The 57,671-nt window shown below is 30.8% G+C and carries 48 protein-coding genes (2 of these 48 only partly in view); 7 read left to right on the top strand and 41 right to left on the bottom strand.

The features are described from left to right. The 4 genes from opp3C to B3N22_RS15235 form a co-directional block, all read right to left on the bottom strand. A protein-coding gene (opp3C, locus tag B3N22_RS15250; RefSeq protein WP_286908478.1) for an oligopeptide ABC transporter permease crosses the window boundary here: on the bottom strand, nucleotides 1-173 show its start. The gene continues 874 nt to the left of window position 1, outside the view; only the first 173 of its 1,047 coding nucleotides appear in the window; it begins with the start codon at nucleotides 171-173; its stop codon lies beyond the left edge, outside the window. Then, the gene (locus tag B3N22_RS15245) at nucleotides 166-1,107 is read right to left on the bottom strand and encodes an ABC transporter permease (RefSeq protein ID WP_073019293.1); all 942 of its coding nucleotides are present in this window, start codon (nucleotides 1,105-1,107) and stop codon (nucleotides 166-168) included. The genes opp3C and B3N22_RS15245 overlap by 8 nt, the downstream gene beginning before the upstream one ends. 120 nt (nucleotides 1,108-1,227) lie before the next feature. Continuing rightward, the gene (locus B3N22_RS15240; protein ID WP_073019291.1) at nucleotides 1,228-2,865 is read right to left on the bottom strand and encodes a peptide ABC transporter substrate-binding protein; all 1,638 of its coding nucleotides are present in this window, start codon (nucleotides 2,863-2,865) and stop codon (nucleotides 1,228-1,230) included. A 450-nt stretch (nucleotides 2,866-3,315) separates the two neighbouring features. After that, entirely contained in the window at nucleotides 3,316-4,074 is a 759-nt protein-coding gene (locus B3N22_RS15235) for a hypothetical protein (protein ID WP_286908475.1), read from the bottom strand. A 111-nt stretch (nucleotides 4,075-4,185) separates the two neighbouring features. Between B3N22_RS15235 and B3N22_RS15230 the strand changes: the two genes are divergently transcribed. Further along, a complete protein-coding gene (locus B3N22_RS15230; RefSeq protein WP_286908473.1) occupies nucleotides 4,186-4,776 on the top strand; it encodes a TetR/AcrR family transcriptional regulator in 591 nt (196 codons plus the stop codon). A gap of 80 nt (nucleotides 4,777-4,856) precedes the next feature. Here the strand turns inward: B3N22_RS15230 and B3N22_RS15225 are convergent, their stop codons facing one another. From B3N22_RS15225 to B3N22_RS15210, 4 genes are all read right to left on the bottom strand, one after another. After that, on the bottom strand, nucleotides 4,857-5,729 hold the full coding sequence (locus B3N22_RS15225) for a PhzF family phenazine biosynthesis isomerase (RefSeq protein ID WP_286908471.1): 873 nt from the start codon (nucleotides 5,727-5,729) through the stop codon (nucleotides 4,857-4,859). 135 nt (nucleotides 5,730-5,864) lie between these two features. Continuing rightward, a complete protein-coding gene (locus B3N22_RS15220; RefSeq protein ID WP_286908469.1) occupies nucleotides 5,865-6,692 on the bottom strand; it encodes an exodeoxyribonuclease III in 828 nt (275 codons plus the stop codon). 263 nt (nucleotides 6,693-6,955) lie between these two features. Then, nucleotides 6,956-7,555: a DUF2271 domain-containing protein gene (locus B3N22_RS15215; protein ID WP_286908468.1), complete on the bottom strand. Its 600-nt coding sequence runs from the start codon at nucleotides 7,553-7,555 to the stop codon at nucleotides 6,956-6,958. Between the two features lie 287 nt (nucleotides 7,556-7,842). Further along, nucleotides 7,843-9,666 carry an alpha-L-arabinofuranosidase C-terminal domain-containing protein gene (locus B3N22_RS15210; RefSeq protein WP_286908466.1) on the bottom strand — a complete coding sequence of 608 codons (1,824 nt, stop codon included), beginning with the start codon at nucleotides 9,664-9,666 and terminating at the stop codon, nucleotides 7,843-7,845. Nucleotides 9,667-9,859: 193 nt separating this feature from the next. Here B3N22_RS15210 and B3N22_RS15205 point away from each other — a divergent pair, with 193 nt between their 5' ends. Then, nucleotides 9,860-10,657, top strand: a complete 798-nt coding sequence (locus tag B3N22_RS15205; protein WP_286908464.1) for a helix-turn-helix domain-containing protein — start codon at nucleotides 9,860-9,862, stop codon at nucleotides 10,655-10,657. 236 nt (nucleotides 10,658-10,893) lie between these two features. Here B3N22_RS15205 and B3N22_RS15200 read toward each other — a convergent pair whose 3' ends face one another. The 6 genes from B3N22_RS15200 to B3N22_RS15175 all read right to left on the bottom strand — a co-directional run bounded on the left by B3N22_RS15200 (nucleotide 10,894) and on the right by B3N22_RS15175 (nucleotide 20,030). Then, a complete protein-coding gene (locus tag B3N22_RS15200; RefSeq protein ID WP_286908462.1) occupies nucleotides 10,894-12,720 on the bottom strand; it encodes a serine/threonine-protein kinase in 1,827 nt (608 codons plus the stop codon). Nucleotides 12,721-12,753: 33 nt separating this feature from the next. Beyond that, nucleotides 12,754-15,630, bottom strand: coding sequence for a coiled-coil domain-containing protein (locus B3N22_RS15195; protein WP_286908460.1), 2,877 nt, complete (start codon nucleotides 15,628-15,630; stop codon nucleotides 12,754-12,756). Further along, a complete protein-coding gene (locus tag B3N22_RS15190) occupies nucleotides 15,627-16,265 on the bottom strand; it encodes a hypothetical protein (protein ID WP_286908458.1) in 639 nt (212 codons plus the stop codon). Before B3N22_RS15190 ends, B3N22_RS15195 begins: the two co-directional genes overlap by 4 nt. Next, a complete protein-coding gene (locus B3N22_RS15185) occupies nucleotides 16,249-17,547 on the bottom strand; it encodes a hypothetical protein (RefSeq protein ID WP_286908456.1) in 1,299 nt (432 codons plus the stop codon). Before B3N22_RS15185 ends, B3N22_RS15190 begins: the two co-directional genes overlap by 17 nt. Before the next feature lie 588 nt (nucleotides 17,548-18,135). Further along, nucleotides 18,136-19,500, bottom strand: a complete 1,365-nt coding sequence (gene rlmD, locus B3N22_RS15180) for a 23S rRNA (uracil(1939)-C(5))-methyltransferase RlmD (protein ID WP_286908454.1) — start codon at nucleotides 19,498-19,500, stop codon at nucleotides 18,136-18,138. Nucleotides 19,501-19,700: 200 nt separating this feature from the next. Continuing rightward, nucleotides 19,701-20,030: a winged helix-turn-helix transcriptional regulator gene (locus tag B3N22_RS15175; RefSeq protein ID WP_286908452.1), complete on the bottom strand. Its 330-nt coding sequence runs from the start codon at nucleotides 20,028-20,030 to the stop codon at nucleotides 19,701-19,703. A 193-nt stretch (nucleotides 20,031-20,223) separates the two neighbouring features. Between B3N22_RS15175 and B3N22_RS15170 the strand changes: the two genes are divergently transcribed. Next, complete coding sequence (locus B3N22_RS15170) at nucleotides 20,224-20,550, top strand: cupin domain-containing protein (protein WP_286908451.1); 327 nt, start codon at nucleotides 20,224-20,226, stop codon at nucleotides 20,548-20,550. 16 nt (nucleotides 20,551-20,566) lie between these two features. Continuing rightward, nucleotides 20,567-20,947 (top strand): VOC family protein, encoded by a 381-nt coding sequence (locus B3N22_RS15165; protein WP_286908449.1) that lies wholly within the window; start codon nucleotides 20,567-20,569, stop codon nucleotides 20,945-20,947. A 78-nt stretch (nucleotides 20,948-21,025) separates the two neighbouring features. Here the strand turns inward: B3N22_RS15165 and B3N22_RS15160 are convergent, their stop codons facing one another. The 5 genes from B3N22_RS15160 to B3N22_RS15140 all read right to left on the bottom strand — a co-directional run bounded on the left by B3N22_RS15160 (nucleotide 21,026) and on the right by B3N22_RS15140 (nucleotide 24,079). Next, entirely contained in the window at nucleotides 21,026-21,388 is a 363-nt protein-coding gene (locus B3N22_RS15160) for a DUF1540 domain-containing protein (protein WP_073019251.1), read from the bottom strand. Nucleotides 21,389-21,443: 55 nt separating this feature from the next. Then, on the bottom strand, nucleotides 21,444-21,884 hold the full coding sequence (locus tag B3N22_RS15155) for a MarR family winged helix-turn-helix transcriptional regulator (RefSeq protein ID WP_073019249.1): 441 nt from the start codon (nucleotides 21,882-21,884) through the stop codon (nucleotides 21,444-21,446). Nucleotides 21,885-22,060: 176 nt separating this feature from the next. After that, a complete protein-coding gene (locus B3N22_RS15150; protein WP_286908446.1) occupies nucleotides 22,061-22,279 on the bottom strand; it encodes a hypothetical protein in 219 nt (72 codons plus the stop codon). Nucleotides 22,280-22,649: 370 nt separating this feature from the next. Then, nucleotides 22,650-23,342 carry a DUF4956 domain-containing protein gene (locus B3N22_RS15145; protein WP_286908444.1) on the bottom strand — a complete coding sequence of 231 codons (693 nt, stop codon included), beginning with the start codon at nucleotides 23,340-23,342 and terminating at the stop codon, nucleotides 22,650-22,652. Further along, complete coding sequence (locus B3N22_RS15140; RefSeq protein ID WP_286908442.1) at nucleotides 23,285-24,079, bottom strand: polyphosphate polymerase domain-containing protein; 795 nt, start codon at nucleotides 24,077-24,079, stop codon at nucleotides 23,285-23,287. Before B3N22_RS15140 ends, B3N22_RS15145 begins: the two co-directional genes overlap by 58 nt. 197 nt (nucleotides 24,080-24,276) lie before the next feature. Here B3N22_RS15140 and B3N22_RS15135 point away from each other — a divergent pair, with 197 nt between their 5' ends. After that, nucleotides 24,277-24,954: a response regulator transcription factor gene (locus B3N22_RS15135; protein ID WP_021803494.1), complete on the top strand. Its 678-nt coding sequence runs from the start codon at nucleotides 24,277-24,279 to the stop codon at nucleotides 24,952-24,954. Continuing rightward, nucleotides 24,955-26,229, top strand: a complete 1,275-nt coding sequence (locus tag B3N22_RS15130; protein WP_286908440.1) for a sensor histidine kinase — start codon at nucleotides 24,955-24,957, stop codon at nucleotides 26,227-26,229. 58 nt (nucleotides 26,230-26,287) lie between these two features. Here B3N22_RS15130 and B3N22_RS15125 read toward each other — a convergent pair whose 3' ends face one another. From B3N22_RS15125 to nifH, 16 genes are all read right to left on the bottom strand, one after another. Continuing rightward, nucleotides 26,288-26,773, bottom strand: coding sequence for a hypothetical protein (locus B3N22_RS15125; protein ID WP_286908438.1), 486 nt, complete (start codon nucleotides 26,771-26,773; stop codon nucleotides 26,288-26,290). Nucleotides 26,774-26,888: 115 nt separating this feature from the next. Next, entirely contained in the window at nucleotides 26,889-28,904 is a 2,016-nt protein-coding gene (locus B3N22_RS15120) for a carbohydrate-binding domain-containing protein (protein WP_286908436.1), read from the bottom strand. Between the two features lie 141 nt (nucleotides 28,905-29,045). Further along, a complete protein-coding gene (locus B3N22_RS15115; RefSeq protein WP_286908434.1) occupies nucleotides 29,046-30,407 on the bottom strand; it encodes a PTS mannitol transporter subunit IIBC in 1,362 nt (453 codons plus the stop codon). Between the two features lie 298 nt (nucleotides 30,408-30,705). Further along, nucleotides 30,706-31,863: a mannitol-1-phosphate 5-dehydrogenase gene (locus B3N22_RS15110; RefSeq protein ID WP_286908431.1), complete on the bottom strand. Its 1,158-nt coding sequence runs from the start codon at nucleotides 31,861-31,863 to the stop codon at nucleotides 30,706-30,708. A gap of 19 nt (nucleotides 31,864-31,882) precedes the next feature. Beyond that, nucleotides 31,883-32,365 carry a PTS mannitol transporter subunit IIA gene (locus B3N22_RS15105; protein ID WP_238902197.1) on the bottom strand — a complete coding sequence of 161 codons (483 nt, stop codon included), beginning with the start codon at nucleotides 32,363-32,365 and terminating at the stop codon, nucleotides 31,883-31,885. Between the two features lie 45 nt (nucleotides 32,366-32,410). Further along, on the bottom strand, nucleotides 32,411-34,537 hold the full coding sequence (locus B3N22_RS15100) for a BglG family transcription antiterminator (RefSeq protein WP_286908429.1): 2,127 nt from the start codon (nucleotides 34,535-34,537) through the stop codon (nucleotides 32,411-32,413). A gap of 282 nt (nucleotides 34,538-34,819) precedes the next feature. Continuing rightward, complete coding sequence (locus tag B3N22_RS15095) at nucleotides 34,820-35,587, bottom strand: beta/alpha barrel domain-containing protein (RefSeq protein WP_073019228.1); 768 nt, start codon at nucleotides 35,585-35,587, stop codon at nucleotides 34,820-34,822. A 15-nt stretch (nucleotides 35,588-35,602) separates the two neighbouring features. Next, complete coding sequence (locus B3N22_RS15090) at nucleotides 35,603-36,610, bottom strand: homocitrate synthase/isopropylmalate synthase family protein (protein ID WP_286908427.1); 1,008 nt, start codon at nucleotides 36,608-36,610, stop codon at nucleotides 35,603-35,605. A gap of 34 nt (nucleotides 36,611-36,644) precedes the next feature. Next, complete coding sequence (locus tag B3N22_RS15085) at nucleotides 36,645-36,953, bottom strand: 2Fe-2S ferredoxin (RefSeq protein WP_021803504.1); 309 nt, start codon at nucleotides 36,951-36,953, stop codon at nucleotides 36,645-36,647. Continuing rightward, entirely contained in the window at nucleotides 36,950-39,628 is a 2,679-nt protein-coding gene (gene nifB / locus B3N22_RS15080) for a nitrogenase cofactor biosynthesis protein NifB (RefSeq protein WP_286908425.1), read from the bottom strand. Before nifB ends, B3N22_RS15085 begins: the two co-directional genes overlap by 4 nt. A gap of 4 nt (nucleotides 39,629-39,632) precedes the next feature. Next, nucleotides 39,633-40,982, bottom strand: coding sequence for a nitrogenase iron-molybdenum cofactor biosynthesis protein NifE (gene nifE, locus B3N22_RS15075; protein WP_286908423.1), 1,350 nt, complete (start codon nucleotides 40,980-40,982; stop codon nucleotides 39,633-39,635). A gap of 81 nt (nucleotides 40,983-41,063) precedes the next feature. Then, nucleotides 41,064-42,428 carry a nitrogenase molybdenum-iron protein subunit beta gene (nifK, locus tag B3N22_RS15070; protein ID WP_286908421.1) on the bottom strand — a complete coding sequence of 455 codons (1,365 nt, stop codon included), beginning with the start codon at nucleotides 42,426-42,428 and terminating at the stop codon, nucleotides 41,064-41,066. Further along, nucleotides 42,428-44,011 (bottom strand): nitrogenase molybdenum-iron protein alpha chain, encoded by a 1,584-nt coding sequence (gene nifD, locus B3N22_RS15065; RefSeq protein ID WP_238902203.1) that lies wholly within the window; start codon nucleotides 44,009-44,011, stop codon nucleotides 42,428-42,430. Before nifD ends, nifK begins: the two co-directional genes overlap by 1 nt. 23 nt (nucleotides 44,012-44,034) lie before the next feature. Further along, nucleotides 44,035-44,418: a P-II family nitrogen regulator gene (locus tag B3N22_RS15060; RefSeq protein ID WP_021803508.1), complete on the bottom strand. Its 384-nt coding sequence runs from the start codon at nucleotides 44,416-44,418 to the stop codon at nucleotides 44,035-44,037. A 17-nt stretch (nucleotides 44,419-44,435) separates the two neighbouring features. Further along, nucleotides 44,436-44,765, bottom strand: coding sequence for a P-II family nitrogen regulator (locus B3N22_RS15055; protein WP_021803509.1), 330 nt, complete (start codon nucleotides 44,763-44,765; stop codon nucleotides 44,436-44,438). Nucleotides 44,766-44,808: 43 nt separating this feature from the next. Beyond that, nucleotides 44,809-45,630, bottom strand: coding sequence for a nitrogenase iron protein (nifH, locus tag B3N22_RS15050; protein WP_021803510.1), 822 nt, complete (start codon nucleotides 45,628-45,630; stop codon nucleotides 44,809-44,811). Between the two features lie 512 nt (nucleotides 45,631-46,142). Here nifH and B3N22_RS15045 point away from each other — a divergent pair. Then, entirely contained in the window at nucleotides 46,143-47,087 is a 945-nt protein-coding gene (locus B3N22_RS15045; protein ID WP_238902205.1) for a substrate-binding domain-containing protein, read from the top strand. A 59-nt stretch (nucleotides 47,088-47,146) separates the two neighbouring features. Here the strand turns inward: B3N22_RS15045 and B3N22_RS15040 are convergent, their stop codons facing one another. The 6 genes from B3N22_RS15040 to whiA form a co-directional block, all read right to left on the bottom strand. Then, complete coding sequence (locus tag B3N22_RS15040) at nucleotides 47,147-48,250, bottom strand: MGDG synthase family glycosyltransferase (RefSeq protein ID WP_286908416.1); 1,104 nt, start codon at nucleotides 48,248-48,250, stop codon at nucleotides 47,147-47,149. Between the two features lie 153 nt (nucleotides 48,251-48,403). Further along, on the bottom strand, nucleotides 48,404-49,822 hold the full coding sequence (pyk, locus tag B3N22_RS15035; RefSeq protein ID WP_073019214.1) for a pyruvate kinase: 1,419 nt from the start codon (nucleotides 49,820-49,822) through the stop codon (nucleotides 48,404-48,406). A gap of 92 nt (nucleotides 49,823-49,914) precedes the next feature. Continuing rightward, on the bottom strand, nucleotides 49,915-50,874 hold the full coding sequence (gene pfkA / locus B3N22_RS15030) for a 6-phosphofructokinase (RefSeq protein WP_073019212.1): 960 nt from the start codon (nucleotides 50,872-50,874) through the stop codon (nucleotides 49,915-49,917). Nucleotides 50,875-51,320: 446 nt separating this feature from the next. Further along, on the bottom strand, nucleotides 51,321-54,887 hold the full coding sequence (locus tag B3N22_RS15025; RefSeq protein ID WP_286908503.1) for a DNA polymerase III subunit alpha: 3,567 nt from the start codon (nucleotides 54,885-54,887) through the stop codon (nucleotides 51,321-51,323). Nucleotides 54,888-55,016: 129 nt separating this feature from the next. Then, complete coding sequence (locus B3N22_RS15020) at nucleotides 55,017-56,996, bottom strand: methyl-accepting chemotaxis protein (RefSeq protein ID WP_286908413.1); 1,980 nt, start codon at nucleotides 56,994-56,996, stop codon at nucleotides 55,017-55,019. Nucleotides 56,997-57,127: 131 nt separating this feature from the next. After that, nucleotides 57,128-57,671, bottom strand: the 3' portion of a protein-coding gene (gene whiA, locus B3N22_RS15015; RefSeq protein ID WP_073019208.1) for a DNA-binding protein WhiA. It continues 404 nt past the right edge of the window; the window shows 544 of its 948 coding nt (coding positions 405-948); the start codon falls outside the window, past its right edge — the gene reads right to left on this strand; its stop codon occupies nucleotides 57,128-57,130.

Here is a 57,671-nt window from a genome sequence, read left to right as displayed (position 1 = left end):
AGTATTATAAAAACTAATCCTATTACTGCTCCCTTATTTTTAACAAAGCGGTTTAATACATCTTTAAAGTAAGGCTGACTAGCATAACTCTTATCGATATGAGATATATTTTCTTCCCCAACTAATTCAAAATCATTAGGTAGAAATTCTAGATTTTCATTTAGTTTACTCATGACCGTCCTCCTTTGCTAATCTTATTCTTGGGTCTATAATTCCATATAAAATATCTACAATAAGCATAATTCCAATATACATAGCGCTATAGATAAATGCTAATGCAACTACTACGTTATAGTCATTTGCTTGTATTGCAGTAACTAATAGACTTCCTATACCTGGTATTGAGAAGATTTTTTCTATAACCAAGCTTCCAGTCATTAATCCTACAACTAAAGGCGCAAGTACAGTTACTATTGGAATAAGTGCATTTCTAAGCTGATGTCTAAATATTAATGCTATCCCATTTACACCTTTACTTTCTGCAAGTAACATATAGTCAGTTCCAAGCACTTCTAGCATTTCTGTTCTAGTGAATCTAGCTATTGTAGCTATGGTAAACATACATAGAGCTATAGTTGGTAATACCGCTGATTTAAATGGTGAATCTGCTGAATAAAGCAGCGGGAATATTGTCCATTTATATCCTAATGAATATGATAAAGCAAGGGCAAATACATAAGAAGGTAAACTAACACCTAAAACTGAAATTACAGTAGTTAATGTGTCCCATATTGTATTGTGCTTTAAAGCAGCTATTATACCTAAAACCAAACCTATTAGTGCTCCAAGCAAAACAGCCTGTCCTCCAAGTCTAAGAGATATAGGCAAACGCATTGAAAGCAATTGAGATATTGGTGTATTTTTCGAAATTGTGTAGGAAACTCCAAAGTCTCCTGTAAGCATATTTTTCACATAATTAAAAAATCTTATAAATACCGGTTGATCTAATCCATATTTTGCATTTAATAAAGCCACTTGATCTACAGTTAATTTTTCATCATTAAATGGTGAACCAGGCATAAGTTCTAACATTAAAAATAATATTAATAAAATTGCTAATAAAGTGAGTAATGAAACTACTATTCTTTTGAGCAAGTATTTTTTCACGTTGAATTCCTCCTTCTCGGAATACTTAAGTAGCTAATCTGTCTGCTAAAGCTTCTTTTAAGCAATATTACAGTGGTTATAAAATAACCACTGTAATATCTTATTAATGAACATAACTTACTATTTCTTATCGACATTCTTGAAGATTCTATTGATACCAACAGAATGGAATTCAATACCTGATACGCCATCTTTAATCATAACAGCATTACCCTTTTGGTAAACAGGGAAAATAACTGCTTGATCCATTACTATCTTTTCTGCTTTCTTTAATTCTTCCCATCTCTTATCAAGATCTAAAGCAAGATCTCCGTCTTGAGCAGATTTTATTATTTTATCGTAATCTGTGTTTGACCAGAAACCATAGTTGTTAGGGCTTCCTGTAGTCCACATATCTAAGTATGTCATTGGATCTGCATAGTCTGGTCCCCAACGAGTTAATCCAAGTTCAAATGTTCCTTCTTGCATTCTTTCAACTCTGTTCTTCTTAGGCATTACTTCTAACTTAACAGTAACTCCTGGAAGATTTGTTTGTATTTCTGATTGAATGAATTGAGCTACATTTTGAGCTGATTCAGTATCTTCAACTACCATCTTATATTCAAATTTATCTTTACCTAATTCTTGTTTAGCTTTGTTATAGAATTCTACAGCTTTAGCTTTATCAGTTTTTAGATAAGTGCTTGCTGTTTCACGATAGTCTTTTCCATCTGGACCTGTTGCAAGTAAGCTTGGTACTGCAAAGTCTGCTACTATAGAACCATCTTTTAATATGTTATCAACAACAGCTTTTTTATCATAAGATAATGCAAGAGCTTTACGAAGATTTTCATTTTCTAATCCAGCAACCTTTTGGTTAGGAGAAATATACCATAGGTATCCTGCCATAATGTTGTGGAATTCTTTATCAGCTTTAAATTGTTCTACTTGTTCTCCAGCAAGTGTTGCAACATCTAAATCTCCATTTTGATATGCAAGCATAGTTTGTTGAGCTTCTTTGATTACTTGATATTGTATACCAGCTAATTTAACTTTGCTAGCATCCCAATAATCTTCATTTTTCTTTAATTCTATTGTTGTTGCAGCTGGTTCATAAGCAGTAATTTTGTATGGACCATTGCTTAAAATAGTATCTGGTGATGTAGCGAATTTATCTCCGCTCTTTTTAAAGAATTCTTCATTAACTGGTAAAAATGAAGGGAATGACAATAATGATTCGAAGAATGGAACTGGATGTGATAATTCTACTACTAGAGTTTTATCATCCTTAGCTGTTACTCCTAATTCATCTAACCCCTTTTTACCTGTTGAAATATCATCAGCATTTTTGATTCCTGCTATACCAGCTATAAATGCATATTCACTAGCTGTTTTAGGATCAACTAGACGCTTCCAAGCAAAAACGAAATCCTTTGCAGTAACTGCAGTTCCGTTAGTCCATTTAGCATCCTTTAATGTGAAAGTATATTTTAACCCATCTTCACTTTTATCAACCTTATCAGCCATTGCCAAAATAGGTGATCCAGCTTCGTCTACAGAATATAATCCTTCTGTAACTGCAGCCATTACTTCAAAAGAAGTACCATCTGTTGCTATTTGTGGGTCCATTGATGCAACTTCAACATCAAGATGTACCTTTAATGTTTTTCCTGATCCTGCTGCGTCTGGTGTGCTTGTACTTTTTCCACCACAAGCTATTAAACTAACTGATATTGTTAGTGTAGCTACCAGAGACAATATCTTTTTAATATTTTTCATTGTATCCCCCCTAAAACTTCTTAAAAAAAAAGATAGAACCTGCCTGTCATTGCAAAACTCCATCGTCTTATTTATTATTATATATTCAATTTTCGCCTTGTCAATAAGAGTATCTATTAACCTATTGTTCATTTTTATAATATTTTTATATAAATTTTATAATTTTCTTAACGATTTGCAAATTGGGGGTTTATTAGTTATAGTATTTTTGTGGAAATTTTAAAATTAATTACTTAAAATTTCCTAATCACTAAATTTATCAAAATAATAAATTTTGTCAAAATAATAAAAATGCAGTTATAACATCATATTTTTAATAAACGTTATAACTGCATATTGCTATATTATTTAGAATTATTGATTTACAGTATCAATATGTTAAAAGTAAATTTTCAGCATTTCTGTAAATAAATCAATCTTTTATATCAATTGTTTCTCTACATAAGATGTCTAATCAGTAATTTTTTGATAAGCGTTTTGTAAGTTATCGTTTATTACTATTGCTTCACCATTACTTTCTAATTTAGACTCTTCTTCTAATATTTTTGCTTCATACTTCCATCCTTCTGGTAGTTCCAGTACATCACCTAGATTTTCTAAATCATCAATTTTTAAGTTTTTATCTATATTTTGAGAATATGATTGCATTCTATATCTTTCTCCCTTAGGCGATATTAACTCATATACCATATTCCCCTTAAAGTAAGTATACACAGTATCTCTTTTAACTGTGCTCTCAGTATATGATGACTCACCTAAACCTTTTTCAAATATAGTTTTTTCTAGAGTTGCTCTTTGCGTCATTTGTATTCCACCAAAATCGGCTACTTTTCCATTTTTCGTATTCCCTTTTGCATCTATTGTATTAACTACCCAATTCCTTGGTCCATTAAGTAATACCTTCATAGCACCATATTCCTTAGCTAACTTTTCGGCATCAATTTTTTCCCATAATTCTTGTGGCAATTCATTGGAATCAATTGAATTATATACCTCAATATATAACTTTGCTCCTTTTCTATAAACAGGTATAATTTCTCCATACCTTAAGTTTCTCCAATCCTTTGGATGCTCAACAAATTGAGTTTTTTCTACTGCGGGGATATGTTTTGCAAGTTCATCAGTATTACCTCCAAATAGGTATAATACAACTCCAATTAGAACCGTAACTATTGTAGCTAATATTATAATAGTTTTCTTCTTAATCATTTATAAAACTTCTCCCTTCTTTTTTAAGATACATTTGTTTCATAAAAAATTATATGATATACTTTTGTTCATGTAAATATAGTTGATTTTTATGAAACAGGAGTGGATAAAATGTATCATATCAAGAATGACAAGCGTTCAATACAAACCTCAAAATTTATATATAATGCTCTAAGTTCGCTATTAGAAGAAAAAAAGTATGAAGATATTAAAATTACTGAAATTATAGAAAGATCTCAAGTTAGTCGTGCAACTTTTTATAGAAACTATGATTCTTTAGATGATATATTACGTTATGAACTAGATCAGAAATTTATTAAATTAAGTGAATATCTATATGCTAACTATAAATCTAATAAAAATACTAACAAAGTACATCCATTATCTTTACTAAAACCTTTTTTAAGATTTTGGTATTTAGACTCTCTAATACTAGAACAACTTTTAGCAACTAATAAAAAAGAAATAATAATTGATAATATTTTAAGGACAACTAAGAACTTACTAGAGAAATCAAATATAGAATATAAAGAGAACATATTTTATGACTATATGTTAAATATTAGATCTAATATTATTTTCAGTGTCTTAGAAACATGGGTCTTAAATGACAAAAACCTTTCACCAGATGAACTTTACAAATTAACAATAGATCACTTAAATGAATCATTAACTGCTCGAATCAATGTTAATATGGATTAAAACAAACGTAAATTCTTTACATACAATGACAAAAGAGATCTTATTGTAGCAGAAACAAAACGCTTGGTTAATGAATTAATCTATATCTCAATAGTCATTTCATTTACATACACAGCACTCCCAGAAATTTCAACCTTAATATTATCCTCCTCTTTTATATGGACTAACACCTTTCCATCCCTGCCTATTTCTTGCCCTTGTTCCACAATCAACTCTGCTTCACTAACATTTGGATTTATATACTTTAAATAATAAGCTCCCATTACTCCAGATGCTGTACCTGTAACAGGGTCTTCTATGGTTCCAGAATACGGAGATGAAAAATGCCTAGCATGCATATGGCTTTCTTTATAAATTGTCTCCAAACAAAAAGGATGTATTGATGCATTAGGTTTTTGTTTAAGTATTTTAGGAAATAGACTATTATTAGGCTTCATACAAGAAAATGCTTTAAGACCTACTACAGGTACTAATAGAGTCCATATTCCTGTACTTCCATATACTATAGGAAGAGTTTCATCTATATCTTTGACTTGTATACCTACTGCATCTGCCAAAGATTCCTTGGATCCAGTATATACCTCAAATTTTAGCGGGCTTTGAGTCATCCTTATATTTGAATTCTCTATTTTTATAGGAAGAACTCCTGCTTTAGTATCAATAGTCAACAAATCAGTATCTTTAAGCAATCCTTTTTCTTTCATACAAAATAAAGTAGCAACGGTTGCATGCCCACAGAGATTCATTTCGCTTCCTGGCGTAAAATATCTAATTCCTAAGTCCGCTTTTTGTGATTTTATAACAAATGCTGTTTCATTAAATCCCACCTTATACGCAACTTCCTGCATTTCTTCTTCTGTGAGATTCCCTTGACTTATAACTACGCCAGCTGGATTTCCTTTACCTGGCTCCTTACAAAAAGCATCATAATGATATACTATTACTTTTTTCATAAATTCTACTCCCCCATCTACACTGATAAACTGTCCTAAATAAATGATGATTCATCAGTAGAAAATAAAACCGGATCTTCCAGGAGTAATGTCATCTCCAGAAAAATCCAGTTAATGATTGCAATTCTTTATATACTACAAATCAATTTCAAGTAATATTGGCCCATGGTCTTGTCTTGTACCTGAATCAACCATTTCAGATTTTATAACCTTATCTGCAATACGATTACTAACTATCCAATAGTCAATTCTCCATCCAGAATTGTTAATTTTACTAGTTTTAGCTCTCTGAGCCCACCAAGTATAAACATCTTTTATTTCTCCATGAATATAACGGAAAGTATCTGTAAACCCTTTTAATAAAAGATTTGTGAAACCTTGGCGTTCCTCATCAGTAAATCCAGGTGAATTACGATTGCTATTAGGATGAGCCAAGTCTATTTCCTTATGAGCTACGTTGAAATCACCTGTTGCAATAACATATTTATCTTTATCTAGGCTTGCTAGATATTCTGCATATTTTATATCCCAAATCTGGCGTTCTTTCAAACGATTGAGTCCATCCCCTGCATTAGGAGTGTAAACTTGAGTTAAGAAAAAATCATCAAACTCTAGAGTGATTATTCTTCCCTCATAGTCCATGGTACTAGGTGCACCAATTGCTGGATAGGTAACAACTGGTTCTAAATTCTCCTTATATAAAAACATTGTCCCAGCATAACCCTTACGTGCTGGCTCAACTGAACTGTTCCAAACAACTTTATAATCAGGAAACATCTCCTGCAAAATTTCTAAATGTTTTTTAGAAGGGCCATTACTTGGTAACTTTGTTTCCTGTAAAGCAACTACATCTGGATTATGTTCTATAAACGAATTTAATACATTTTTAGATAATAAAGCTCGTTCTGAAGCACTTGTTAGTGCCGCATTTAATGAATCAATATTCCATGAAATAAATTTCATTACTTATCCTCCTTTATTGACAGATCTATCTCATAAATTCTATGAATTTATCAACAAACTAACTGTAAGTTTTGCCTAAGTTATTGTAGAATCTTATAAATTATTGTATCATAATGTATTTACCAAATAAACATAAAGAAAAAACCATTAAATGTAATATATGCATTCGATGGTTTAAATCCTATTTTTTCATAATAATCTTGAATTGTATAACATTGGTTCCAAAATACGTAGATTAAAAATGCCTACTTCTCCATTCTATACTATTTATTATATACTGCTTTTACTTCTCCTATCATATCGCTTTCTTTTGCCTCTTCTGTAGAATACTCAACCTTCGCCTCAGAAGATGAATCAATTCCTCCAACTTCAATCTTTCCACTATAAAGTACACGGCTTTCCCACTTTACAGTGCCTTCAACATAATAATTATATACACCCTTTGGTACTTCATTTCCATCTTTATCTTTACAATCCCAAACATATACTAGATCAGCTGACTTCTTAGGAGTAGACCCCGTAACAGTATCAATCTCCTGTGTACTTCCATCACTTATATTAGATTTTTCTACCCATGTCGGAATAGCATCTTTTCTTTTCTCATATCCTTTAGTTGCCGTAAATTTTGTAACAAAAATAGTCTTTATATATTCTCCTGATTCATTTTCTATCCAAACCGCAAATTGATTAGTTGCATACCCTTTCTGTTTTACATAGGGAAAGGAGATTTCTAATGTCTTAGAAATACTGTCTTCTCCTTGTTTTATTGTAGGAACTGAAGATGAATTATTATTACTACAAGCTGAAAAAATAATATTTATAACTATTAAAAATATTAAAGTAATCCCTTTTAAAGCTTTCATATCTTCCTCCTTTAATAAATTAATTAATTTATATTTTAACATATATTTTAACATATATTTTCCAATACATTTATTAAGATTATTTTACATTTAAAGAACATAAATAAAAAAGACTTTGAAATTTAATTCAAAATCCTTTTTAACTAACTAAGTTTAATGCTTTTTATACATCCTTACAATACATCTTAATCACATAAAATGACCTTGGATTTACTTCATAACTCATGTTGTTTTTTACTTTAATATCATATTTTTTAGGAGCTACATTAAATGGTTCATATATAGAATTAACATCTTTTTTTTTGCCCTTCCATAATATACATTTCTCCATCTTCAGCTAATGAGAATTTAGTTTCTAACTCAACATGAACAGCATGCTCCAATGTATTAACAAGCTTTACTATTATATATTGTTTTTCCTTATCATAAGAAACAGTAAATGGTATCTCTTCCACATCATTTATTATTTCTGGAAGATTTGTTCCCATAAGTGTGCTATACATCTTTTGAACATAGTAGCTTGGACTTCCGTAAGAATCCTCCCCATTAAAAAATACCATGTCATGTGACCATTGCATATATCCAAGCCTTGCAAAAAGTGGTGCATAAGAAGCAAGTACAACAACATCCGCATTTCTTTCTATTCCTGTAAGAAATGCTGCTTCTGACAAAGCTGCTTCCCAATCATTAAAGTCAGGTCTATTCATTTCAAAACCATAATGAGCAGCATATTCACCTGCAAAAACTTTAATATCTCTTGGATACTTATCATAAAAATGTACATTATCACAAAGCCACTTTGGTTCAACGTAATAGTGTTCATCGACTGCATATACATAATTAGGATTATCATTTACTCTATCCTTATAATAACTCCATGCATCACTATATTTTTTAGAACTGATATCAGGTCCAGCAGAACCAATCAGTTTTATATATGGATACTTTTCATGGATTGCTCTTTCGAATATTTCATATCTTTTGAAAAAGTCTATATTCTCTGTTTCCCATTGCTCATTACCGATGCCTATCATATCAAGCCCAAATGGTTCACTGTGACCCATTTGTTCTCTTATCCTTCCCCATCTCGAATCTACAGGTCCGTTTGCAAATTCTATTAAATCAATAGCATCCTGTACAAATTCTTGAAATGCAGGATCATCAATTTCAACTTTTTCAGAAGACATAAATTGGCATGCAAGTCCCACATTTATAACAGGGATAGGCTTAGCTTTTAGATATTCACATAAAAGAAAATATTCATAATATCCAATTCCTAAGCTCTGATTATAATGACTGTATTCGCTTATGTAGTTATTTTCTTCGGTGCTTCCATGAACAGCCCAACGATTCCAGTTTGCTTTCCTCTCTTCTACCTTTCCTATACTTCTTTTCCATTGATAACGGCTATCTAGAGTATTGCCTTCTACGATACATCCTCCTGGAAATCTTAAAAATCCTGGTTTCATATCTTTTAGCATCTCAGCTAAATCTTTTCTAAAAAGACCAAGAACAGCATCAGAAGATACCATTGATATAAAATCAAAGCAAACTTTTCCTGGCTTACTCAGTTTCACAATAAATTCCCCATATGAAATATCTTCATTAGAGATTAAATCTGCTTGATATCTAACCCATTCAGAGCTTACAGATTCTGTAACAACCACATTGGCCTTTATTTTCTCGTCCTTTACTACGCAAACCTCAATTCCACCCATATAATCTTCTGCTCTTGCATAAAAAGAAATATGATATGTCAAATCTTTTTTCATACAGATTCCATCATAAGCTTTATTAGTAAAACCCATCTGGTTTTCAGATGCTCTAAACTCCAAGTAATGTGGATTTATATTATTTTGTGGTTTAGTTGATTGTATATTTAATTCAGCACCATTTGCATCTTTTGGATAAGCGCCCCAACCATAAAGCCCATCAAATATTATCTCATAATTATCTTTAAATCCCCTAGACTCCACAAATTCAAAAGATCTATTTTCAATCATTTCTGAATACAACCCACCATCTAAGCCATAATTTATGTCTTCAAAGAAAAGACCTATCATTCCTTTATTAATATCTTTACCTAACTTATCTGTTATTTCAATTCTCATAAACATCACCCTTCAAAATAATTAATAAATTTTAATTTTTTCCACTCATTTATGTAATCAGTATACGTTGTCATATATTAAATATCAATTAAGTATCATGCGCTTGTACTAACATATTGTGCAAATTTTATATTGACAATATGTTAGTACAAAAATACAATAAATGTATCAAATTTTTAGGGATGGAATATATATGCATATAATAAATATAGGCTACAATCATAGCCACGATGCTGATTTCAATATAAGTAGACCCAATGGTTCTGGAAACTATCTATTGCTCCTTCTAAAAACTCCTGCCATATTCACATTAAATGGCTCTGAAATTATAACAAGACCTGATTCCTTCATACTATACAGAGAGGATACCCCTCAGTTCTATCGCTCATTTGGTTCTCAATTTCAAAATGATTGGTTTCACTTTAAAATAGATCCAGAAGAAAAAGATTTATTTAACAACCTTGGGATTCCTCAAGATGAAGTAGTACACATTGGTAATTTAAATGAACTTTCAATAATAATAAATAACTTATGCTATGAAACCTATTCATCAAACCGTTACAAATACAATACTATCGAATTATATCTAAAACTATTCTTTTTAAAACTAAGCAACAAAATCCATAACTCAAATAATGAAATTATAAACACCCATTACAATAAACTATCTATTATACGGACAAAAATATATAATCAGCCATATATTAATTGGAATATTACTGAACTGTCCCACGAACTAAATATGAGTAGGTCTAGTTTTCAGCACTTGTATAAAAAATTATTTGGAATAAGTGCAATTAAAGATGTAATTCTAAGCAGAATTGAGCATGCCAAATACTTACTCTCCTCAACTGATATTCCAATCAAAAAGATATCAGAAATGTGTGGATATAATAATGATATTCACTTTATGCGTCAATTTAGAAAAATAACAAAGTTGACTCCTACAAAATATAGAGAGAAAAAAAAGAATAAGATTAAAATTCCATAAGCTAATTGGAATATATTTATGTACAGTAAGATAATTTTATACAATTATTCAATCTAGATGAAAAGAGTTCCCTCAAACACATTAAGTCTGAGGGAAAATAAAGAGATTTCTTAGTGCGTTAGAACCTAGAAATTCTTATACTTCATGATAAAATACACTTTAATATTCACTTAAAAAGATTAATAGATGTTATTGCTGTAATATCAAACATATAACTATATGTTTGCATTTATTATTCAATGATTCAAGTCATTCTCAAACTCATAAATAGTTTGATGTCTTTGTTCTCGTTTACTCATGGCTTTCATAACTACCTCTTGACAAAAGACTGGAGCATAAAATCTTTTTTTTGGCAATTTGTTGCTCAGCAGATAGTACAGCAATGCTCCAAGTGAATATATATCAGATAGATGGGTAGCATCTGCCAAACTATTCAACTGTTCTGGATCTGTAAAATTTTCTTGTCCATACCCTTTTTTAGACAAACCAGTAAAAAATGATGTTGACTGAGGATCTTTTGCAAGTCCAAAATCGGCAATCTTTACTTCCATTCCATTATTAGTTTCATATATTAAAATATTATTTGGAGCTAAGTCTCGATGATGTTTGTTTTCTTTATGTAAGTACTTAACACCTGAAATAATCTCCTTAAAAATATTAATGCGTTGCTCTAATGAAGAATGTCTATTACTTTTTATCCATTTTTCCAAAGAACAGCTTGCTAATGGCATTGTAAACCAAAAAAGCGACCCATCAAGATGAATTTTCATGACATTTATAATGTTTTTATGAGACAATTCTTTATTCAGCAATCTAGCTTCTCTTTTAAATCTCAATATATATTCATCTCCATCATTCCCATAACACTGTTTAAAATAATTTCTTGGAAATAGAACCTTGCATGCTACAATTTCATTTGATTCTGGATCAAAAACTTTAAAAACTCTTGCAAAAGACCCACTTCCTATCTCTTGTAAAACAATTAGCTCAAACTGTTGTCTTATATAGTCTGCCTTCAACATTTCATTTTTCAGATTATAAATAGAATCTTTTAATTTTTTTAAAGAAGTTTCTAAAGTTGCTTTAGATCTATTGCTCATAACCTCCTCTTTTAAAAGATTATAAGCTGATAAAAAATTACTATTATATGATTCTTCTAAAACCTCTATAATTTTTTGTATGTAATAATTTATCGCTTCCATGTAAAGTGCCATTAGATTATGCTGAATCTGTGCCTCAAAAATCTTATCAAGCAATTTCTGTAATTCTTCTATTGGCGTAATTAATATTAATGGTCTATGTAAATTACTATTTATATCTGGCAAAAGTACTGATTCAAGTTCATCAAGAGTTATTCCTAGAGATTTTGCACTTTCTTTCTTGTAATTATTTAATACTTTAGGTTGGTTCCAAATTTTATTCGATAAATGACGTAAAGGTACTTTTTTCTCTTTCTCCTTAAGACTTATATAGTATGCCGCTATAAGGATAATTGATTTATATTTTTTAAAAGATGTGAAGTCAGTAATGATATCTCCTGATTGATCTCTTATTTTCTCTTCTTTCATCCATTGTAAAATGATTACCCTAATTTCACTTTTAACATCTATAGTCAATCCCACTACTAATTCTTTTAGCCTGGCAGCTTCTAGATTATAGTCTGGCAATTCTTCTGATAAAACTTCTGTGACTCTAGAATCAAGTTGAATTTTTTTAGGAATCCAATCCATCATTTTCCCTGGCTTTTGATTCTTAAAAGTAATTTCTATTATCCCATCTAATAGGAGAATTTCCAAAGCATCATTAAAATCAAACCATGTGGATTTTTGAAGAACTTGATTAGCAAAAGACTTATATTGTTTTGGTCCTTTTAAAAGTATTTTTATCATAAAATCCATTATTATTTTTTTGCCATGGGGCTTATTTAATGTTAGCTCTACATCCGTATACTTTTTTCCGTTGACAATCATTTCAACTGGAAATCGGTAATCATTTACGTATATTTTATTTATCTCTAATCCAATATGATTTTCATCAATTTTAAAAATCTGATGAGAAGTCATTTTTTACCACCTTCTCTCTACTCTATTCAGTAATTATATGTTCATTCTAGCACGCCTTTTCAGTATAAGCTGATTTGCAAAGTCTTTTCCTTTTTCACATGCACTACACGAGAAAGAATGATCAATCCAATCGATAGTCTTCAAGGACTCTCCTTGTTGATGGGTAATAAAATACTGTATATCGGTAACTTGCAGAAGCTGCCCTATTTCATTGCCCCTGTCATCGTCCACACGCGCCTTAGGTTCATCTAAAAACATAATTGGTGTTGTTTTTCCTCTTTTATTATCACTTAAAGCTGCCAGTAAAATCATTAAACTTGTACTAGCCTTTTGTCCTGAACTAAGATGCGGACCGTCAACTGCAACAGGTTCCTTTCCATCATATCCTATAAACAGCTGAATCTCCCATGTATCTGGCTCAGGGGTAACTTCAACTAACCTACCTTTACCCGTTGCCTTCAGTAAATCAGCAAAACTTTCAAATTCAGCAATGTAATCTTTCATTATTTCTTTAATGTGACCACGGAATTGATGCAATAAATCATCACATGTACGTTCAATATCTTCTCTATCTTCCTTTAACTGTTTAAGATTCTGTTCTAAAAGCTCCACTTGCCCTTCCTGAGCTTCCACCACGCGAACAATCTCCTCATTCACAGAAGAATCATAAAGTTTTTCCTTTTCACGATGTAATCCATCTAGATTGTTTTGCAAATCCTTTGAAGAGATTCGATTACCTTCATGATTCATAAAAGCACTTCCCTGTACATCATAAGGAATAAATTCTACATCATCATCGCTCAGTCCAAGTGCTTTGAGTTCTACTAATGATTGCTCTAAATAAACAGTTAAATAATTCTCCTCCTTCTGTTGACTTTCATATATATTAAAAAGATTAATTGATTTTTGATGCGCCTGTTTTTTCTTCTCATCAAACTCCGTTTTTTCTTTTACAGCGGAGAGTTCCTTTTCATGAATCTCATTCTTTCTTTCCCTGTCCTCTTCCTTCTGGTCTTCTGTTTCTTTAATTAACTGATAGAATTCTTGAGATTCAGCAGATAATATTTTATGTTCATCCTCCATCTCAGGCAACTTTACCAGAAGCTCTTGATTTTGTATTTCATTGGTTAGCTGATCGATTTCAGCATTAAGTTCATTTATACTAGTCTTTAACTTTTCATTAATTTCATTCTGTAATATTAACAACTCATTTGTGCGTTTTTTCTCTTCATCAAGTGCTAATTTCCCACAACATAAATCGTAATATTTTAAATGAATAGCACCATCACTATCTTGAAGTAAACCTCCAAGTGTAATACTTTCAATTCCTTTCGCTTGAAGAGAATGCCCTTCTTCTACTGTTTCCACAAGATATACTTGGCTTAATCTATCCAAGTACCCTTCTACTTTGCTCTGATAATTAATATTAATAGCTGAACGAATACTAGGATATGGTATATCATATTTGGTGGCTATCTCTTTGACGCCTCTAGGCAAAGATACCCTAGATCCATATCTCTCCTTTTCCTGTAACTTTTTAGCCGCAAGATAATTTCCTTCTTCTATAATAATTCTATAGCGGTTATTTCCTATATATGCCTCAATTGCTTTTTGCCATTTACGCATTTCCTGTTTTACGCTTACAGCATCGGCCAACATGATAAATGGAATCTTCCTCTCTTCAAGTACTTTCCTAAATTTTTTTGCCTCTTCTTTATAAGGGAGTATGTCTCTTTTCAACTCAGCACTTTTTTCTCTCAATGTTCTGAGCCGATCTTGTGCCTGGACAAACTCTAAATTTTTCTTATTTAAATCTGTTTTAAATATTTCTTTTAGCTGTTTTAACTCATCAACATTTTGAGGTTTAATTTGTTTCAGATTATTTATTCTTTGAGATAGCTCGTTAATTTTAATATCTCTCTTTGTTTTTTCACTTATATATCCTTTAATCTGTGCATCCTTTTCTCTTTCATCTATATCTAAGCATTTATATTCTTCTTTCCAGTCGTTAATCTCTGTTTGTTTTGCCTTAATTTTTGCAATTAATTCAGTAACTCTACTCGTCTCTTCCTTAGCCCCTTTTTCAGCTTCTCTCATTTTCTCTTCTGTGGATTTCAATTTTTCTTGTATTTCAAAATATTCAAGTTTTTTAAGCTTAAGTTTTGTATTCTCCACTTCCTTTTCTTTGAGTTGATAAAGGCGAAATTTTTGAGCCTTTTGTCTGCTCTCTTCAAAGCGCTCTTGAGCTTGCTTCATTTCTTCCTCAGCACGTTCAATTGTTATTTCTTGTTCATTTAACCGTTGCTTGCTATTGTCATAACGTTTTTTATAATCTTTTGCCCCTTTTAAGTCAAAAATTAAATGAAACAGAGAATGAGGCGAGGAGTTTACAACTTCCCTTACAGTATCTGGACTCATAGCCATTAAGTTTCTAAACTCTTTCGTTATTCCAAGGCAACGCTCTAATATCTCTAAGTATTCACCCACATTCATACCCGCTTCACTATAAGCTTTTGTATTAAATTGAATATCCGCCAAATCATAAAATTCTCCGTCAAACAGATAATATTCCCTAGCCCATGAACCTGTATCATTTTTATATATACGGCAACAAGCGGTAACCTCATCTTTAAATTTTCTAGCTAGTTCAAAAGGACGAACCCCATTCACTGGTAAATTGTAAAATGAAACTCTTACAGCTGCCCAATTACTCTTTTTATGAACATAAAATGAAAATGTTCTTTTGCTCTCAAAATGACCCGCCCCTAGCATCAGTCGAAGACCATCCCATATAGTTGTTTTCCCATGACCAGAAGCTCCTATAAAAGCATTTACCTTTTCATGAACTTTATAAGGCTCTTTTGTAGGAGGAAGGTATCCCCAAAAAATTGTAGAAAAGTCTTTAATCATTTCTCATTCTCCTTATTACTACTTATATCATCCTCAATCTTTTTTATGGAATCTAAGTTCGCCGTCAATCCTTGAATGACATACTCACATATATCCATAATCATATCGCTGTGCAGCATATACATAGCAGGTCCTGCAATAATTTTTGATTTGCCTTTTTCAAATAAAATATAGTGATATCTTTTTAATGATGTAAGAAGGGATTCTATCGTCTTACGTGAATTTTGTTTTCCCTGTTGGAATTTTGCTCCATAATTATAGACAAGTTCATCTATTGTAAGGCTCACTTCATTTTCATGTTCAATATGGTTAAGTTCTTTCGGCAAAACTAATTTTGTATAGATAATCGTCAACAGAGCCATATGACGCCTGTCTATACCTTTCACTCTTTTGAGAAAATAATCAAAAGAAGAAGAATCATATTCTTTTTTTAAACGAATAACATACCAATCAGTGCCAGGAGGATTTAATAATTCATAACCCATTAAAGAAAGATAACTTTGAACATCTCTAAAAAGCTTAATGTCCCGTTCAATTGGTCCTACTTCTTTTTTAGAAATCCATCCATAATGAAACATAGAACATATTCTTTGTGCTTCTGGATTAACTTCTATCACATTATTTATCTGTTCCATTTTTGCACCTCCTTAAGTAACACTCTGTTACCATTTCAACAGGACTACCAACTAACTCTTTATAATTATCATTAACTTCAAGTTCAAATAGCTCTCGTCCAACAATTTCAGGCGACTCGCTATTTCTTAGTTCTCCTGTAAGTTTCAGCAGTTGACCTGTTTTATACATTGCTTGCCCAAAACTTCCTATATCATGATAGAGAATTTCGTCCATTGGTGCTTCCTCTTTTGAATGCATCTTAATAACAATTTCTTGATAAAAAAGCTCCATTAGGTTTTGAACTCTGTCTATTATTACCTCCTCTTCAATGATTTCTACAGGTTCTGGAGGGGTTGTAGAAATTATTTCTTCCTTTTCATGCTCAAAAAATGCTCGTGTCCTACTTCCAATAATCTCCTCCCTTAATTGATAAACCTGCTTGGGCACTGAAAAATTTTTTTCTGCAAAGTTTGATAGAATTTCTTTGCTTGCTTCAGAAATAGCTGTTTCTATAATTTCTGGAGATATAAATTCTCCTAAACCTTTTTGGCTTTCTCTCTGATACTGAATTGCTAAATCTAGGATCTTCGTTGTTAAATCCAAAATACTGCTTGTGACATCAAAAAATTCATTATATTTTTCTCTACCGAAAACTTTACGATTACTATTTAGTGTCTTTTGTGTCTCTTTGATTACCTTTATGATGCCTTGCGTTTGTTTTCCTATCTCTATAACTTCACGCCGAGATTTTCTCTGAATCACACGCTCCAGATAGTCTTTCCATACAGAAAGTTCACGAAAGCCAATATTTTTAATTGATTCTGTTTGTTCATCATCCATATTAAATTCATCTGCAAAATCCGCTAACATAACCGTAGTTTTTATCTGTTCTTCCATAGACAAATTTTCTTTTGCAAAAGATAAAAACATGGATGATAAAAATGATCTGATTTTACCAGACACCTCATAGTCAAATCCATCAAATATAATCCAGCCTTTATCCAGAAGCTCTTTAAATACTTTATCCCTATTCTTTTTGCTCATATAATTTAAATACTTATAAGCTTCCTCAATGGTAAATCTTCCGGCTTCACTAGCTAGGGTTTTAGCTCCGGCTAAAACAAGCACAATCATTTGAGAATTCCTTAATTTAAAAATATCGAATAATTTAAGATGTCTTTCAATGCTTTTTATCATAAGAATATCTTTATGAGCTAAATTGTAATCACCTTTTTCTTCTATATTGTTTTTATTAGAGCTAACAAAATTAATTTCGTTAGTAGTATCTACCGTATGAGCCATTTAATATCTCCTCTCTCAACAATATTTTTTAGTACTTTATAAGACTCCTAACATATAAATATATTTAGTACACTGTTGTATAAAATTTAATCTTAACTTTAATGGTAAAAACTTGATATAATATTTTTTAATTTTATAGAAAATAGAATAATAAAACTCATTAGTCTTGTTTTAATTCAACTTATTTACTACAATTTTACAGCATATTCCGATACCTCTCAACAATAAATAGCATATTACTATAAATATATTAATGACAAAATACTAAAAGAAGTTACACTATATTAATAGAAAATAATTTAGAAATAACTTTTGGTTAGAGGACGAATATTTAAAAAGTCTATATACTTGTACTAAACATGCAGATTTTTTTAAATATCATAGAAAGCTATTTTATACTTTATAAATGAATTTCCTTTTTTTAATACCATTCTAGTCCATAATTAGCTTAATATTATTTCTTTTAAAAAATATAGTCTGAATTTCATTCATAGGTATCATTTATTAATGATATCTACTGAAGTTTATACAGACTATATTTTACTCTATATTAAAATTTAAAATAAATACAATAACACTACCTCAACTCTATCTCTTAACTATCAACACACAGCTCTCCACGTGAGCCGTCTGAGGAAACATATCAACTGGCTGAACCTTCTCAGTTTTATATCCAAGTCCATCTAAAATATTTAAATCCCTAGCCAAGGTACTTGGATCACAAGATACATATACAATTCTTTTAGGATTAATAGATGTTATTGCTTCAAGTAGAGCTTTCTCACAACCTTTTCTTGGTGGATCTACAACCACAACATCTGCCTTTATTCCTTTAGTTATAAGGTCTGGTATTACCTCTTCTGCCTCTCCTACAAAAAATTCTACATTATCCACATTATTTGCTTCTGCGTTTTTCCATGCATCATCTATGGCTTGTGGTACTATTTCAACCCCATAAACTTTCTTAGCTTTTTGTGATAGAAATAGAGTTATTGTTCCTGTACCGCAATATGCATCAAATACAGTTTCTTCTCCTGTAAGGTCAGCAAATTCTAAAGCTTTAGAATAAAGCACTTCTGTTTGTGTTGGATTTACTTGAAAAAATGATAATGGGGATATATTAAACCTAAAGTCTCCTATATAATCAGTTATAGTATCCCTTCCCCAAATAGTTCTAGATTTCATCCCAAGTATTACGTTGGTTTCTTTGTCATTTATATTTTGAACTATAGAAGTTACTCCTTCTATATTATTTGTCATGAGTTCTATAAACTCTTTTTTATATGGAAGTTCAGTGGAGTTTGTTACTGGAACTATCATTACCTCTCCAGTTTTAAATCCCTTTCTTATCATAATATGTCTCATGATACCTTTAGGATTATATCTTCCATCTACTGTAGCTGGAGTTATGTTGTATTTCTTCATCCACTTTTTAGTTAGTTCTACAACCTTATCCCCAATCTCATCTTGAATATGACAGGTTTTCATATCAATAATATCATGACTTCTAGGAGCATAAAAACCTATCTTAAGCTCCCCATTAACTAATCCTATAGGTAATTGAACCTTGTTTCTGTATCTAAAAGGATTCTCCATTCCAATAGGCTTTAGAACTATATTTTCATCTAATTTTCCTATTTTAGTTATACAATCCTTAACTCTTTCCTCTTTAAAATCTATCTGAGCCTTGTAGCTTGCATGTTGAAGCCTACAACCTCCACACTTTTCATATATCCCACACACAGGAATTTCTCTTTCTGGAGATTCGTCTATAATTTCTAAAAGCTTCCCATATGCATATGTTTTTTTCGTTTTTACTATTTTAACTTTAACTTTTTCGTTTTTTAATGCACCCTCTATAAATATTGGATAGCTACCAAGCTTAGCTATTCCTTCTCCTTCATATCCTTGAGAAATTATATCTAAAACATATTCTTTATTCTTTTCAACCAAATCTATCACCCTTGCGCTTTCCTAAATTCGATAATATTAGAATATCAGTTAACTTTTTTTCATGCAACTATTATCCACACTTACTTCAGATTTATTCACAGCTTGATCAACAAAAAAGGTAAAAGCCTTTTTATTAGTATATGCTTTTACCTTTTCATTATTATATTAAAAATTCAATGCTTATTTTACTCTAATTACATTTATATCTTTTCATCATTATGCTTTATATGTGAAAGACCCCATGTATTCATAGAATCCAAAATCGGCTTTAATGAGTATCCAATCTCAGTCAATGAATATTCTACTCTAGGAGGAACCTCTGCATAAACCTTTCTTTCTATTATCCCGTCAGACTCCAACTGTTTAAGTTGTTGAGTTAACATCTTCTGGCTTATTCCATTAATTCCTTTACTTAATTCTGAAAATCTTTGAACCCCTTTATTTAATAGGTTTCTAATAATTAAAACCTTCCACTTATGTCCAATCAAATTAACTGTATGCTCAATTGGACAATGTTTATCACATGGCATTTTATTCCCCACCTCATCTTTATTCAATACATACCATTTGGTAAGTACTTAACTAAAAAGTGCCTTATTGCAAAAAGAAAGTTGCTATACTATGATGATTTTACAGCAGTTAATATATAAATTCAAGCGCTTGTATCAGTTCATTATGATTGCTGAATACTAGATATTATAACCATATAAAGGAGAAATAGTAATGCAAAAAATTAATATTGATAACATTACAGACTTTGTAGCTGATAAAAGTGCACGTAAAGGAATATTTGAAGAAGGTCAGCTAGATACAGGTCTTTTACTCTACACCCCTGGACAGACCACCCCTGATCATAAGCATTCAGACATTGATGAGGTGTTTTATATAATTTCTGGAGAAGGTACCATTACCATAAATAATGAGCCAATCTCTATAAAGGAAAAAGATATTATTTTTTCACCACATGGTGAAACTCATGGATTCAATAATACATCCTCATCCAATTGGGTTGTATTACAAATCAAGATTCAGCTACCAAAAGACAATTAACAGGAGGTATTAATTAATGTTTACTCACATCGACCATGTGGCAATCTCTGTTAAAGATAGAGAAAAGTCTATTGAATTTTATGAAAAAATTTTTGGTTTTAAAAAATACTTCGAACATAATGTCCCTGGCATACCAGAAATTGAAAAAGTTGTCTATCTTAAATTAGGGAACACAGTTTTAGAACTTGAGCATTGGACAAACAAAAAAATAAATTCTGGATCACATTTTTGCCTTATTAGTGATAACTTTGATGAAGACTACTCTAAATTAGTCGTGGCTGGTGTACCCATAGTGGCTAAACCACATATTCCTAGTCCAAGAACCCCTGAAGAAAAAGGATGGAAACGAGTTGTTTTCAAAGGTCCAGACGATGAACACATTGAATTTAGAGGTTAAACTAATTAAATGAAATCAAAAAGGTAAAAGCTTTTATCATTATATGCTTTTACCTTATGTTTATTGTATATTAAAATTTTATCCCTCTATAAAGGTTTCACAGGCTGTTCCATAAGAGCTTTTAGCCTCTGGCCCAAATATAACTAAATTATCTGCTGAACATTCGCCTCTTTTGTTATATGTACATTTTCTTGCTTCACATTTAACTTCTGGAGACATTAATATTCCGCTATTATTTGAAAACATCTGTTTTAATTCACCAACATAATTAGTATTGCCAACACTAGTAACAGCATTTTTAAAACTTTTTTCAGCAAATGTACCACACTGAGTTCCTGAAGAACTAGAAGCATCATGTCCTGTTACTAATATTACATTTGCAGAACATAATCCCGATATATTGTTAACACAATCCATAGCACTACATCCAAGTTTATTCATAAAATCCAGCTCCTTCTTTTATATTACATCTCTATTATCTACAAAAGAAAGGCTTTTATTCATTATCCAAGTTTTTTATAAAAGTTTCTAAATACTTTTCTAGTAGCTTTATTTCTTGGCTAGATAAACCCTCTGCTGCCTTTTTTATAGTCTCATTATTTATTTGCTCAAGCTCTTCCATATTATATAAAGCCTTTTGCGTTAATAGTAAATAAAAACTTCTTTTATCCTTAGGATTTTTAATTTTTTCTATCCATTCCTTATTTATAAGTCTATTAATAACTCCAGACAAAGTTGCTTTATCTAAATTTAATCTTCTTCCTATTTCTAAAGGGGTTAACTCTTCTATATCTCCCTTTAATTCTTCTATATTATAAATATCCTTCAAAACAGACCACTGAACTGCTGTTAATCCCAAATTTTCTAAGGATATATTTATTTTATTCTTTAAAAGTTTTGATGATCTATTAATTAACGTACCTATATTATTATCCATATTATCCTCCATATGGTTAGCATACAAACTAATAATATATTAAAAACGTCTTTCCATCAATAAAAACCTCTGAATTTCTAATTTTGTATCTTTCTTGAGAAAATGAATTTGATGGAGCTTTAAGAGAAGCCCATCAGAATAAAAGAGTCTTTTTAACTTTTTAAATGTTTAAACATTTAACTTTTTAACTTTTTATTAAACATAGTATTTAATGAAGCCTGAGAAACAGCTTCTACAGCAACAAGGTGTTTAACTTTATTAAACATAATCTTAACAAGAATGACTTTAATGAGGCTTGAGAAGAAGCCTCTACAGCAATAATGTGCACCATTCTTTATCGAAGTAATTACTGACTCTTTTTTAGCTTTAATTTTTATGAAAGGTATTACCTGCATCCTCTCTCCCCCTATTTCTATCATTCCTTAGCTAAGGTTACACTTATTAGATGTATTTGCTATGGAAAATGTTCTCAACATTTACAAAAATTATTTTCTACAAATTGCTTGTACATAAATATAGTTCGCACGCTAATTAGTTGTTTATATAAATATGATATTTTTCACTCATTTTTCTTAAAAAACTACAAAAAAAGAGCACCTTTCGGTGCAAGTAAATTGAATCAGTTGCCATTAGATTCTTATTTTATCTAACTTGGCTATGAAAACGCGCATTTCCATAACATTGATATTATAGCCTAAAACTGCCATGTTTAATTGTTAACATTTTGTTAATTTTATTCTAAAGGGGATAAATTCAATATTTTTCTTAGTATTCTGCTGTTTCTGGAGCCATAAGTAAAGCTATATTTAGGTTTCCATTTCTACAACGTAGCTCATCTAGAAATCTCTTTTGACTTACTGTTTTATCCATTGTTACGGTATAAACCAATTCAAATAAGCTTCCCAAATTAGTTGTTTTAACTTTTTTAAGCTCATATCCTGTTGTGAATTTCTCAAATACATCATCAAAAGCGCCTTCGTAGTCTAAATCTTCCGGAATAGATATTTTTAATAACTTTTCTGATACATTTTTATTCCCAAAGTTTATTAAACTTAATATAAACATAAGTGCACAAAGGATTGCTGTAAATAATATTGCATAACCTATAAAGCCAGCTCCTGTAGCTAATCCCGCTGCCATAGCAAATAACACATATGATATATCTTTTGGGTCACCTGGGGCACTTCTAAATCTTATTATTGAAAATGCTCCTGCTAAACTAAAGGCCCTAGCAACATTACTTCCTATCAATAATATTATTATAGCAACTACAGCTGGTAAAAGTACCATAGTCAGTGCAAAATTTTGTGAGTATAGCTTCTTACTACTGGTTTTCATATAGGTAGTACTAATTATTCCTCCTAGAATAAAAGATACCCCTATTATTAATAATGCAGTTACTAAAGATATTGTGGAATCAGTTGTTGTGGTTGTTGAGCTGAATATTGATTCAAGCATATGTTAAGTTCCCCTTTCGCATCCATACTATTTTTTATCATATTTTTATATTCATTACCGTATTTTGAAAAACTTGAGCTATACAATTTATATCCAGAAAGTAATTTAGAAAACCATAATGGCACAGTGTTTTCTGCTTTTACTTCCATAAGCCATAAATCATCCTCCACTAAATTATTTCCATAATCACCATACTCAAGTTTTAAATCATATCTTCTGGTTCTTATATTAGTATCAAAAGTTACTCTAAACTCACGATTTTCTTTCTCAAAATAAGCTATCCTGTCATAAGCTATATAAACCTTTGGTTCTAAATCATATATCTTCAATATATAAGATAGTTCCTTTAACACCTGCTTGTTCATATATTCCTTATACTCTGGCTTAATACCTGTATCTAAAAATTCATAGGCTTCATCTAGCTTCAAGGTTGTTCTCCTTTTATTAACTATACCTTTAAACTTTTTCTTAACCTCTAAGTATACTTTGTCATTTTCTTCAGGTACTCCATAAGATCTTAGTCTAACTTTTTCCTTATATTTAGGTTTATCTAAGGATCTTCTTATTAATAAGTCGTCCTTTGTATCATAATAAAGATTTGATATTTTATAGAACTCATCATTCTGATTAAATTCATCCATTTCCATACGTTTTAGTAATTCCCTCTTAAAGTCCATATATAATTCCTTATTCATTTGAAATTTGTTCTCGTATCTATTAAACACTTCTATAGCCATACAACTCACTCCTTATACTATTTCATTAATTTTTGTTAACAAGAACTTAATAATCTATGTTTAAAGTTTACTTTTTTAACCTTAAACCAACCTTAAAGAGTTTTTTAAGCTAATGTCTATCCTCTCCCCCTTTAAGCTTCATTTAAGCTTAGCTATGATATAATTAGGATAAAAACTACTTTAACAGGAGGAATATTATGAGGATTTTAGTAGTGGAAGATGAGATTCATTTATCAGAGGCTTTATCTCAAATATTAAAGAAAAATAATTATACTGTAGATGTAGTTCATGATGGTGAAGATGGATTAGATAATGCCTTAAGTGGTATTTACGATATTATACTATTAGATATAATGCTTCCTAAAATGGATGGATTAACAATTCTAAAGCATTTACGAAAGGAGGAAATAGCTACTCCAGTTATACTTTTAACTGCAAAAGGAGATATCTCTGATAAAGTTAAAGGGCTAGATACCGGCGCGGACGATTATCTAGCAAAACCATTTGCAACTGAAGAGTTATTAGCTAGAATACGTGCTCTTTCAAGACGTAAAAGTGAAGTTATAACAGACAACACCCTAAAAATAGGCTCTATGGAACTAAATCCAGCCACTTTAAAATTATCTATGGGTGATAAAGAAATTAAGCTTATATTAAAGGAAAGTGAGCTCTTAGAACTGCTTATTATACGCAAAAATGCTGTTACCTCTAAAGAGTTAATAATAGAAAAGATATGGGGCTTTGATTCTGAGGTTGAGCATAATCATGTAGAAGTTTATATATCTTTTTTAAGGAAAAAACTTTTGTTTTTAGATGGGGATGTTGAGATTAAAACCATACGTGGAGCTGGTTATATCTTGGAGGTTAAAAAATAAATGTTTAAAAAGCTTAGAAATAGATTTCTAATTCTCAACCTAGTAATTATTTCTGTAATGCTTCTTATTTCCTTTACTTCTATTTACGCAATAACCCACAAAAATATCTACACTCAGATAGATATGGATTTAGATAAGCTTTCCGGAAATGATGATAAAGGTAACAAACCTAAAATTAATGGTGACATGCCTAATGATAAACAGATGGATGGCCCCCAAAATGATTTTACTAAAGGGCAAGGTCCTATGGAAAGGTATGCCTTCACAGTTACTACTGATGGCAATTGGAACAAGTTAAGCACTTTTTCACGCTTTAGTATCTCTGATGAATTTTATGAATCAGCAAAAAAGGCAGCTATAAATAAGAAGGTTAATAGAGGATATATTTCAGTTGACGATACTGATTTAGCCTTTGTTATAAACCATACTTCCGGTGGTTATAACTTATATTTTTTAGACATAACCTTTCAAAAAAATACTCTCAGAAGTTTGATTTATACATTTACAATTGTAGCCTTCTTTATGTTAATAATCATTTTTCTAATTAGCAGATTTTTTGCTAATAGATCAATTCAGCCTATAAAAGAAGCCTTTGACAAACAAAAACAATTTATAGCAGATGCATCCCATGAGCTTAAAACACCTCTAACCGTTATAAATACAAATGTTGACGTACTTCTTTCAAATAAAGATGACTTAATACATAATCAATCTAAATGGCTATACTATATTAAATCTGAAGCTGAAAGAATGAATAAACTTACAAGTGATTTATTATACCTAGCTCAAGTGGATTATTCAGATGTAAAGATGATTTTTTCTGATTTTAACTTAAGTGAAGCCGTAGAACATATTATATTAACTATGGAAGGAGTAGTATTTGAAAATAATATCGCCCTTCATTATGATATTGAACCTAACTTAATAGTATCCGGTAATATAGAGCAGCTAAAACAAGTTATAATGATTTTTCTTGATAACGCTATTAAATACACAGATAAAAAAGGTAAAATAAATTTAGTTCTAAATAAAGCCCATAATAAAATCAATTTATCTGTAACTAACACAGGAAAAGGAATTCCAGAAGAACATATCTCCAAAATCTTTAATAGATTTTATCGTACTGATAAATCTCGTGCGAGAGATAGTGGCGGATATGGGCTAGGACTATCTATAGCCAAAGCCATAGTCGAACAACATAACGGAAAAATATCTGTAAAAAGTATTGTAGATAAAGAAACTACTTTTACTATCGAATTACCTAAAAATAAGTAATAAAAGCCTTTATACTAGCTATAACTTAATTGCTAATATAACGGCTTTTTCATATTACCTATTCTACAATATTTAAAATATCTTTAGAGGGTTTTAATGGCCCTCTTGATGAATCAACATAAGCATCTTTATCTCCATATTGAAAACACTCGCTTTCATAAGCTTTATCAGATTTTAAATTAAAGTATAGTCTATAATAATTAATGGGTTGGAAGCCTTCCTTATTTCTTATGTCCATCTTCTGCTCCTCATCATATACAAACTCTATTCCCAAATTATTTTTCATACTTTCTTTAACAAATTTATCTATATCTACTCCATCTTTAACTACCGATATATTTTTCTTATCAATTCTATCATTAGTTAACTCAGCTATTTTATTAAAGTTAGGGTTTTCTTTTTCTATATTCTGTTTATTCCCTTCTTTGTAAACTATAATTTTATCTGGTGTATTTATTATTGAAGAAACCTCTTTTTCTTGGTTATTGCACCCTGCTAAAAATAATGAAAATAGAACAATAGACCATATAGTAATCTTTCTCATATCATCATCTCCTTAATTATGTATAATCAATATAAATAAATTATACATAACTTTCCAATAAGTAAACAACATAAAAAACTATAGCAGAATGTGCTATAGTTTTTCACTAATAAATTTATTGTTTTGTTGGAGGCTGCTGCCCATCAGCTGGTGCTCCTTGCATTCCTCCTTTATTCATCCCGCCTTGTTGACCTCCTCCTGGTCCCATTTGGTTAGTTCTAGCTTCTGTTACCCCTGATTCTGATAACCAAGTTACTGAACTAGATATGGAGAAATCAACTACTTTTGTTCCAGCAGTATATTTTCCGTTGGTGTAAAGACCATTTTTTTCTGTTCCTGTTGATGATCCACCTGTGTATAATGTATAAGTCTTATCTTTTTGTAACTCTGGTGAAGTTATAACTATAGACTGATACGCTTTATTAGGGGTTATAGTAACAATAGTATTTCCATCGCTGTCTTGTAAGTGAACCATAGTTCCAGCTGCCTGACTGCTGTTATAAGTCATAATAACTGAATTTTGTGTTGAACTATCTGATGTAGTTTGTGCCATACCTGAGCTTCCATAAGCTATTAAGTATCCACCAGTTACATCAAAGGTTCCATCATAATCTAAACTAGCATTGCCATCATTAGTAGGTCCACTAACTATAACTGTACCTCCAGTCATATACATTGATCCATTTGAGTCCAGTCCATCTCCAGAGGCATTAACCATAACATATCCACCATTTATGGTAAGTTTCTTATCTGAAGATGCCGAGCTGAAATTATTTTCTCCTGGTCTTCCATTTATAGATGATCCATCATTCCCACCTGCAACATTTATTCCATCATCACTAGCAACAACATTAATATCTCCACCATTTATTGTTATATATGAACTTTCTATACCTTCATAACTCTTTGTTATGTTGATATTGCCATCATTTATTACCATAATGGTATCTGAATGAATTCCATCATCTCCTGAGGTAATTTTTAAATCTCCTCCATTTACTACAACACTGTTATTACTGTGTACAGAATCATCAGCTGAGTCAATATTAAAGTTTCCACCACCTATTCCTATTTCTCCTGATGCCTTTATCCCTTTTGTACTTGTAGTATCATCTGTACTATTTGATTCAGAGGTTTGTTGTGTATTTGTATTTCCACCTTGTTGTCCTCCAAATCCTCCGGGTCCTCCCATATCGTTATTGATTTTGGCCGGTGCATTTTCACTTCCTCCGCCAGCAGTAATATTAAATTCACCATCTTCTATAAGCAAATAAGTTTCTGCCTGTATTCCATCTTGCTCTGCCTCTATGTTGAATTTTCCACCTTCAATTGCTATGAAGCCTTTAGTTGTATCTGTATCATTTGTGGATTTAATTCCATCTCCTCCTGCATTTATAGTAATGTTTCCAGAATTGACTGCAACTAAATCCCTTCCAACTATACCATTATCAACAGATTTTACTTCTATATCTCCTCCAGTTATTTTTAAATCATCTTTAGTCTTTATCCCTTTACTGTAATTACCATTTACAGTCAATTTTCCTGACCCATTTATAGTAAGATCATTTTTGCTGAATAAAGTTGCATCTGGCTCATCCTCTGAATCTTCTAATGAATATTCTTTTCCATCCGTTAATGTATTTACTGTACCTTCTTCGATGGATATTATTGTTTTTCCTGCCTTTTTAGAGTATATTGCAGGATTATCACCGTTGCTTATATCCACTCCATTTAGTACTAATCTAACTATACCTTTATCCTCATTATCAATTAGTATTTGACCATCTGTTAATGTTCCACTTAGTACATAAATACCTGCTTTCGTTATGGTTATTGTGCTATCCTTAACTTCCACCCCATCTCCCTCTACTGTAGCTGATGCTCCATTTAATTTAATGTAATTAGGACTTTCATTTTTCCAATCTATATAACTATCTTCCTCATCGTAACTAACTAATTCACTTATTACTGTGCTTATACTCTTATCACCTATTATTGCTGCTATTGTTTGCTCTGTTGTCGTATTACTTGAAGTGTCTGTATTTGTTGTTGTACCTCTAGTACATGAATATAAAAAACTTGTGCACAAAAGTGCTGCTATTAACTTACTATATATTGATTTTCTATTCATATTTAATTCCTCCATTTCATAGGTTTATTTTATTGTGCATAACTTAAACAAACCTTAAATGAATTAATTTAAATACAAAAAAACTACCTAGTAGAGAAATTTAATTTCTATCTACTAGGTAGCTCAGTTATTAAGTTTATATTATTTTAAAGACTCTATTAAAGCATCTAACTTAGGATCTGACATGAAATTTTTAATTGTTACTAATTCAGCACTTGGGCAGCTCTTTTTTGCTCTGTCTGCTAAATTTTCTTGAGTTACAACTATATCAGCATCTCCTGGTATTTCATCAACTGATGAATGAGTTACTTCTATATCTAAACCTAATTTTTGAACTTTGCTTCTTATTTTTGAAGCTCCCATTGCACTTGATCCCATTCCAGCATCACATGCAAATACTATTTTGTTTACTTTTCCAGTCTTTTTAACTTTTAAGCTTTGTACAGCTTCTTTAGCTGATTCTAAATCTTCTTCATCTTGTACCTTTGCATTTTTAACAAATATTGAAGCTACTAAGAATGAAACTACTGCTGAAACAGCAACACCTGCAATTACTGATAGGAATGATCCTTTAGGTGCTAATGCCATTATAGCTAATATACTTCCTGGTGATGGGCTTGCTACAAGTCCTGCACCTAATATTGAGAATGTGAATACTCCACTAGCTCCACCAGCTATTACTGCTAATACTAATGCTGGGTTCATTAATACATATGGGAAGTATATTTCGTGAATTCCGCCTAGGAAATGTATTATTATTGCTCCTGGAGTTGAATCTTTTATAGATCCTTTTCCAAATACAAAGTATGCAAGTAATATTCCAAGTCCTGGACCTGGATTAGCTTCTAGTAAGAAGAATACTGATTTACCAACTTCTTTAACTTGTTCTACTGCTAATGGACTAAGTATACCGTGGTTAATTGCATTGTTTAAGAATAATATCTTACCTGGTTCTATGAATATTGATACTAGTGGTAAAAGATTTGCATTTACCATAGCTTCAACTCCGCCTTGTAGTATAGTAGTTATTGCTACTACAACTGGACCTATACCTGTGTATGCTAGCATTGCTAATATCATACCTAAAATACCGATTGAGAAATTGTTTACTAACATTTCGAATCCAGCAGGTATTTTTCCATCTACTGCTTTGTCAAACTTCTTGATTACCCATCCTGCTAAAGGTCCTACTATCATAGCACCTAGGAACATTGGCATATCTGCTCCAACTATAACTCCCATTGCAGCTATAGCACCGATAACTCCACCTCTTTGTCCACCTACAGTCTTACCACCAGTGTATGCTATTAATAATGGTAGTAAGTAAGTTATCATTGGTCCAACTAATTTTGCAAAATATTCATTTGGTATCCATCCTGTTGGTATAAATAAAGCTGTTATAAGTCCCCATGCTATAAAAGCACCGATGTTTGGAAGTACCATTCCACTAAGGAATTTACCGAATACTTGAACTTTGTTTTTAAATCCACTGTTTTGACTCATTTTTTATTACCTCCTTTTGATACTTTCATTATACGTTTACAGGTAGTATGATTTCAATCTATAGATACTGCTACATTGTCACCAAGGGTTAGTGACAAATTTTTATATCTTTTTATCTAGATAGTGACACTTCTAAACCATTGATTTTACTGAGTTGTAGCCCTATAGTTTTTTTGGAGTCTCTATCTACTCTATAGATTTCAGCCATTCAACTTATATGTTTCTCAAAAATAAATGTTATTATAATGGAAATAGTTAGCAACAAAATTGCTAACTATTTTTATATACATACATGACATTATTTAAATAATTCTCTAACTTGTTCATACTTACTTTCTATACTTATAAGTATGTTTTCATCTGATATCTCAGAAACTTCTTGAACAGCTCCTTTGATTCCTTTTTCTTTTATTAGCTCTTGTAATTTTAAGCTTTGAGGATCTTCTGGGTTATTGTAATATAATACAGCACCTACTCCTAGTAGTAAATTTTCTGTACTTATACCATATGACATAGAGTTTAATAGAGGTTTAACTAATCTATCACCTTTGCTTAACTTTCTGATAGGTTCTCTTCCTACTCTTTTTATATCATCTTGAAGATATGGATTTTTAAATCTAGCTATTATCTTATCTATATACTTTAAGTGAGCATCTCTGTCAAAATCATATTTCTTTACTAATCCATCTCCGCTTTCCACCATAGCGTGGTATACAACTTCATAGATATCATTGTCATTTATGCTTTCTTCTATAGTTTTATAACCTTTTAAATTACCTAAATAGGCAGTTATTGCATGCCCTGTATTTAAGGTAAATAACTTTCTTTCTACATATGCTATAAGATTTCCAGTTAAATTCATTCCACTTATTTCTGGGATCTCTCCTCTAAATCCATTTCTGTCTACATTCCATTCATAGTAGTTTTCAACTACTACATCAAGTGGATTCTCCATTTTCTCACTTACTGGAGGAACAATTCTATCAACAGAGCTATTAGGGAAACCTACGTATTTATCCACAGTTTCCTTTTCTTCTTCTGTTAAATATTTAAATATTTCTTCTTTTAAAACTTCTGATGCTCCTACTGCATTCTCACAAGCTATTATATTTAAGTTCTTTTCTACCCCTTTAGCTAATCTATTTTTTATTCCTTTTGCTAAAGTTTCTGCTATTTTGCTTAATATATTTACCCCTACTGCTGTAGTCATTATATCTGCTTCAAGTATTACATCCATTAATTTTTCATTGTTTATATTTAAAGCTGAAACATTTTCAACTTTTTCATCTCTTTTTTCATTATCTAATACATGAACCGTATAATTTTTAAGTTCATTTATTAACTCAACAACGGTATTGTTAGCATCTACGAAAGTAACCTCAAAACCAGAGTGAGCTAAAAGTTCACCTATAAATCCTCTTCCTATATTTCCTGCTCCTATTTGTATAGCTTTCATATCTCTTCCTCCTATTATTTTATACTGCACTAGCAAAAAGTTTGTATATTTTGTCTTTATCTCCAGTTGTATATAACTCTTTTGTTATTTCTTCATCCTCTAGTACTACTGCTATATTGGAAAGTATTTTTATGTGTTCATCACCTATTCCAGCTATCCCTATAACTAAATATGCTTTTTCATCATCAAATTGTATTCCATTTGGAAATTGTAATACTACTATTCCTGATTTTTTTATATTTTTCTTAGCTTCGCCTATTCCATGAGGTATTGCAACCCCCATGCCTATATAAGTTGTTACAACTTCTTCTCTTTCTTTCATAGCTTGAATATATTCTTCTTCAACATATCCAGATTCAACTAATAATCTTCCTGCCATCTCTATAGCTTCAACTTTACCAACTGACTCTAAACCCAGTCTTATATTAGCCTTTCTTAATATCTCACTCTCATTCTCTACAACGACTTCTTCTTTTTTATTTTTCTTAAAAAAATTGAACATTTATTTGCACCTCTTTTTTCTTTTTTAATTTCTATATTAATGATATTATAAACTTTTTTTATCAGTAATTTTTTGAACAATTTTAAAATAAAACTTAGTATATAAATTCTCTAAATAATTTAATAGTTGTTCCTTATCTTTAACAATAAAATCTTTTACTAAATTTTCATGTTGAATGATAGCTTCACTTATTTCACTAACTGTTTTCAATAATATAGTATTATTTTTCTTGGGTACTATTATTACAACAACAACTTTTAAACTTGGAAAATCTTCTACTTCTTTTTTCGGCCTTATTAATCCAAATTTTACCCCTTCAAAGGAATCTAATGTACAATGTAATAAACTTATTCCAAGTTCCTCTATAAATGTTGATCCTAATTTTTCTCTATACAATAATCCTGCTTTTATAAGAGCCTTTTCATTATTATCTTTTGAAAACAATATTGATGTTTTTTCTATTAATTCTTCTTTTGTGGTTATTTCATTATCTTCATAAACCTCAAAGCTATCTAATAAGGATTTTATTGTGTTTCCATAACTTGTTAGAGTTAATACGTCCTCATACTTCTGTTCTTTATTTGTTGATACTCCTTTTTCATTTCCAGCAATCCTATATCTATTTACTGGCATATCCAAAAACTTATTTATTTTCTCTTTGTCTTTGTCAGTTAACATAGGACTTACAATAATGCATGGAAATTTAACATCTAAGTTTATTGTGGATATAATTAAATCTATATCTTTTTCCATCAGCATTTTGTCATTTATAGTAAATGCAGAAACAGTATCTACAATATCAATATTAGGAAAAAGTATTAAAAGTTTTGCTGATAATAGTCTAGATGTTCCTATACCACTCCCACACGCTACTATTATTCTTGGCTTTGCAAGATTATTTTTTATTCTTTCTATAGCTGCTGCTATATGCATAGCTATATAGGCTATTTCTGATTCTGGTATAGTTCCTTTTCCTATATTCTTTAGTACCATACAACATCTTTTGCTAACATTATATATTTCTTTATAGTCTTCTTTTATTCTGTCTAACAGCGGATTTCTTATAACCAAATTCATTTTTAGCCTGCTGACAGCTGGACCTAAATGATTCACTAAATCCTGCTCTAGCTTTTTATCCTTTGTTAGGGGATAGGAAGTTTCAATTTCTGCTGTTTTTATTATTTCCATAGCTAGTTTAGATAAATGAAACTGGGTAATATTTTTATAGTCTTCCTTTGAAGTAACCATATCTAATTTTGCACCTTTAAGATGCATTGCTATATAGCCTATTTCTCCATCAGGTATACTAACATTAAAAGCTTCAGAAAGCTTTTTAGATAACTTTCTAGCTATATTAAACTCAGGCAAGTTCCTAAGTTCATTTAGAGCTTCTTCATTAAAATCAATTTTCTCTTCATTTTTTATTCTCTGTATGGCTAGAGATAAATGTACTATAAGCGCTATATATGCACTATCTGCTAAATGTAATTCTTCTTCACCTTCTAATTGAGAAACATATTTTTCTATAGTTTTAATAGTGTCTTTTTCTATAAGGCTTAGCAGTCTATTTTTTATATCTAATTCTAACTTGTTTTTATCTTTTTTATCTAAAGATATTTTCTCTTTTATTATGTTTATAATTTGTTCTTCATCAACAAATTCATAAACCATAGAGCTTATTGCCTGCCTTATCTTATCTTCTTCACCCTCAATATATATCCCGAGTCCTGGCTTACGTACTAATTTTAGATCTCTTTCTTTTATCCATCCTTCAAGCTTATCTAAATCATTACTTAAAGTTCCTTCTGATACATTTAAAACAGAAGTAAAATAATAAAGTTTTATAGGCTCCTTTGATAAAAGTAACTCACATAATATAAATAGTCCTCTTTGCTTAGGTGAGTAATCCTCTATTAAGAATTGATTATTTACTAATTCTAAAAGCCTTTTTTTCCCTTCCTGAGTTTCTTTTAATATTAATCCAACTCCAGGTTTTCTAACAAAATTAAATCCATTTGCTTTTAAAAATTTCTCTATATAAGGTATGGTTCTTAAAACAGTTCTTGAGCTTACATCTATTTTCTCTGCTATAGCGTTTATTGTTATTGGATTATCTTTATCAGATTCAATTATGGACATAATTATATCTTTTTCTCTTAAAGTAATGCCCATTATTCCATAAACACCTCTCTCTTAAATTCATACGACGAATCTAGTTTTCTTCGTAAATTCAGCCTTTTATACTATATATTTTAGTTTTTACAGCTTATTTATTCAACCTAAACTTAATCTATCCTAGTCATAATGTATTAGTGACAAAACTAAAAATCCTTTTGTAATAAGTGACATAATTAAATAAGTCCATAAAAAAACTAACTATATTACAATTAAATTGAACAATAGTTAGTTTTTTTATAAAGCACACTATATATACTTAAAATACTAATTTTATTTTTATATTGAGTTTTTCAAAGCTCCATCATTAATGTTAAAAAGCCTAGATGAAACTCTAATAAATTCTTGTAAATTGCAGTTACCAGCTCTTTCCCCTATTCCATTCATAGTGCAATCTACAAATCTTGCTCCGCTTTTAGCTGCTTCAATTGAGTTTGCAAGTGCCATTCCAAAATCATTATGTGCATGCATTTCTATATCTATAGGTACATTTTCTAATATATTAGTAATGGCTGTTCTTGTAGTAGATGGTATAAGTATTCCTACAGTGTCTGCATATCTTATTCTATTTACTCCTAAGTCTTTTAATATTTTAGCCATGTGTATTATAAAATTTATATCTGCTCTTGATGCATCTTCAAATCCTACTGTTACTTCATAATCCTTGTCTTTAACGAAATTAACACATTCTCTCATCTTATTTACAACCCATTTTCTATCTTTTTTAAGTTTAGAGTAAATCTGTATATCTGATACTGGTATACTTATATGAATAATATCTGGATTACAATCTATAGAATCTATCAAATCTTGTTTATTCAACCTATTCCATACAGATATCAATGAATTTTTCTTCTGCTCCATGATTTTATATATGCATCTTTTTTCTATTTCACCCATAGCAGGTATTCCTGCCTCTATTTGATATATTTTATTATTATCCATGATCTTTGCTATAGCTATTTTCTTCTTTAATGAAAATGCTATATCAGGACTTTGCTCTCCGTCTCTTAAGGTTGTATCTACTATAAATATATTATTATTCATGAAATACCTCCTAAATCATTTTATACTATTATATATATCTGATACCTCTTTATCATTTAAGCCTCTTCCTCTTCTTGTGCTTAATTCTCTAATCTTATCTAACATTGTTCCTAATCTATCTTCTTCAATCGGAAGTCCCAATTCTCTCAACTTCTTTTTTATTGCCATTTTTCCTGAATGTTTTCCTATTACTAACCTTCTTTTTATTCCAACTTTGGTTGGGTCAAAAGGTTCGTATATTTCTGGATTTTTAAATATTCCATCTGCATGTATTCCAGATTCAAATTCAAATATATTTTTACCTATGATAGGTTTATTACTTGGTGTCGCATTCCCTGTTATTTTTTCAATTAAGCTTGCCATTTTAGGAAGTACTGATAAATCTTCATCATTTTGTTGATTTAGTATGAAGTTTTTAGAAGCTAGAAGTTCCTCTAATGCACAATATCCACCTATACCTCCAAAACTTGTTGTCACACTTTTCCCCATCATTTTTATCCATTCTATAGCTATTGCAGTAGAACATCCATAATTGTTTTTTGGATTTAAATTTATATTCTCTCCCCATATTTCTTTTAAATTATAAAATACTTTTTTATAGTCATATAATATTAAATCATCCAATCCAGTTATTCGTATAAAATTATTAGCATTTAACCCTAATTTAAAATTAGAGAAAATTTCTATATCTTTAACCGTATTTATATTTATTTCTATCATAAAGTTAACTTTTTCTAAGATATATGAGGGGATATTATTGAGGTTAAAAATTATAAAATTTACATTGTCATACTGGTTCACTTCTAATCTATTTTCAACATTTAATATATATTCTACCCCTTGGGGCAAGGGTAGTAAAATATCTAAAATCCTTGGGGTAACCTCAATATAGTCCCCTCCTATTAATTTAAGATAATTGCATAATTCTCTAAGCTCATTTTTAAATTTTTTAAGCTTGTCGCCATAAATCTCATAAAGTGCAACAAAAGTTTTATCTATAATCGTTATTTTTTTATTTTCCATGCATATTCCCCCTTAGTTGCACTTAATATTTATACTATATAAGTAATCTTTCTACTTTTTCTCCACCTTCTATGTGACTATCCATAATTTCTTCTACATCGTCAGGTGTTACAGATCCATACCAAGTTCCTTCTGGATATACCACAACTATAGGACCCTTATCACAGATTGAGAAACAACCTGTGTTAGTTATCATAACCTCACCTGATAAATCTCTATCGTCAACTTCTTCTATAAATCTTTGAAGTATATTTACAGAATCCTTTGAATGGCAAAACCCCTTTTGAGTTCCATTGATTCTACAACTTGCACACACAAATATATGATGTTTTGGGCTTATCATATTATTTCTTCCTCCTTAATATAAACTAGTTTATTATCCTCTTTATTTTTTATAATTTCTTCAGCCGCAACCTTTATGGCCTTTTCTATTCTTTCATAGGTAACAAAAACCTTTATTCCCTTATCCTTTAACCTATTGGCTGGTGCATCACCAATTCTCAATGTTAAAACTCCTGAACAATCCTCAATTGATCTAAGTATTTTTGATATTTTATCATCTCTCTCGTCGCACTCTTCTGATCCTTGGCAGTATTTTTCTACTGATCTTCTTTCAACTAAAGAAACAATCCCTTCTTTGTAGTCATATATATAAAATTCGGTAACATGTCCAAAATGCTTATCTACTAACATTCCACTTTTTGATGCTACTGCAAATCTTAATGCTGATTCTTCCTCTTTTACTCCATCTTTTGATGAAAAATTCCTAAATTTAATGGATTCATCATTTTCCAATGTTCCTATAGCATCTGCTCTACATTGTTTGCAATGATACATTTGCTCTATATGCTCCCCACATGTCTTTCTTAAATCCATTAGCTCTTTGTTACTAACTAAAGGCATATCTTGAAATACGCTTCCCTTAACTGGTATAAGCTGCATTATATTTGTAATAGTTGCTCCATATTCTTTTACTGTTTTTACAACTTCCTCTATATGTTCATCATTGATCCCCTTAAGCATTACGATATTAATCTTGCAGACTATCCCTTTGCTTGTTAAGAATCTAAGCCCTTGCAACTGATTATTTAGAAGAATGGATGCGCCTTCTTCCCCAATATACTTAGTTCCAAAATAGTCAACAAATTTATATACCTTTGCTCCTATTTTAGGATCTACAGCATTCATAGTTATAGTAACATGACTAACTCCTAGTTCAACTAGATCATTTGCATAAAATGGTAACATCAAACCATTAGTTGATAAGCAGAATGTAACATCTTTATCAAATTCTTTTATTAACTTAAGAGTTTTTTTAGTTTCTTCAAAGTTTGCTAAGGAGTCTCCTGGCCCTGCTATTCCTACAACCGTTAAATTAGGCATTTTTTCTTTTACAAATTTATATTTTTCAAACGCTTGTTGTGCTGATAATACTTCTGTTGTTACTCCTGGGCGGCTTTCGTTTGGACAATCATATTTTCTTAAACAATAGTTGCAACTAATGTTACATTTAGGTGCTATAGGCAGATGTATCCTTGCATATTTATGAGCCGATCCACAGCTAAAACAAGGGTGAGTTTTAGTTTTTTCATCAATTGATTTAGGTTCTATTGTTACATTTGATACTTCTTCCACTTTCTTTCCCTCCTCTTTATAGAATTGAGTATAAATACTTTTTCTATATTTTCCTTCTTTAACTTCTAATATTTTATTTGTTACTTCATCAATCAGGTTTAAAGAACCAACATATCCTATACTCAATATTCTTTGACCACCTATCCTATCATGTATAGGGAAAGAAGCTCTTATTAAAGGAATCCCTTGCTTCTCTTCTATTCTTCTTCCATCGGAACTTCCAATCATAAGATTTGCTCCAAGATCAAGTGCATATTTTTCTATATCTTTAAAATCCGTATTATCTAGTATTTTATATTCATCTATAAACAATCTCTCAGCCACTTCATTTAATTCATCTTCTATTAATATCTTCATTTCTTTACAAGAGGTTCCTGTAGCTAGTAATACTGGCATAGCACCATTTTCAACACACAACCTTGCTGTAGAATAAACAAAATCCGGTTCTCCATATATAACTACCCTAGCCTCGGCATTATATTTATGAGAATCTATCATAGCGTCAATATATCTTCCTCTTTGAGCTTTATATCTATCTGGTACTGGTTTATCAGTTATTTCACTTAATAGTTTTAAAAACTCATCTGTATCCCTTAACCCTCTAGGCACATTGCATCTATAGTTTTTTATGCCAAATTTATCTTCAAGATATTTTCCAGCTGAATAATCATCTTTAACAAAGCTGCTTATTTCAATTGTGGCTCTAGCTCCCCCCATTTTTGATATATCTTTTATATCTGTTCCTGCTACTGATAACCTGTTGTATTTCTCAGTTCTTGGCGAATCTAGATTCTCAGATATATCTGGAAGTAATATATAGTCAATATCAAAGCTATCTAAAATCTCTTTTAATTCCCTTACATCTGCTGGACTTATATATCCTGTAACTACATTTATTTTGTTATTTTTCTCTTCTTCCATTTCTGTATTTTCCACTATACATCTTAATGCTTTTAGATATCCCTCGTATTGGCTTCCACCATAACCTGGAGATGGAACTGGTATTAATTTCACTTTTTCATCTGGGTGTTTTTCATGAAATATTTTTGATAGACGGGAAACATCTTCACCTATAGTTTCAGCTAAACAAGTTGTGGCTACTGCTATTACCTCAGGATTATATAACTTAATTAGGTTCTCTAGCCCTTTCATTAAGTTTTTTTCTCCACCATAAACTGTTCCTTGCTCTGTTAATGAAGATGAAGCTATATCTATAGGTTCATTATAATGTGTTGCCATGTGCCTTCTAATATATGTACTGCATCCTTGGGACCCATGTAGGATTGTCATTGCTCCTTTTATTCCATAAAAAGCACTTACTACTCCCATAGGCATACACATATTACAAGGATTAACTGTCAAGTTTACGTATTGTTCTCCCATACTATCACACCCCTACTTTTGTATATTTCCAAACTGGACTATTTATTGTTAAGTTTATTTCTTTAGCAAAATTAACAGCTCCTTCAAATCCTGCTAAAGGATGTTTTCTCTCATGATTATGATCACAAAAAGCTATACCAAGCTTATATGCTAGAGGTCTTTCTTTAACACCACCAACTAAAACATCTGCTCCCTTTTCATTCATAAACTTTTCAAGTTCATAAGGGTTTGCATCATCTAATATAACTGTTCCTGGTTTTACCAAGTTACCTATAACTTCATAATCATCTTTTTTCCCAGTTTGCGTTCCAACCACTACAGTTTCCATACCCAATTCTTCAAACTGCTTTATTAATGATATTGCTTTAAATCCCCCACCAACGTATATTGCTGCTTTTTTCCCCTCAAGGTTTTTTCTATACTTCTCTAGTACATTTCCTAAATTAGCTCTCTCTTTTTCTACAAATGCTAGCGTTCTTTTTATTATTTCTTTATCTCCCAAAGCATTAGCTACATTTATAAGAGAAGTCATTGTATCTTCTATTCCCATGAAACTTACCTTTATAAATGGTACTCCCATTTCTTTTTCCATTCTTTTTGCAAGATATGTCATGGAACCTGCACATTGAACTATATTTAAACTAGCGCCATCTGCTTTTTGAAGCTCCTCACACTTTGCATCACCTGTTATTTGTGAAACAACATTTATCCCCAAATTATTAAGATAGTTTTTAATTATCCACATTTCACCTGATAAATTAAAGTCTCCTAATATATTTACTCCTTTAATCTTAGGGGACTTAGTTCTTCCTATTAAATTCATAAGAGCATTGCATGCTGTCTTATATCCCATGGATTTATGTCCTGCAAATCCTGGAGACATTACTGGTATAACTGGAATTCCATATTTCTGTTCAGCTTGTTTACATACTGCTTCAACATCATCTCCTATAACTCCAACTATACAAGTTGCATAAACAAATATTGTTTTAGGTGAATGATTTTTCATGATTCCTTCTATTGCACCAGCTAATTTTTTCTCTCCTCCAAAGATTACATCCTTTTCTTTTAAATCTGTTGAAAAACTATTACGATATAGTTCTTCTCCACTAGATAAACTTCCTCTTATATCCCATGTATAACTAGCACATCCTATAGGTCCGTGAACTATATGGAAAGCATCCGTTATGGGATTAAGTACAACTCTAGCACCACAATATACACATGATCTTTGGCTAACAGATCCAGACACACTTTCACTATCACACTTCATAGAGTTACCATGATCGCCTTCTTTACAAAAAATAAAATCTTTTCTTTCATCTAAAATTTCTGCTACTGGTTTTGCTTCCATAATAAATCACCTTCCTTATAAAGTAAAAAAGGACTTCCAAGGGAAGATTTCCTCCCTTGAAAATCCTTTTTAAAAAATAAATTACATTACCATTTCAAAATCTTCATCTTCACAATCTCTATCTATTCTATCCATTAATGCAGTAAGAATTAATTCTAGAACTCTCATAGCTCCTCTATATCCTACTATTGGCATATATGAATGAACATATCTATCAATAATTGGGAACCCTGCTCTTACGAATGGAATATCCTCAGCTCTTGCTATGTATTTTCCATGAGTTCCACCTATTAATAAATCTACACCTTCATTTTTAATCCATTGATGTAATTCAAAAAGATCGCTAGTAGCTTTTGCTACACATCCTTCTACTCCAAACTCTTCAAATAGAGCTTTAGCAGCCTTTTCAAAAGCTATTCCTGGAGTACCTGTTATAACATATTTAGGAATCATTCCTAATTCTAATACAAATTTAGTTAGTCCAAGTACAGTATCAGGATCTCCATATATAGCAACTTTTTTACCATATACATATTGATGTGAATCAACTACTGTATCAACTAGTTGTCCTCTTTCGTCTTCTAATTCTTCTGAAACTTCTCCTTTAGAGAACTTAGATAATTCCATTATAAAATCATCTGTAGCTCCAATTCCTATTGGTAAAAGTAATGTTTTATATGGTACATTACATTTCTTCTCTAAATCTGTAGCTCCTAACTCAGAAGCAAAACTTCCTAGAGCAAGTGTTAATTCACTGTCTCCCATTGCCTTTATATCTTCTATCTTAGTACCGCCTTTAGGATACATTTCATATGTTCCAGTCATAGGAGCATCTAAAACTCCACTTGTATCTGGAAGCATTGTGAAGTCTATTCCAAAGTCTTTCATAAGACGTTTCATTTCTCTCATATCTCCTGGATTTGTGAAACCAGGAATTACATTTAATTTTCCATTGGAAGTTCCAGTTGAGGTTGCAAGATATTTGATAAATCCTGAAACCATATTAGAAAATCCTGTTACATGTGATCCTACATAACTTGGTGTATTGGTATGAACCATGTATTTTCCTTCTGGAATATTAATTGAAGTTATAATTGAGTTTAAGTCATCACCTATTGTCTCTGATAGACAAGTAGTATGAACTGCAATTATTTCTGGATCATATATTTCAAATAAATTTTTAGCAGCAGTTCTAAGATTGCTTCCTCCACCAAATACTGATGATCCTTCAGTAAATGATGATGTTGAAGCTATAGCTGGTTCCTTAAAATGTCTTGTTAAGTACATTCTATGGAATGAACAACATCCTTGAGATCCATGGCTGTGTGGCATGCATTTATGAACACCTAATGCTGCGTACATTGCGCCAACTGGCTGACAAGTTTTAGCTGGATTTATTTTTAGGGCTTTTCTCTCTTTTACTTCTTTTGGTGTTAAATCTAACATTATACCACACCTCCTAATGTTCCTTCTAATATAGGTTCCTTTTTCCAAGGAGCTACTGTATAGTTCCAAGCTGGAGTATATATTCCCATAGTAACGTCCCTTGCAAAGTTTACAGCTCCTTTAAATCCTGCATATGGTCCACTATAGTCATATGAGTGTAATTGTCTTGATAAAATTCCGCCTTTTTGAGCTACAAATTTATCCTTTATTCCTGAGAAGAATATGTCTGGCTTTAATAACTTTAAGAACTCTTCTGTTTCATAATGATTTAAATCATCAACAACTATTGCTCCCTTATCCATGCTTTTTTCCATACCACCGTAGTAGTTTAATGCTATTTCATCTTTTAATTGAGCATATCTTTCTTCTGGAATAACTAATCTGAATTTTTCTGGATCTTTTTCTAATTTTAATTCTTCTATATTTTTAGAATCTGCATCAACTTTCATAAATGGTACTACTTCGCTTCCTTCGTAGTCATCTCTATGAGCAAATTCATAACCTGCTAATAAAGTCTTCATACCTAAACTTTCTAATAGGTTTTGATAATGGTGAGATCTAGATCCTCCAACAAATAATGCTGCTGTTTTTCCAGTTAATTTATTTTTGTATAATTCCATGTATTCTTCGATATCTTGAAGTTCTTCTGCAATTATTTCTTCTGTTCTTTCTATAAGATCTTCATCTCCAAAATACTTAGCAATTGATCTTAATGATTCTATAGTACCATCAACACCTACAAAATTAACTTTTAGCCAGTCAGTACCATATTTAGTTTTCATCATTTCACCAATATAATTTATTGATCTATGACATTGGATTATATTTAAATCTGCTGTGTGTGCACTTTTAAGTTCTTCGTAACTTCCATCACCAGTCATTACTGATACAATATCATAACCGATTTTCTTTAATACTCTGCTGATTTCCCAACCATCTCCACCGATATTATATTCACCTAATAAGTTTATGGAGAATTTTTTAGGTACATAACTTCCTGTTCCTATAACATTTTTCATAAGACCATTGTTAGCTATGTGGTGACCTGCTGATTGAGATACCCCTTTATATCCTTCACAAGAAAATGCTAGAACTTTAATTCCATATAATGCTTCAGCCTCTTTTGCTACTGCATGAATATCATCTCCAATTAATCCAACTGGACAAGTAGAACAAATCATTATTGATTTTGGGCTAAATAACTCAACTACTTCTTTGATAGCTTGTTTAAGTTTCTTTTCTCCTCCAAATACTATATCGCCTTCTTGCATATCTGTAGAGAAACAATATTCTAAAAAGTTTTGTGTGTTTTCATCACTTTTTCCTTTATGCCTTCTTGTTCCCCATGTATAGAAACCACAACCTATTGGACCATGTGTAATTACTGCAACATCTTTTAAAGGTCCAAGTACAACCCCTTTACAACCTGCATAACAACATCCTCTGTTTGTCATTATTCCTGGTATTGTTCTTACATTCGAAGTTAACTCTGGTGCTTCTTCAGATATTTCTCCTATATGAGCTTTTCTATTTTTAAATACTTTGGCACTATAACCATCCAAAACTTTATCTATAGTACTCATTAAATTCACCTCCAAATTTACTTTTATATAACTATTTCTCCAGACTTATTGTCTCTTACTCTATATACTTCATTAACTGGTAAAACAAATATTTTTCCATCTCCCGGATTTCCTGTGGAGTTAACCTTTATAATTATATCTATAATTTTTTTTACATCTTCATCTTTAACTACTAATGTGAATAATCTTTTAGGTATAAGTCTTCCAAGCTCTGATATATTTTCAGCTACAGGTGAGGCAGGTATGTTTTCATCAAGAACTAAATCTTCAATTAAAGCCATATTTAATGATTTTTTCCCTCTCCCTAAAACTTTTCTACAAGTAAATGAGGGGAATCCAGCCTCTGCGAGAGATTCTTTTGTTATATTTACTTTATTCGAACGAATAATTCCTATTATTTCTTTCATTTATAGCACCTCAACTTTTATAAGACTTCTTTTCCACTACTTATGGTATACGCCGTTTCTACTGGAGACACAAATATTTTTCCATCACCAAAAGCTCCTTTTATTCCTGTTCTTGCAGTTCTCATTATTATTCTTATAACATCATCTTTATCTTCTTCATTTTTTACTACTACTAGGATCATTTCTTTTGGTAATTCATCATAATATATATCTCCAACTTTAATTCCTTTTTGCTTTCCACGTCCAAATACATCCATTTTAGTCACTTCTGGAAATCCAGCTGATAAAAGTTCTGATAGTACTGTTCCTACTTTTTCAGGTCTTATAATAGCACGAACCATTAACATAACAATTCTCTCCTCTTATTCACATATGTTCTTTATTATTTTCTTATAGATCCATTAATCCATATTGCATTAATATTTCTTCTAATCTATCTTGGCTCATTGGTTTTGGAATTACAAACATATCGTTATTATCAACTTTACTTGCTAATGTTCTATATTCATCTGCTTGTTCACAAGTTGAATCAAATTCTATTACTGTTTGTTTGTTTATTTCAGCTTTTGTTACCATTGGACTTCTAGGTACAAAGTGAATTAATTGACTTCCTAATTCTTTAGCAAAGTTATCTAATAATTCATATTCATTTGCAACTTTTCTTGAGTTACAGATGATTCCACCTAATCTAACTCCACCAGTGTTTGCATATTTTTGGATACCTTTTGCTATATTGTTAGCTGCATATAATGCCATCATTTCTCCTGATGCTACTATATATATTTCTTGTGCTTTTCCTTCACGTATTGGCATTGCAAATCCACCACATACAACGTCACCTAATACATCATAGAAAACATAATCTAAATCTGATTCGTAAGCACCTAATTGCTCTAGCATATTAATTGAAGTTATTATACCTCTTCCTGCACATCCAACTCCTGGTTCTGGACCGCCTGATTCAACACATTTTATACCTCTAAATCCTGGCTTTAAGATTGAATCTAAATCTACGTCATCTCCTTCTTCTCTTAATGTATCAAGAACACTTTTTTGTGCTAATCCTCCTAGTAATAATCTTGTTGAGTCAGCCTTAGGATCACATCCTACTACCATTATCTTCTTGTCCATTGTAGCAAGCCCTGATGTTAAGTTTTGTGTTGTTGTAGATTTACCTATTCCACCTTTTCCATAAATAGCTACTTGTCTCATTTTTATACTCCTCCTTCAAACTGAATATTTATTATAAACTTATCTAAAACTGAGTTTTAGATAAGATTTATACTTAATTTTAGATAATAAAAAAAGAAGTCCATAATTTAGATAATTCATAAATAACCTAAATTTCTAGACTTCTTTGCCCGCTTAGTTAACAGACTTCTTTGTCCAATATAAAACATAATTTAAATTTCATAAAAATATCATATTTAAATGAAATTTTATCAACTATACACATAATTTTTTATTAGTTTGTTTACTTGTAATTTATGTTCTTAATATTATCATATATTTTTTTGCTTTACAATAGGAAAAATGAAGTTTTTTACTATTATTCTAATTGAAACCTATTATCATTTCACGAATTATAATGATACTGCCAATGTAAATGTTTTTGATATTATAAAACTTTTTTTAATTTTTTTTATATTTCATTCGTAAAATTGATTAATATTTCTTCTATGCTATAATTTACTTATATTCCTTATTCGAAAGGAGATTTAATTATGACTCAAGATAAATCCTTAACACCTCAAGAGGTAGCAGATATTTTAAAGATAGCAAAAAATACTGTGTATGAACTAATAAAAAGAGGTGAACTTAAAGCTTATCGAGTTGGAAGAAAATTTAGAGTAGATTTTATAGATGTGGAAGAATATAAAAACAATTCCAGAGACAATAAAAAATCAATATTTAGTGAAATAAGTAGTGTAAATATTGAAAATGCTAAAGTAAATTCTCCTATTCCAAATACAGGAGTTATTTTATGTGGTCAAGATGTAGCTTTAGATATTTTGTGTAGACATATTGAATACCATCCCAAGGGCATTCAAATACTTAGATCTTATATGGGATCATACAATGCTTTGTATTCCTTATACCAAGATAAGGTTCATATAGCAACAACTCATCTTTGGGATGGAGATACTGATAGCTATAATATTCCTTATATAAAAAGATTAGTTCCTGGAATACCAACCATAACTGTACATTTAGCTTGCAGAAATATAGGATTCTATGTTAATAAAGGAAATCCTAAAAATATTAAATCCTGGTTAGATTTAGATAAAAAGAACATCTCCATAGTTAATAGAGAAAAAGGCAGCGGTGCAAGGATATTATTAGATGAGCATCTACGCTTACATAATATTGATCCTGAAAAAATAAATGGATATGCTAAAGAATGTACATCTCATCTAGCCGTTGCAAGCGCTATTTCTCGTGGTGATGCAGACTTAGGAATAGGCACTGAAAAAACAAGCCTGCAAGTTCAAGGTATAGAATTTATACCAATGAAAAAAGAACGCTATGAAATAGTTATAAAAAAACAAAATTCTACTATGCCTTATTTTGATATCTTAATGGAGATTTTAAATTCTGATGAGTTTAAATTAGAGCTTCAAGGTCTTGGTGGATATGATATAACTGAAACTGGTAAAATAATAAATTAAAAAAGTGGACTTCGCATCAGCAATTCTTAAATGCTAATGCAAAGTCCTTTTTTAAGAAACTAGCTTGCAATTATTGATGTAACTAAATTAAGTGTATTATCTAGTGAAATCTCCTTAACTATTTTATCTATATTATTTACCATGTTTTTTAGTTCTTTAGGATCATTAAATAATCTTTTAATTATATTATTTAAATTATCTCCTTCTGCATATATAGCAGCCTTTTCATTAACTAAAAATCTAACATTCTCTTCTTCTTGTCCTGGTATGTAATAAGGTATTATAATTGGAAGCCTCTTAACTAATGCCTCAGTTACGGTTAAACCACCTGGTTTTGTTATAATCAAACTTGCTCTATCCATTAACTGAGATACATTTGTTGTAAACCCTAAAATTATTAACTCTTTACTTATTGGTACTGTTTTATAGTTCTCTTCAAGTTCTCTTTTTAAAATTTCATTATTTCCACATACAGTTATTATTTTTAAAGGAATATCTAAATTCATTAGCTCAAATAAAGCTTTTTTCATAGATTTTAGTCCCATACTCCCACCCATTAGTAATATAGTAAATTCTTCTTCTCTACTTATACTATTAGTGAAATTCATAAAATCTCTCTTTACAGGAATTCCATAGCTATATATTCTTCCTTTATCTATTCCCTTTTCTATAAGACTTTCTTTCGTGTATTCACTTCCTACTATATAGGCATCCACACTTTTGTCCACATAAGTACTATGAGCTTTATAATCGGTAACTATAGATATAAATGGAATATTAATTTTATTTTCTTTTTTTAGATTTGCTATAACTTTAACCAATAATGGATGAGTAGATATTATTATATTAGGTTTATATTCTTTTATAATTTCATAAGTACTATCCTTTATAGATTTCCCTAATATTCCACCTATACTATTACTGGTTAATTTGTGATTGCTTGCTTTATATAACATTCCAAATAAACTAGGTACTTTAGTTGCAAGAATTTCGTATCCTCCTGATACCAATTTATCTAAAACTTCTCCAGTCTCTTTTATAGGTTCTATACATTTAACTTCGTAGCTTTGTTTTTCAAGCTCTTTTTTTAATGAATCTGCTACTGAATTATGACCTTGTCCTGTTGATGCAGTTACTATCAATACCTTTTTTACAAGATTCATAATAAAAATACCCCCTAAGTTATTTCTTATATTAATTTTATTATAAACCCATAAGATTAAAAGCACCTTAAGTAAATCTAAACAAATTCTTAACTTATTCATAAAAAAATAAAACTGTCTAAAGATACTTATCATCTTAGACAGTTTTATGTATTATTCTACTATGCTTATTTTCATCATGTTAGTAGCTCCAACTTTTTCAACTGGAACTCCAGCAACTATTACTACTGTATCACCTGACTTAACATATTTAGTTGTTTTAGCTATATCAACAGTTTTTTCCATCATTTCATCTGTTGAATTAACTCTTTCAGCTACTATTGGATATACTCCCCAACTTAAAGCTAATTTCTTTGCAACTTTCTCGTCTGGAGTTACTGCAATAATTGCACAATCTGGTCTACATTGAGATATTCTCTTTGCAGTTGCCCCTGATTGAGTTGATGATATTATTGAACTCGCTTTTAATTCATATGCAGCATTACATGCAGCTCTTGAAATAACTCCACCAATTGCTGGTATATGTCTTTTAGCGCTAGATACTGCTAATTCATAACTTAATTGATTTTCAGTTTCTTTAGCTATTTTAGCCATAGTTTCAACTGATTCTACTGGCCAGCTTCCATTTGCAGATTCACCTGAAAGCATTATAGCATCTGTACCATCTAATATAGCATTAGCTACGTCTGAAACCTCTGCTCTAGTTGGTCTTGGGTTTCTTATCATAGAATCTAACATTTGAGTAGCAGTAATAACTGGTTTACAAGCAGCATTACATTTATCTATAATCATTTTTTGCACAGCTGGAACTTTTTCTATTGGAATTTCTACTCCTAGATCTCCTCTAGCTACCATTATTCCATCAGAAACAGCTATGATTTCATCTATATTGTCAACACCTTCTTGGTTTTCTATCTTAGAATATATATCTATATGACTTCCGCCATTTTCTTCTAATATTTTTCTAATAGCTATAACATCTTCTGCTTTTCTTATAAATGAAGCAGCTACCATGTTAACACCTATTTCACAACCAAATTTAAGATCGGATTCATCTTTTTCAGTCATAGCTGGTAATTTAATTGCTACTCCTGGTACATTAACACCTTTATGAGTTCCAACCATTCCTGTATTTTTAACAACACAGTTTACTTTACCTTCTTCAACTGATTTAACTTCTAATCCAACTAAACCATCATCTATTAATATAGTATCGCCAGCTTTAACATCTTTAGCTAAACCTGTATAAGTTACAGAACATTTTGTAGTATCTCCAACAACATCTCCACCTGGATATATTGTGAAATCTGTTCCAACAGTTAATTCAACCTTACTTGGTTCAAATTTTCCGGTTCTTATTTCTGGTCCTTTTGTATCTAAAAGAACTGCTATTTCTCTATTATATTTTTTAGCTAATTCTTTTACTTTGTTTATTCTTGTTGCATGCTCTGCATGATCACCATGTGAAAAGTTGTGTCTAGATGCATTCATTCCTGCTTCTATAATTTTTGATAAAATTTCATCGCTATCACTAGCCGGTCCAATTGTACATATTATTTTTGTTTTTCTCATAGATAACACTCCTTATTTTTTAATTCCAAAATGCGTAAATAAAATAAATTAAAAATAAATATATTTAAAAAGCTATTGCTTTTAAATTAATTTTATGATGATATTTCAGTAGCTATATCGTATAATTTTTCATCAAATTTTCTTTCTATTGCTAAAGCTTCATCTATATCCACATCAATTACTTGATTATTTCTTATTCCTATTACTCTAGCAGTTTTTCCTTCTAATAAAACTTCCACTGCTCTATGACCTAATTTTGATGCAAGCACTCTATCGGAAGCTGATGGACTTCCACCTCTTTGAATATGTCCAAGAATAGTAGCTCTTGTTTCAATTCCAGTTACTTCTTCGATGTATGAAGCTAATTCTTCCGCTCCACCTACTCCTTCAGCAACTAAAATTAAATTGTGCATTTTTCCTTTAACTTTTCCTTCTAATATAGTTTTGCATAATTCATCTTTGTCAAAACCTTTTTCTGGCACTACTATTGATTCTGCACCACCTGCAAGACCTGCATATAAAGCTAAATCTCCACAGTTTCTTCCCATTATTTCTACTACAGAAACTCTTTCATGAGAAGTTGAAGTGTCTCTTAATTTATTTATAGCGTCAAGCACTGTATTTAAAGCTGTGTCAAATCCTATTGTGTAGTCAGTATAAGCTAAGTCATTATCTATAGTTCCTGGAAGTCCAACAGTTTTAACTCCAAGTTTAGAAAGAAGTTTAGCTCCTGTGAAAGATCCATCTCCACCTATTACAACTAATGCGTCTACTCCATAAGCTTTAAGTATTTTTGCGCCCTTTTCTCTGCCTTCTTCTGTTTTAAATTCATTACATCTTGCAGTCCTTAAAACTGTTCCACCTCTTTGTATAATATCTGATACTGAACGTCTGTCCATTGGATGAAGTTCTCCACTAATTAAACCAGCATATCCTCTTTCAACACCCATTACTTCCAATCCATTATGTAATGCGGTTCTTACAACTGCTCTTATTGCAGCATTCATTCCTGGTGCATCTCCACCACTTGTTAAAATAGCTATTTTTTTCATTAATTATGCCTCCTCTACACTATAGGGACACAGCTAGTCCCACATATGCTAAAATTTACCCACCACTTTTAAAAAAAACGTATTAATCCTATTTTCATACTTAATACTACTTATTATTCGAAGTTTTCTCAAAATTATAAATATATTAAGACAAATTAATTTTACTTAAAGTTTCGGGTATTTTCAAGCTTTTTACTAGGTTTTATTACAAAAAATAATGTAATCTATTTCATTTAACTATATTATACCCATTTCTCTTATTAATTATTATTTATTAACTTTTTGTCAAAGCTTTTATAAGATTTAAATATTTAATAAACTATTTAAAAACTTTCAACATTTTTTTCTATAAATCTACATCATATATACTATATCAAAAACCTTTAATTATTTCAAATACAAATAATGAAAAAAAGAGCTCCCAAAAAAATTGAGAGCCCTCATTTTTAATCAACTAATTTTACATTATCATTTCCAAATTTCTTTCTTAGATACTCTAAAGCTCCCTTGTCTAAATCTACCCAACAATCTCTAGATAATCTAAAGTTTTGTTTTTCTTTTTCAGTAAAAATATTAACTGGTGTATCACCTTTGTATTCGGTCAAAAGAACTTTAAGAAGCTTATTAATCTCTTTAGCCTTGCTAGTATTCTCTACGCGAATATAAACTTTTTCTGTGTTTATTTTTTCTAACGGAGTTATATCTTCACACAGAATTTTAGGTAATTCTTCTTCGTTTATACTTACTCTTCCTCTTACTACAACCAAGCTATCCATATTAATAAGTGAATTTACTTTCTCCAAAGTTTTAGGGAATACTACAACCTCCATAGATGCTGTTAAATCCTCTATCTTAACAAATGCCATCATAGTATTGTTCCTAGTTACTTTTCTACTTACATAACTTATTATTCCTGCAACTACAACTCTAGTTCCATCTTCTATAGCATCTTCCTTATATCCACTCATACCAACTGTAAGTACGTCATGTATATCTTCTTCCAAAACTTCCTTTGTAGCCATTATTTTATCTATAGTGGTACTAGTTTGTAATTTGATACTTTCTTTATAATCATCTAAAGGATGCCCACTTAAATATAAACCAGTCATCTCTTTTTCCATTGTTAAAATATAATTTTTCTTAAATTCATTTATCTGCGGATATGTAACCTCTGGTATAGATACATTTTCATTAAGATCAATAAATAAATTCATTTGTCCATCTATATTCCTTCTCTTATCTCCAGCAACTGAATCCATAACTTTTTCATGAACTGCTAAAAGTCTTGATCTATATACATTAAAACTATCAAAAGCTCCTGATTTTATTAAGCTTTCAACTGCCCTCTTATTTATAGATGAAAAATCCATCTTATTACAAAAATCTTGTAGGGATGTGAATTTCCCCTTCTCATTTCTTGCTTTTACTACTGATTCTACAACGTTATAACCTACATTTTTTATTGCAGCTAATCCGAATCTTATAGTATCTTCTTTAACTGTAAACTTAGAATAACTTTCATTGATATCAGGTAACAGAAGTTTAATGCCTAATTTTTCTGCCGAGTTTATATAGGCCGCTACTTTATCATTATTTCCCATTACTGAATTAAGCATTGCAGCTATAAATTCTACTGGATAATATCTCATTAAAAATGCAGTTTGATAACCTACTATTGCATAAGCAGCTGCATGGGACTTATTAAAAGCGTAACTTGCAAAGTCAATCATTTGATCAAATATTTTATTCCCAGCCTCTTCTGAAATGCCATTACCTACACAACCTGGAACTTCAATATTTCCTTCTTCATCTACTATTCCATAGATGAAGTTTCGTCTTTCCTGCTCCATTACCTCATGCTTTTTCTTTGACATAGCTCTTCTAACCATATCTGAACGTCCTAAAGAATAACCTGCAAGATCCCTAACTATCTGCATTACCTGTTCTTGATATACCATAACACCATAAGTAACATCCAATATGTTTTCTAATTCAGGTGTTATATATGTAACCTTATCTGGATTTTTTTTACTTTCTATATATCTAGGTATTTCTGCCATAGGGCCTGGTCTATATAATGATATACCCGCAATTATATCCTCTAAAGAATCCGGCTTTAAATCCTTCATGAAGCTAGTCATTCCAGCTGACTCCAATTGGAATACACCTACAGTTTTTCCCTCTCCTAACATCTTATAGACTTCTTTATCATTAGTATTAATATCATCTAAATCGATCTCTATACCTCTATTTTGTCTTATCATATCAACAGCATCCTTCATTACTGTTAATGTTCTAAGTCCTAAGAAATCCATTTTTAATAAACCAAGTTCCTCCAAGGTATTCATATCAAATTGAGTTACAATATTATCTTCATTTTTCTGTACTGGAACATATTCTACCAGTGGTCTTGAAGCAATTACAACACCAGCTGCATGGGTTGATGAATGTCTTGGCAATCCCTCTAAATCTCTACTTACATCTATTAAGTTTCTTACTCTATCTTCATCATCATATAGTTTTTTTAGCTCTGGATTTAGATTCAATGCTTTTTCTATAGTGATTCCTAACATTGTAGGAATCATTTTAGCTATTTTATCAACCTCTGCATAAGTATAATTCATAGCTCTTCCAACGTCCCTTATACAGGCTCTTGGAGCCATTGTTCCAAAGGTTATTATCTGCGAAACATTGCTTTCACCATATTTATCTACAACATAGTCAATAACTTCTTGTCGCCTTTCATAACAAAAGTCTGAATCTATATCAGGCATACTTACTCTTTCAGGATTTAAGAAACGTTCAAATAAAAGATTATATTTTATTGGGTCTATTTTTGTTATACCTAACGTATAAGCTACAATTGATCCTGCTGCAGACCCTCTTCCAGGACCTGTTGGGATGTTATTTTCATTTGAAAATCTTATAAAGTCCCAAACTATTAAGAAGTAATCTACATAACCCATCTGGTTTATTACTCCAAGTTCATACTCTAATCTATCCACAAGTTCTTTTACTTCAGTACTAATAATTTTATATTTCTCTATATTTTCATAAGAGTATTTTTCATTGGTTATATTATACTTTTCTAATAATCCCATAAAACATACATCTCTTAAGTACTCATAAGGATCTTGACCTTCTGGTAGTGGAAACTTAGGTAACTTTGATTTATGAAACTCATAATCAAAATTACATTGTTCAGCAATTTTAATTGTATTCTCAAGTGCCTCGGGAACATAAGAAAATAATTCCCACATCTCTTCTGGAGACTTTAGATAAAACTCATCAGAAGGATATCTCATCCTCTTTTCATCTTCTACTGTTTTTCCTGTTTGAATACACAATAATATATCATGAGATTTATAGTCCTTCTTCTCAATATAGTGAGTATCATTAGTAGCAACTAAAGGTATTCCAGTTTCTTTAGAAATTTCTATAAGACCTGCATTAACCTTTCTTTGCTCTTCTAATCCATGATATTGGAGTTCTAGATAAAATCCTTCTTTAAATATATCCTTATATTCTAAGGCAATATTCTTTGCCTTATTATAATTACCATTATTTAATGCTGAGTTTACTTCTCCTCCTAGACAAGCACTCAATCCTATTATACCTTCGCTATGTTTTCTCAAATATTCATGATCTATTCTTGGCTTATAGTAAAAACCATCCGTTGAACCCTTTGATACAATCTTCATCAAATTTTCATAACCTTGCTGATTTTTAGCCAAAAGAACTAAATGATGGGTTTCATTTTCACTATCATTATTTTTTATGTACATAGATTTAGGCACCACATAAACTTCACAGCCTAATATAGCTTTTATACCCGCTTTCTTGGCCTCTTTATAAAAATCGACACATCCATACATTACACCATGATCAGTTATTGCTATTGATTCCATCCCTAATTCTTTTGCTTTTTTTATTATTTTAGATATTTTACCTGAACCATCTAACAAAGAGTATTCTGTATGTAAATGTAGATGACAAAACTTCTTTTCACTCACTCCATCACTTCCTTCCCTATCTTCTATTTTAGACAAAAATAGCCCTAAATAAAATAGGTAAATCATCAAAGTTATAAATAAAATAAGACCACTACACAATATTGAAGCGATCTTATTTCAAAAAACACCTTATTCTATTTTAAATATCCCTACGTTCTCTTTCATTACTGCAGTCATATCCTTTAAGTCTTTAGATGTTACAGAAACATCAAGTGATGATTCTTTCATTTCCTCCATCGAAGCCGATATTTCTTGTGCTAATGAAGATATTTCCTGGGAAATTGATGCCACATTTTCACTTTTTATGACGATATCATCCTTATTAGACGACAACCTTTCAACGTACCTACTTACATTATTTATCCTAGGAGTTATTTCTTCAATAGATGATGATATCTCTTTAAAAGAAGTCATCGATGTATCTATTGTCTCTCTTTGTTTCACTATCTCGTTATTCATCTTTTCACTAGTCGAGGAAATATTTCGTGTATCTTTCAATAAATCAGATGCTATTTCAAAGATTTTATTTGAAGCTATTTTACTTTTTTCTGCTAGAGTTCTAACTTCATCAGCTACTACACCAAACCCTTTTCCTGCATCACCAGCAGCAGCCGCCTCTATTGCAGCATTTAAAGCTAAAAGATTGGTTTGTTCTGATATGGATTTGATTACTGAAGTAAACTCATTAACTTTTTTAATATTTTTGTCCATTAAATTTATTTTTTCTTTAAATTCACTAAATGTCACTATAAGCTCTAACAATCCTTGGACAACCATTTCCATAGAGTTATTAGACTTTTTAGCTTTTTCATCAATGTCTACCGCTCTAGTATTTATCTCCTCAAATTGTACTACTATTTTATCAAGTTCTCGTCCAAACTTATTCACTATTTCTACTGTATCGGTTAATTCCTGTGCTTGAGTATCACTTCCACTTGCAACTTCTTCTATTGCATGGGCTATGTTTTCAGTTGAATACACAAACTTACTTGAAATATTTGATAGATTTTCGGACTTCATATCAATACTATCTGAATTTATTTTTATTAAGGAAATTATTTCAGAAATATATTGCTGGGTTTTATTAATAGCATTTGCTATGTCTCCAACCTCATCTTTTTTCTTCTTTAAATTCTCTTCTACACCTTTTGTTAAGTCCCCAGTTGAAAGTATAGTCATATGATTGTCTATTTTCTTTAAATTTCGTGTTATTAGGTTTATTATTATTAATGCTGTCAATACACCAATAATCGCAACTATGCCTCCTAAAGCAGAGAAATACTTTGACAACTCATCAACCTCTTGCTGTATTCCCTGTTTATCTAGGTATTGACCAAATGACCACCCAATTACTTTTATTTTCCCATATGTTATTATATTATCTTTATTGTTGAGTTTGTATTCTCCTGAAGATACCTCACCTTTTATCATTTTTTGTTCTATATCTGCTAATCCAACATTAGCATCGAGCTCACTTAACTTTTTACCTATAAACTCTTTGTTAGTATGTATCTGTATAATTCCTTGTTCATTTAGTATAATCCCTGCCCCATATCCTGAGACTTCCTCTTTAACTATTCTGCTAAGCTCTGGCTCAATTCTATTTACAACTAGTATTTTAGATATCCTACCATCTACTACTATCGGAACTAAATAAGAAAATATAGGATTATTCTCTCCATCAATCCCAACTTTTTTTACTAACCCTTCTCCATTAAGCACTCTAGTTAATAACTCTTTATCTTCAAGCATTCCAGTTGTGTCATCACTATATTTTATACTCCCATTTTCATCTATAATTCCTATAGATATATGATCCCTTGATTTTTTTTGAGAATCAAGTAAATTTTTTAAGGTTTCCCAGGGAGTTTTTCCATCCTTCAAGATTTGAGAATTAACAATTCCCCACATACTTGTTAAATTATCATTAAAAATATTATTGATATTATTTATTTTTTCATTTGTTAATTCCATTAGAAATCTCTCTGAATTATTGGTTATGTGTTTTTTAGATTCACTTATAGCTACATAAGATAAAACTGAAACTAAAAGAATTATCATAGATACAATTGGTATTAATAGCTGATTTCTAATACTTTTCTTTATCATTGTTTTTATTCCTCCAAACAACCATCTTAATACCAATTTTACATAAAATAATTAAAGGTGTATTATTATTAATACACCTTTAACTCAATCTTTAACATTCATAACAATAACTTAATCTAAGTTTAACTATCTTATTTCCCTCGTAGCTCTTCTGCTATTTTTTCTATTTTTCTTAATCTGTGATTTACACCTGATTTCCCTACTGGTGGATCTAGCATTTCTCCTAACTCTTTTAAAGATTCATCCGGATAATTTAATCTAAGCTCTGCTATATCTCTTAAATTTTTAGGTAATCTTTGAAGACCTATTTCCTTTTGAATGAGTCTTATACTTTCAACTTGTCTTACTGCAGCATTAACAGTTTTACTTAAGTTTGCAGTCTCACAATTTACAAGTCTATTTACATTGTTCCTCATTTCCTTCATTATCCTTATATTCTCTAGCTCTAATAGGCAAGTATGAGCTCCTACTATATTTAAAAGATCAACTATCTGTTCGCCTTCTTTAATATAAACTATATAACTGTTTTTTCTCTGAATAATTTTAGAATTCAATCCAAACCTATTAACAAGTTTACTTAAATCTTTAGCATATTCTTCACTATGAGTCACAAATTCTAGATGATATGCTTTTTCTGGATTAGATATACTTCCTCCTCCAAGTAATGCACCTCTA

The sequence above is a fragment of the Clostridium sp. UBA1652 genome (genome assembly GCF_002320975.1).
Classification (GTDB): domain Bacteria; phylum Bacillota; class Clostridia; order Clostridiales; family Clostridiaceae; genus Clostridium_T; species Clostridium_T intestinale.
This window is presented reverse-complemented; position numbering and strand designations above follow the sequence as displayed.

Excerpts from the sequence above, each read along its gene's own strand:
- B3N22_RS15240 (WP_073019291.1), bottom strand. The coding sequence starts at position 2,865 with ATGAAAAATATTAAAAAGATATTGTCTCTGGTAGCTACACTAACAATA.
- B3N22_RS15235 (WP_286908475.1), bottom strand. The coding sequence starts at position 4,074 with ATGATTAAGAAGAAAACTATTATAATATTAGCTACAATAGTTACGGTT.
- B3N22_RS15230 (WP_286908473.1), top strand. The coding sequence starts at position 4,186 with ATGTATCATATCAAGAATGACAAGCGTTCAATACAAACCTCAAAATTT.
- B3N22_RS15225 (WP_286908471.1), bottom strand. The coding sequence starts at position 5,729 with ATGAAAAAAGTAATAGTATATCATTATGATGCTTTTTGTAAGGAGCCA.
- B3N22_RS15220 (WP_286908469.1), bottom strand. The coding sequence starts at position 6,692 with ATGAAATTTATTTCATGGAATATTGATTCATTAAATGCGGCACTAACA.
- B3N22_RS15215 (WP_286908468.1), bottom strand. The coding sequence starts at position 7,555 with ATGAAAGCTTTAAAAGGGATTACTTTAATATTTTTAATAGTTATAAAT.
- B3N22_RS15210 (WP_286908466.1), bottom strand. The coding sequence starts at position 9,666 with ATGAGAATTGAAATAACAGATAAGTTAGGTAAAGATATTAATAAAGGA.
- B3N22_RS15205 (WP_286908464.1), top strand. The coding sequence starts at position 9,860 with ATGCATATAATAAATATAGGCTACAATCATAGCCACGATGCTGATTTC.
- B3N22_RS15200 (WP_286908462.1), bottom strand. The coding sequence starts at position 12,720 with ATGACTTCTCATCAGATTTTTAAAATTGATGAAAATCATATTGGATTA.
- B3N22_RS15195 (WP_286908460.1), bottom strand. The coding sequence starts at position 15,630 with ATGATTAAAGACTTTTCTACAATTTTTTGGGGATACCTTCCTCCTACA.
- B3N22_RS15190 (WP_286908458.1), bottom strand. The coding sequence starts at position 16,265 with ATGGAACAGATAAATAATGTGATAGAAGTTAATCCAGAAGCACAAAGA.
- B3N22_RS15185 (WP_286908456.1), bottom strand. The coding sequence starts at position 17,547 with ATGGCTCATACGGTAGATACTACTAACGAAATTAATTTTGTTAGCTCT.
- B3N22_RS15175 (WP_286908452.1), bottom strand. The coding sequence starts at position 20,030 with ATGCCATGTGATAAACATTGTCCAATTGAGCATACAGTTAATTTGATT.
- B3N22_RS15170 (WP_286908451.1), top strand. The coding sequence starts at position 20,224 with ATGCAAAAAATTAATATTGATAACATTACAGACTTTGTAGCTGATAAA.
- B3N22_RS15165 (WP_286908449.1), top strand. The coding sequence starts at position 20,567 with ATGTTTACTCACATCGACCATGTGGCAATCTCTGTTAAAGATAGAGAA.
- B3N22_RS15160 (WP_073019251.1), bottom strand. The coding sequence starts at position 21,388 with ATGAATAAACTTGGATGTAGTGCTATGGATTGTGTTAACAATATATCG.
- B3N22_RS15155 (WP_073019249.1), bottom strand. The coding sequence starts at position 21,884 with ATGGATAATAATATAGGTACGTTAATTAATAGATCATCAAAACTTTTA.
- B3N22_RS15150 (WP_286908446.1), bottom strand. The coding sequence starts at position 22,279 with ATGCAGGTAATACCTTTCATAAAAATTAAAGCTAAAAAAGAGTCAGTA.
- B3N22_RS15145 (WP_286908444.1), bottom strand. The coding sequence starts at position 23,342 with ATGCTTGAATCAATATTCAGCTCAACAACCACAACAACTGATTCCACA.
- B3N22_RS15140 (WP_286908442.1), bottom strand. The coding sequence starts at position 24,079 with ATGGCTATAGAAGTGTTTAATAGATACGAGAACAAATTTCAAATGAAT.
- B3N22_RS15135 (WP_021803494.1), top strand. The coding sequence starts at position 24,277 with ATGAGGATTTTAGTAGTGGAAGATGAGATTCATTTATCAGAGGCTTTA.
- B3N22_RS15130 (WP_286908440.1), top strand. The coding sequence starts at position 24,955 with ATGTTTAAAAAGCTTAGAAATAGATTTCTAATTCTCAACCTAGTAATT.
- B3N22_RS15125 (WP_286908438.1), bottom strand. The coding sequence starts at position 26,773 with ATGAGAAAGATTACTATATGGTCTATTGTTCTATTTTCATTATTTTTA.
- B3N22_RS15120 (WP_286908436.1), bottom strand. The coding sequence starts at position 28,904 with ATGAATAGAAAATCAATATATAGTAAGTTAATAGCAGCACTTTTGTGC.
- B3N22_RS15115 (WP_286908434.1), bottom strand. The coding sequence starts at position 30,407 with ATGAGTCAAAACAGTGGATTTAAAAACAAAGTTCAAGTATTCGGTAAA.
- B3N22_RS15110 (WP_286908431.1), bottom strand. The coding sequence starts at position 31,863 with ATGAAAGCTATACAAATAGGAGCAGGAAATATAGGAAGAGGATTTATA.
- B3N22_RS15105 (WP_238902197.1), bottom strand. The coding sequence starts at position 32,365 with ATGTTCAATTTTTTTAAGAAAAATAAAAAAGAAGAAGTCGTTGTAGAG.
- B3N22_RS15100 (WP_286908429.1), bottom strand. The coding sequence starts at position 34,537 with ATGGGCATTACTTTAAGAGAAAAAGATATAATTATGTCCATAATTGAA.
- B3N22_RS15095 (WP_073019228.1), bottom strand. The coding sequence starts at position 35,587 with ATGAATAATAATATATTTATAGTAGATACAACCTTAAGAGACGGAGAG.
- B3N22_RS15090 (WP_286908427.1), bottom strand. The coding sequence starts at position 36,610 with ATGGAAAATAAAAAAATAACGATTATAGATAAAACTTTTGTTGCACTT.
- B3N22_RS15085 (WP_021803504.1), bottom strand. The coding sequence starts at position 36,953 with ATGATAAGCCCAAAACATCATATATTTGTGTGTGCAAGTTGTAGAATC.
- nifB (WP_286908425.1), bottom strand. The coding sequence starts at position 39,628 with ATGGGAGAACAATACGTAAACTTGACAGTTAATCCTTGTAATATGTGT.
- nifE (WP_286908423.1), bottom strand. The coding sequence starts at position 40,982 with ATGGAAGCAAAACCAGTAGCAGAAATTTTAGATGAAAGAAAAGATTTT.
- nifK (WP_286908421.1), bottom strand. The coding sequence starts at position 42,428 with ATGTTAGATTTAACACCAAAAGAAGTAAAAGAGAGAAAAGCCCTAAAA.
- nifD (WP_238902203.1), bottom strand. The coding sequence starts at position 44,011 with ATGAGTACTATAGATAAAGTTTTGGATGGTTATAGTGCCAAAGTATTT.
- B3N22_RS15060 (WP_021803508.1), bottom strand. The coding sequence starts at position 44,418 with ATGAAAGAAATAATAGGAATTATTCGTTCGAATAAAGTAAATATAACA.
- B3N22_RS15055 (WP_021803509.1), bottom strand. The coding sequence starts at position 44,765 with ATGTTAATGGTTCGTGCTATTATAAGACCTGAAAAAGTAGGAACAGTA.
- nifH (WP_021803510.1), bottom strand. The coding sequence starts at position 45,630 with ATGAGACAAGTAGCTATTTATGGAAAAGGTGGAATAGGTAAATCTACA.
- B3N22_RS15045 (WP_238902205.1), top strand. The coding sequence starts at position 46,143 with ATGACTCAAGATAAATCCTTAACACCTCAAGAGGTAGCAGATATTTTA.
- B3N22_RS15040 (WP_286908416.1), bottom strand. The coding sequence starts at position 48,250 with ATGAATCTTGTAAAAAAGGTATTGATAGTAACTGCATCAACAGGACAA.
- pyk (WP_073019214.1), bottom strand. The coding sequence starts at position 49,822 with ATGAGAAAAACAAAAATAATATGTACAATTGGACCGGCTAGTGATAGC.
- pfkA (WP_073019212.1), bottom strand. The coding sequence starts at position 50,874 with ATGAAAAAAATAGCTATTTTAACAAGTGGTGGAGATGCACCAGGAATG.
- B3N22_RS15020 (WP_286908413.1), bottom strand. The coding sequence starts at position 56,996 with ATGATAAAGAAAAGTATTAGAAATCAGCTATTAATACCAATTGTATCT.